This window comes from Actinoplanes sp. NPDC049598, from assembly GCF_040675435.1.
Taxonomy (GTDB): Bacteria; Actinomycetota; Actinomycetes; order Mycobacteriales; family Micromonosporaceae; genus Actinoplanes.
The window spans coordinates 229,545-287,215 of record NZ_JBFAOX010000004.1 but is presented as its reverse complement, the minus strand read 5'-3'; the positions used below and the strand labels follow the sequence as shown (position 1 = coordinate 287,215).

The window sequence follows — 57,671 nt, the reverse complement described above, 5'->3', positions numbered from 1 at the left end:
GCGCGACCATTACCGCATCGCTTGGCGGACTATGGCTGCCAACCAAGGGGAGCGAACCCTCATGCCGGCCTTGATCCCCCCAGGGTCAGCGCACGTCGATGGCATCTTCTCTGCCGGTATCCCGGACGGCGACCGTCGCGCCCTAGTTTTAGTACTCGGGTACATGTCCTCTTTAATCACCGACTTCGCGGTCAGAGTAGCCCCAAAATCGACTATTAGAGCGGGTGCCATCGCCCGGCTTGCTATCGCGCAGCGCAACGTTCTCGAATCAGAAATTCTTCTGCGTACCTTGAGGCTCAATGTCGTTACCAACGCCTACGCCGACTTATGGAATAAGTGCCATGAGCGAGACTTCTCGCATGACTCCTGGACAAACGAGTCGGCAAATTATCGAAGACTACCCATTGGGCAGGTCGGTGCAGAGTGGGACACCACAACGCCTCTGCGAATTGCCGCAGACCGACGTCAGGCTCTCGTCGAAGTCGATGCGCTGGTCGCTCTGACACTCGGGCTCACCGCAGACGAGCTCTGCTCCATCTACCGCACGCAGTTCGCGGTCCTACGGGGCTATGACCGGACTGTCAGTCTGTATGACGCCAACGGGCGGCTCGTGCCGAACTCGGTGCTCACGGCGTGGAGGAAGAGAGGCGAGCGGATCACCGTGGACGAGCGAACCGCGACCAATCAGTCTGGATTCACCTACACATACGAGCTGCCATTTGTCACTCTGGACCGGGAGGCGGACATGCGGCAGGCGTATGCGGCATTTGAGCAGCGGTTGCGGGAGCGGTCGTGACCGAGCTTCTGCCGACCGTTCAAACGGGCAATATCAGGCAGAGTCTCACCGCCTACCTGACGACAACGTTCGCGCTGACCGACACTGACGCGCGGGACGGGCTTGACCAGTTCTTGTCGGATCCGGTGACCGGGATGTTCAAGGGGCCGTATGTGCGGCTTCGGCTGCCTTTCCGGCCCGCGGCGGACGGGTGGCGTGAGCATCTCGGCTGGTATGAAGGCTTCACCCCGTACGGCCATCAAGCCGCAGCTTTCGCCCGGCTGTCGTCCGTGGGTGACCGGCGACCCCAACCGACGCTGGTCACCACTGGCACCGGCTCAGGTAAGACCGAGGCGTTCCTCTACCCGATCCTGGATCACGTACGACGGGCCCGGCTGGAGGGAGTCACTGGCACAAAGGCGCTGATCCTCTACCCGATGAACGCGCTCGCCAACGACCAGGCCAAACGTCTCGCTGACATGCTTACCAACCATCCCGAGCTGGCGTCGATCACGGCCGCGATCTACACCGGCGAGAAGGGCGCGCCGCGGACCATGGTTAGCAAGGATGGGCTGATCACCGATCGAGGCATCATCCGCGACTCAGCGCCGGACATCCTGCTCACCAACTACAAGATGCTCGACCAGTTGCTGCTGCGGCATCAGGACCAAGACCTGTGGCAGAAGTCGGCGACCAGCCTGCGTTACCTGGTGCTGGACGAGTTCCACACCTATGACGGCGCGCAAGGCACCGACGTGGCCATGCTGCTACGCCGACTCGGGCTCACGCTGAAGAGTCATTGGCGCGACGACGACCCCACTCTGACCGACGAGGATCGGGCTCGGCCGCTCGGGCGGATGACCCCCATCGCTACCTCGGCCACGCTCGGCGACAAGGGCGATCCCGGCGTGATGCTGGAGTTTGCGGAGACCGTTTTCGGTGAGCCGTTCCCGGCGGACGCGGTGGTCACCGAGTCGCGGCAGGACCTCGAGGAGTGGGTGGGTGACGCGGACGCCGTGGTGCGGGAGGCCGGGTTCACGCTTCCCGACGACTTCCACGTCGCTGACGTCTGTGAGCGGGTTCGGGATCTCGGCCCCGACCCGGAGGGCGCGCTCCTCGCCCGTACCGTGATTGATTGGCTCTGGACCGGCACCGAAGAGGCAACCGGACCGGAGCTCCTGCTGGCGTTGTCGAAGGCGCACCCGTTGGTGCAGGAGCTGGCGTACGAAACGCGGGACGCGGTCGGCCTCGACGATCTGGTACGCCGGATCGTGGGCCGGGACAGCCGGCGCACCACATCGAGCGTCGCCGCGGGCGGGGTCGACGAGGAGTGGCGGCAGGCTATCTCGGCCATCATCGCGATGCTCGGGCACGTACGCGCCGTCGCCGGACGCGACGCCCTCTCCGTTGACGTACACATGTGGGTGCGGGAGCTGACCCGAGTGGACCGGGCGGCCGACACGACGGCTCGGTTTCGTTGGGGAGACGACGGTCCGCCCTCCAGCAGCGGCGACACCGAGGACGTACGGCCGTCATTCCCGGCCATCTACTGCCGGCATTGCGGCCGTTCCGGGTGGGGTGTAGCGCTCGCGCCGGTCGGCTCCAGCCTGGCCGTCAACGACGAGACGATCCGCCGCAACCACGCCTCCCGTGAGGGCCGGTTCCGGGCTCTGCTGTACGCGCCGGCCGAGGCCGACTCGGTCTATCGCGGCGACGCGCGGGCCGAGGGCTTGGCCTGGTTCGCGGTACGCGGTCGGGAACTGCTCAACAACGCGCCGGCCGACGATGACGCGGACCTGCGCGACGGCTGGATTCTGCCAGTGCTCACCGCCTCCGGGCGCGACGCCGACGAGGCGGCCCGCGACGACACCTGCCCGTCGTGCGCGCAGGCGGACGGGATCCGTTTCCTGGGCAGCGCAATCGCCACCCTGCTGTCGGTGTCTCTCTCGACGCTGTTCGGGTCGGCCGCCTTGGACGCACGGGAGAAGAAGGCCCTCGTTTTCACCGACTCGGTGCAGGACGCCGCGCACCGGGCGGGCTTCGTGCAGGCCCGCTCACACACGCTGACGTTGCGTGCCGCACTGAACGCGGCCATAGCGCCGGGGCCGCTGTCGCTGGACCGCCTTGTAGAGGAAGCAATCCAGCGGACCGGAACCGATCCCTTCCAGCGGTACATGCTTCTGGCGCCCGACTGCGCCGACCGTGATTCCTTCAGCGCCTTCTGGAAGTCACCGACCTTGCGCGGTGCGCCGGCAGTGAGGTCGCGGGTTCAGAAGCGCCTGGCCCTCGACGTGGCTCTGGAGTTCGGGCTGAACTCCCGCATCGGCCGCACACTCGAACTGACGGGTTCGGTGGCGGCGGAGGTGGAGGCCGGCACGCCGGCGCGGATGGCCGGCGCGGCGCGCACCGTGCTGCGCGGTTTCTCCGTACAGAACGCCCTCGGCTCTGACAACGACGAGCCGGACGACAGGTCGCTGGTGCAGTGGGTCCGCGGCGTGCTCGACCGGATGCGGGCCCAGGGCGCGATCGATCACCCCTGGTTCGACAAATACCGGCAGGAGGACGGCAACCGCTGGTCGATCTGGGGTGGCCGCCCCCGGGCCGACGGCATGCCGGCTTTCCCCCGCGGCCGGCCCGCGCCGGGATACCCGCGCGTCGGCGGCGCCGGTGACCCGGTGCGCGACAGCAGCCTCGACGCCGTCACCTCCGCCCAGTCCTGGTACGCCCAGTGGACCTCACGGGTGCTGCCGGTAAGCCCGGCGGACGGCGGACGGCTCGCCCGGCTCCTACTCGACCGGCTGGTGAAGGACGGCGTGCTGACCGCCACCACCAGCCAGAGCGGGGCGTCCGTCTTCGCCATCCCAGCGTCGGGCGTGGTCGTCTCGCCCACCCGCGCTGAGGACCTCGAGGCGGGACGGCACATGCTGACTTGCACCACCTGCCGGTCACTGACCCCCGGCAGCGTGGCCGTTGTCGACCAGCTCGACGGCGCGCCGTGCCTGCTGGCGCGCTGCGGCGGGCGGCTCGTCCGGGAACCGCTGGACGACAACTTCTACCGGCGGCTCTACACATCGTCGGAGACCCGGCGAATCGTCGCGCGCGAACACACCAGCCTGCTCGATGACGCCACCCGCCTGAAGTACGAGGAGGGTTTCAAGAGCGCGACGACCGAGCCGGACGTCCCCAACGTTCTAGTGGCGACACCCACGCTGGAGATGGGTATCGACATCGGCGACCTGTCAGCCGTGCTGCTTTCATCGTTGCCGCGGACCGTTGCGTCCTACCTGCAGCGAGTCGGCCGGGCCGGGCGCCTCACTGGCAACGCCCTCAACCTGGCCTATCTGACCGGCCGTGGTGACCAGCTGCCAAAGCTGGGTGATCCGCTGTCGGTCATCAACGGCGAGGTACGCCCTCCGGCCACCTACCTTCAGGCCGACGAGATCCTGCGGCGGCAGTACACGGCTTCGCTGGCTGACGGCATGGCCCGTGATTCGCGTGCCAAGCATCCGGGTAGCGCCTCCAAAGCGATCGGTTCCAGCGACCCGGATTCGTTCCTCGGCGAGCTCATCAGCGCGGCCGAGGCCGCGGGCGACGAGGGTGTGCAGCGGTTCGCGGACACGCTTGGCCCACTCCCGGCCGACGTCGTCGACGGCCTGAAGACCTGGGTCCGTCCGATCGCCGGTGCTGGAACGAGCATGTTCGCCGCTTATCTCCACGCGGCCAGCCGCCGCTGGCAGATCACGGTTGAGACGTTGAAGCGGCGCGAGGCCGATATCGGAAAGGTGCTCCCGGAGCTTGAGGCCAAGAAGGAGTCGCCGGCCGCGACCGACGACGACCGGCGGGCGTGGCGGTCCGCGAAGGCTACCCTGTCGCTGACCAGGGGTCAGCTGGCTCATCTGCGCGGCGAGTACTGGATCGGAGTCCTGGAGGAGTACGGGCTGTTGCCCAACTACACGCTGCTCGACGACACGGTCACCCTCGACGTCGGGATCAGCTGGACCGATCCGGACAGCAGCGAATTCCGCAGTGAGCATGCCCAGTTCCAGCGGGGCTCTGCTCAGGCCATCCGGGAGTTCGCGCCGGGCGCGACCTTCTACGCGCGCGGCTTCGAGATCGCCATCGACGCCATCGACCTGGGCATTGACGGCGAGTCGATCCGGCCGTGGGCGTACTGCCCGGCCTGTGGATTCGCCGCCGACCTCGCCGCCTCCGGGCAGGAGCAGCGGATCGACGCTTGCCCACGCTGCGGAAGCCCGGGAATCGCCGACACCGGCCAGCGCATGGACGTGGTCGAATTGGCCCACGTCTCGGCCGAGGTGCGGCGCGACGAGGTGATGATCTCCGACCGGCGCGATCAGCGGGACTACATAGCATTCCAGGTCGTCACGGCCGCCGACGTCGATCCGGCCAACATCGGGCGGCAGTGGTTCGTCGAGGGCAGCGGCCTCGGCTGTACGTATCTGCGGACGATGGACCTGCGGTGGATCAACATCGGTGTGCCCGGCCACGGCGCGTCCCGCATCATCTCGGCTGACGAGCGTACGGGTGCGCTGTTCCGGGTGTGCAGCGGCTGCGGGAAACTCGACACCGACTCCGGGCGCAACCGGCCGCACGAGCATCGAGCCTGGTGCCGGTACCGCACATCGGCCACCGAGAACACCACCACGGTGGCGTTGTCGCGGACCCTGCGCACCCAAGGGCTTCTGGTGCGGCTTCCGCACGCGATCACCCTCGGGGACGATTTCGCGGTGCCGAGCCTGGGCGCGGCCCTACTGCTCGGTCTCCGGGAGCAGATCGGCGGGCACCCGGATCACATCCGGATCGAGCACGTCGTCGACCCGACCCACAGCGACGGCACCGACAACCACGAGGCGCTGCTGCTGCACGACGTGGTGCCGGGCGGGACCGGTTACCTGGCCGACCTGGCCTCCCCGGAGCAGCTGCGAGAGCTGTTGACGCTCGCCTGGAACCGGGTCAGCACCTGTGAGTGCCAGTACGAGGAACGGCTCGCTTGCCACCGGTGCCTGTTGCCGTTCGCCCCTTACACGGCGATCAACCGGACGTCCCGGGCCTCCGCGGTACGGCACCTCGCCCGGCTGCTGGGTCTGCCGGAGGACGCCGAAACGGCGGACGGGCCGCCGTGGACGGTCACCGAGGTCCCGCCGCAGGAAGACCCCGAGTCGCACCTGGAGCAGCGATTCCGCAAGCTGATCGTGGAACGGCTGAAGGCAGCCGGCGCGGCCCTGACCGAGGTGCCGAAGGCCTGGGGCAACGCCCTGCGCTTCACATTGCCCGGCACCCATCGGCAGTGGACGCTGACGCCGCAGCTGAACCTCGAGAACTCGCGTCCGGACTTCGTCCTTGAATCGAACGACACATCGATCCCGACGGTGGCCATCTTCACCGACGGGCGAGCATTCCACGCCGTTCCGGCCCACAACCGGCTCGCCGACGACGCCGAGAAGCGCGAGATCCTGCGTGGCACCGGTCGCATCGTGCTCGGGATCACGGCGCAGGACGTCGCCGACGCAGAGCGCAAGGTGACGACCAAGCCGGAGTGGTTCTCTCCCGCGAGCGTCGCGAAGCTGATCAAGATGCCGCAATTCATGACCACGCCGATCGCGTACGAAGGGCTGCGCGCCGGGCCGATCTCCTGGCTGCTCAACTGGATCGCCGCGCCGAAGCCGGACGACATTCGCATCGTCGCGCGAGCCGTGCCGATGTTCTTCGTCGGCAAGCAATTCCAGCGCCGGTGCGCCGAGGACGTATCGCTCGCCGCCGCTGGACGGTCGGTGCTGCTTTCGGAGGAGATCCCCGCCGGGAGCCGGACCATCGTCGTACAGCGCTTCGGTGCTCTCGCCGTCGTGGCCGAGCCGGGCGCAGGCACGGTTGATGTCGCGGTTGTGCTCGATGACCGCGACGGCGTCCTGGACAGCGCCCACGCGACCGCTTGGCGGTTGTGGCTGCAACTGTCGAATGCGCTCGCACTGCGCGACTGGCCGACCGTCATCACCACGACGAGCTTGGTTGGCGCGCCCACCGTGCTGACGCCCGCGCCGACGGGCGGATTGCCCGAAGGCTTGGACTCCGCGTGGGTGTCCGCCTACGAGACGGCCTCGTCGGGCGTCGAGCAGACGCTCATTCGCGCGCTGGCCGAGCACGGCGGGCTGGAGGCGCCCCGTATCGGTGAAGAAGGCCCGCAGGGCATCCCCCTGGACATCTCGTGGCCGAATCTACGGATCACGGTCGCCGTGCATGACATGCCGGACGAGGACCGCGACGACCTGACCGCCGCCGGATGGCACGTGGTGAAGCCCGACCCGGATGCCGTCTTCGCGACGGTGGCGGCTCGGGCGAACGATGCAGGAACCAACGACAGCGGGGAGCTGTGATGCCGACCATCATCATGACCAAGTGGCCTGTGAAGCTCGATGGGTCGGTCAAGTCCAAGGCGATGACCTTCCTGCAGAAGCTGTCCGCGGACGACACCACGCCCGGGCTGCACGTCGAGCCGATCAGCAACGCGGTCGATCCACGTGTCCGTACCGGACGGGTCGACCAGTTCTGGCGCGCCGTGATGTTCCGGCTCGAAGGTCAGGGCGAAAGCCACTACGTGATCCACGGGGTGTGGCCGCACGATGACGCGATCGCCGTCGCGAGCCGCGTACGGCTGAAGGTCAACCCGATCAACGGCCTGCCCCAGATCGAGGAGATCGCGGCCACTCCTCCCCCGGTGCTTCCGCCGGAGCCGGTCGCGCCGCATCCGGTTGAGCCTCTGCTCGTCCGGCTCGGCCGCACTCGCAAGGATCTGGTGGAACGTCTGGGCATCCCCGAGGACGTGGCCGATCAGGCGCTCGCCGCGCCGGATGACGATGTCCTGCTCGATCTGGCGCAACGTCATGACGGCTGGATCGGCCTGCTGCTGGTCGATCTGGCCAGTCACGACTCGATCGACGACATCGCCGACCGCATGCAGCTACAGACTCCCGAGCAGTCTGGTGACGCCGATGCCGACTTGCTGACGTCCCTGCGGCAGCCGGCGGCACGGGCGCAGTTCGCCTTCATCGAAGGCCAGGAGGAACTGCGACGGGTCATCGAAGCGGACGACTTCCCCGCCTGGCGAGTCTTTCTTCACCCGGAGCAGCGCCAGTACGTCGAACGGGCGTACAGCGGCCCCTTCCGGCTCTCCGGGGGGGCCGGCACCGGAAAGACCGTGGTCCTGGTCCACCGTGCCCGTACCCTCGCGGCCCAGCACAAAGACGCCCGCATCGTCTTGACCACGTTCACCACCAACCTGGCCGACTCGCTGCGCGACAACCTGGCGCTGCTCGACCCGAACGTCACGCAGTCCACGGCCCTCGGGCAACCCGGTGTCTACGTCGCTGGAGTCGATGCGCTGGCTTCGGCCGTTATCCGCTCTGCCGGCGCTTCGATCGCGGATGCGGTGCAGGCTGTTCTCGGCGATACCCGATCGGCGCCGACCTCTCGTACCTCGACCACCCGCTGGCGCGAGATCGTCGAGTCCGCCGGCAGCACCCTGCCACCGGAGATCGCCAACGAGACGTTTCTCAGCACCGAGTACTCCTTGGTCATCCTGCCGAACCGGGTTAAGAACGAAGCGGAGTACCGCCGAGTGCGCCGACCGGGACGTGGCGTCGCCCTGGACCGAGCTAAGCGTGACAATGTCTGGGCGCTAATCGCGGCCTACCGAGCACAGAGCCGCCTCGACGGGACGCTCGACTTCGCGGAGGCGGCCGCGATCGCGGCGGCACATCTGGAGACCACCGGCGGTCAGGCTGATCATGTGCTCGTCGATGAGGGTCAGGACCTGTCGCCCGCCCATTGGCAGATGCTGCGTGCCCTGGTAGCCGAAGGCCCGGACGACTTGTTCGTGGCCGAGGACTCTCACCAGCGCATCTACGGCAACCGAACCGTTCTCGGCCGATACGGCATCCGTATCGTGGGCCGGTCCCGCCGTCTCACGCTCAACTATCGGACCACCGCGCAGAACCTCAAGTACGCCATGGCGATTCTCGAAGGCGGCGACTACGTCGACCTGGAGGAGCAGGCCGAGGCAACCGGCTACCGCTCGGCCCGGTCGGGGCCCGAGCCGCTGGTCGAGAAAACAGAGTCGCTCGTAGCCGAGCTCGACGCCATTGCCGATCGCGCCCGGGCCTGGCTCGACCAGGGCGCCAAACCGGAGACCATCGCCGTTCTCGTACAGGACAGGTTTCAGCGCGAGCGGGTGGTCAACGCGCTCAACGAACGGGGAGTGCAGGCACGAGCGGTCGATCGCGAGCAGCCCGCCGCCGGCCGAGTGCTCGTCATGACAATGCACCGGGCCAAGGGAATGGAGTTTTCCAAAGTCGTGCTGGCTGACGTCGGCTTCCAATCACCGGCCGAGAAGGCACGATTGAGCGGCTTGGACGAGAGCGAACGGCAGGACGCGGAGTTGCGGGCTCGGTCGCTGGTCTACGTCGCGGCAACTCGGGCTCGGGACGAACTGGCCGTGGTGGGGCGGCAGTAGGAGGGCTTACGCAGCGATCCGGCCGGCTAGCTCCTCCGGAGTCCAGTCGCCGGCCGGTCGCGCATCCCAGCCGGCCCGGCTGAAAGCTTCGTCTTCGGTAATTCGCTCGCCTGTCAGCAGCACCGCCACCTTGTGGTCCGGCCAGGCCAGCGTCGCGTCCTGTCGCCGCCCACCAAGTTCGACGTTCCTGATCGGCACCGGCAAATCTTGTACGGCCAGGCTTCGCAGTAACGACGAGGTAGCGGGCTCGCCCTGGTCGGTGTTCCGAATTACCTCGCGCCACTCGGGAGACATGAAGGCGGTAGCCAGATGGTGCCGGAAAATGGCCATGTCCGGGTCGTCGGGTGTCGGGGAAGGCGCCGGAGTCGGATTGTCGGGAATCTTGGCGAGCACAGCCGCGTACAGCCGAGCGGGGCTCAGGGTGCCGGAGGGATGCAGAGCCCCATGCAGCTGACCAAGATCGGCTACATGGGGCAGCAATCGTTGGTAGACCGCATGCGCCCCCGAGGGACGATCGTGCGGCTTCTTCTCCAGCAGATCGAGAATCAGTCGTTCCAGCTCGGCCGGCGCGTCCGGCCTCAATGACCGAAGTGGTGGTGGCGTCTCGTTGATCTGCTTCGTCATCACCGAAAATGACGTGGGGGCGCTGAAGACAAGTTCTCCGGTGAGCATCTCGTGCAGGGTGCAACCAAGCGCGTATAGATCCGTTGCCGGTTCGCTGTTGCCTCCTTCCACCTGCTCTGGCGCCATGTAGGCGGGGGTGCCCAGCGATTAGTGAGTGTTGGTGATCCTCGAGAAATCGGCGAGAGTCGGGGCCACCGCGAGACCGAAATCGAGAACTTTCACCGAGCCGTCAGGCCCGAGCATCAGATTGCTCGGCTTGAGGTCCCGGTGCACGAGCGCCGCCGTATGAGCAGCCACGAGAACTGCGCAGACCTGAGCGGCGATGGCGGTCGCCCACCCGATCGGCAAAGGACCCTGCTCCGCGACGAGATCAGCGATGCTGATGCCGTGTACGCGCTGCATGATCAGGAAAGGCCGCCCGTCATGGACGCCGACGTCGTAGACCGCCGGTACTCCCGGGTGTTCTAGCCTGGCGGTGATGCGTGACTCGCGGTCGAAGCGGCGCACCAGAGCCTCGTCCGGAACCCCGTTGGGGAACCGCAGGAACTTGACGGCGATCTCACGGTCGAGCCGCACGTCGCGGCCGAGCCACACATCTCCCATGCCGCCGCGCGCCAGCGGAAGGCGCTCCAGTTCGTAGCGGCCGTCACCGAGCTTCACCGTCACTCCTTGAGCGAGTCCAGCAACAGCTGACTCAGTAGTTCTCCTCAGTGGGACGAAGCTTGCCAAACGCCAATCCTTCGACGGTCAGCCGAGTCATCTCGGCCGAAAGGTCCCTTACCTGCCTGGCCGTTCGGTTCAACTGGTAAAGCTGCTCGAAGGCCGCCCCGTGGCGGCGTTGCTCAGCTATCGGAACCCGTGGCACTTGCGCTTTCCTAACGTCAAAGCGCAGAAGGCCCGAAAGGCTGGTCGCCTGACGCTCATTGGCGGAGGTGCGGAGGTGGGCGGCCAGGAACCAGGGGTTCAGCACCTGCGGGTCGCAGCGGAGGGCGTAAAGGTTGCGGCCGAGCAAGACCTCGCCTTGCAAGTCACGTTCCTCGACCACCGTGCTCGCAAGGCGGCGGGCCACCATCGGAATGACCACGTCTCTGGCCTTGAGCAGAATGCGCTGGTTCAGGCGTTCATCGCTGCCGCTTGCGAGCTTCTCCCGCAGAACGTCTTCGGCCGTGAGCACCCGCACGTCGGCCGGGTCGCCGTCGTCGCCTCGGATTGGCCCGAGGATCTCCAGCGCTCCGCTACGCGCGAGGTCAGCGATGGAGATGGTGGGCGGCGGTGACGAGTCGTCTGCTGAGGCCTTGAGAGGGGTCGGCACGTGTTTCGCCAGCCACTGCGCCTGCAGTTCGAGGGTGCGATGGTTGGCGACCAGTTCCCGGACGAGATCGGCGTGTTCCAGACCGGCGGGCGCATGGCGGGCCGGGGTGAGATCGACCTCGTCGTCCAGGAGGTCGATCACGGGGATCTCGTGGGCGAACGTCGACTGCGTGAGGTCGCCACCGTCGAGGAAGGTCTCCGCCGCCTGAGCGATCCCGTCGAAGGTCTCGGGCAGGTCCATCGAGTCGGGCGAGGCGATTGCACGGCCGTCGGCGAGCAGGATAGTCGGAGCAGGAGCGCCGACGGCGCGCTGGAGGATCCACACATGGAGAGCGCCCGCGATCGCGGTGACCGCGCCCGGAGGAAGGGCGATGACTGCCCGCAGCGAGCCCTTGCGGAGCAGCTCCGCCCGGATCCGCCGGCCGGCCCGGCGTGCGGCGGCGGAGGGCGGCATGAGCAGCACGGCGAGGCCGCCCGGCTTGAGGTGGGCGTGGGCGTGCTGGACCCAAGCCAGCTCGGGTTCCGTGCGTGGCGGGACGCCGAATTCCCACCGGGCGTCGTAGCCGAGTTCCTCCTGCCCCCAATTGGTCTGCCCGAATGGCAGATGGCCGAGCACAGCGTCGACGGCGAGCCCCGGGAAAGCGTCGGCGCGCAGGGAGTCACCGGTCCGGATCTGGCCGGTCACGTCGGCGACGGCGAGCCACGCCGCGGCGAGCCGAGCGGTGGGCTCGTCGATGTCCTGGCCGAAGACATCGGTCGCCCCGGCCTTCGCCGCCGCCCTCAGCAGCTGGCCGTTTCCGCAGGCCGGGTCGAGAACAGTGCCGGCGTTGATCCTGGCCAGCCGGACCATGAGAGAGGCGAGATGGTCGGGTGTGCTGGCGGCTCGCCGGGCGGGCGTGTCGGCGAACTGTGCCCACAGCTGGTGCAGCACTCGGCGGGCGCCTCCCCCGTCAGGCCGGGCAACCAGCGCGTCAAGCTCGGCTCGTAGCGTCGCGTCGGCCAGGGGCCGGGCGCCGCTGAGTTGCTCGGCCGCCCGGGCTATCGCCTCGGCCGGATCGGTCTGCGCTTCGACCAGGTCGCGCCAGAGACGGTGCTCGTCCGGGATGGCGAGCGCCTTGCCGTTCTCGGTGAGCCAGCGGTCGACCTCCTCGAGATCGAACTGAGGGCTCGCGGCCGTGCCTCCGACCGGTGCGGGGAATGACTCGTAGCGCTTGCGCCAGTTGCTGACTGCCGCCCGGCCCACTCCCGCGAAGCGCGCGATGTCGGCGGCGGTGACTCTTGCTCGTCCTGCCACGGGAGTAGTGTACACAATCGCTCCCTCAATTCTCTGTTGACACTAGCTACGGACGATGCTTACATAGCCCTCGTCGCCGCAGCGAGTTGCTGTGTACGCATCCACCCCTCGATTCCTGGGAGCATCCATGTCCTCTTTGCAGCAGCCCCGCTCGGCTACGCGCCGTACCTGGTCGTGGATCGCCGGCGGGTCCGCGGTCCTGATGCTTCTGGCCTGCGGCGTCAGCGCGGGCGACGACAGCACCGGCGCGGCCGAGGAGACGACCACTGCAGCGCCGGCAGCCGAAAAGACCGGCGCGAAGAAGGCCGAGACCAAGAAGGACAGCGCGCCGGGGCTGAACCAGCCGGCCAAGGACGGCGACTTTCAGTTCACCGTGACCGGTGTGAAGTGCGGCGTGGCCAAGGTCGGCAACCAGTACCTGAACGAGAAGGCGCAGGGTCAGTTCTGCCTGGTCAGCCTTCAAATCAAGAACATCGGCAAGGAGGCGCAGACGATGGTCGACTCCGTGCAGAAGGCCTACGACGCCAAGGGGACCGAGTTCTCCGTGGACTCCGGCGCCGCGATCTACGCCAACGAGGATCAGCAGGTCTTCTTCGAGGAGATCAATCCCGGTAACACGGTCAAGGGCAAGCTCGTCTTCGACATCCCCCAGGGCACCAAGCTGACCCGCCTCGAGCTGCACGACTCACTGTTCTCCGGCGGGGTCAAGGTGGCCCTCCGATGACGCGCAGACTCGCTCTAGGCGGCGCCGCAGCTGCGGCGATCCTCGTCCTCGGCGGCGTGGCGATCGGAACGGCAATCGCTGAGCCGGACTCGCCTGTAGCCGCGCAACCGGCCCCCGCAACGACCGCACCTACCACAAGCGCGCCGACCACAACGCCCACGGCAGCCCCGACGACGGCCCCGCCCATCACCACGAAGCCGGTGGCGACGAAACCGCCGCCGTTCAAGAAGCTCACCGCACGGCAATGGAAGACGGTCGCCAAGTCGCCCGACGACCACATCGGCGAGCGGTATGTGGTCTACGGCGTCGTGACCCAGTTCGATGCGGCGACCGGGGAGGACGCCTTCCGGGCGAACGCCGATGGTGTCCGTCATGCCGAGTCCTACGACTACGACACCAACACGCTCTTCTCCGGTGATGCGACCACGTTGAAAAGCTTGGTCGAGGACGACCAGTTCCGGGCCAAGGTGACCGTCCTGGGCTCGTACTCGTACGACACCCAGATGGGCGGCAACACGACGGCGCCGCAGCTCATCGTCGAATCGATCGAAATTCTTTAGGAACCGGTGATGAGACTCGAACGTCGAGACCTGGACCTTTACGTCGTCGCGGAGTGGGAGGACGGGCAGGAAGCCGCCGGCCCGCGGCGGCTCGCCATCGAGGTGGCCGACGGCATCACCTCCGGGACGATGCGTCGCGCCACCCACCACCTCGGTGACATGACCGACGAATACAACAGGACTCCGACTGTCGGCGCCTACGCGACCATGGTCAGCCGCTACGTCGAGGACCGGGTCGCCGCACTGCCCGACGACGGGGACGACTACCACCGCGGGCTGCTCGACATCCACGCCGATCTCGTCGGCCGCGGCTACGACGAGCCCGAGAAGGCGCTCGCGCGTGCAATGCGCGTACCGCAAGAGACCGTGCGGGCCTGCTTGCAGGTCGCGCGGCAGCAGCTCAGCCCCGGCGCGTAATCGCGCCCTTGAATTTAAGAGACTTCCTCACCATGATCAACACTCGTAAGCTCGTCTACGGCCACGCTGAACTGCACGACTGCCTCGCCTTCGCCGACGGCGAGACCGCGGCCGAGGAAGCGCGGGAGATCGTCGCGATCGCCTCCGCGCGGACTTGGGGTGAGGCGCGCGCTGTCGAGAGCCGGCACATTTGGAACCCTGCGGCCCCCGAGTTCGACGACGAACACGACGACGATGCCCCGTTCAAGATCAATGACCTGGGTACGGTCATCGAAGGCAACTGGCCGCCCATGGTGACGGCCCGGGCGCTCAGGCTGGTGCCCAAGGACCTGCGGGAACAGTTCGGCCACCTCATGGACACCGTGCACAACGGGGACTACCTGGAAGTTCCGCTCACCGCCGAGGCTGGGCTCGTCGCGGCCCTACGGGACCGCGGCTACGAGGTTGTACGCGACGACAAGCTCATCAATACGCTCGACGGACAGACGTTCCGCAGCTGACTTCTCGCGCTGCGACGCTCCGCCATACGGCTCTGACATCAGCTACGAACGACCGGCACCGACTGTCGCGGTTGCGCTCTAGGTTCGGATCAGCGTGCCCTCATCGCACCGAAAGGACCCACTTTGACCGCCGTCCCCGCGAGCCACCTCGATCGTGCAGTGCGCCTTTTCGAGTTCCTGGCCCAGGTGCAGCAGTCGGCCATCTCGACGCCGCGAACGTACGACCGATACTGGCAGCTCGCCTGGGCGCACGGCATGCCCCGGCACCGTGCCGTGCATTTCGCTCATTGGGACGGGACGCCGGAGCCGGGTGACGAGATCGGCCACATCGATCGCATCGATCGGATGCTTCCGCCGGAACCCAACGAGGTCCTGACTCTCTGGCTGACCGGCGAGCTGGACGACCCGGACGTCGTGCCGGAGCTTCTTACGGAGATTCCTGATCTGGACGGCGAAGAGGGGCCAGACGAAAAGGAGCTCCTCGAGGACCACCCCGAGGTGACGAGCGCCTATAACGCCTGGCTGCCGAAGTGGACCGCGTGGGCCGAGCGGGAGCGGATCGAGCGACCGGTCAGGGACGCGTACGGCCTGTTCTTCGAGATGCATGCCCAAGCAGATCTCAACCCGGAAGAGCTGGAACTGGTGCTGGCGGTGGGGTGCCTGGCGTGGACGCCGGAGGGCCACGCTCCGGTGCGCCGGCATCTGATCACCACGCCGGTCAGCATCGACCTGGATCCGATCAGCGGCAGCTTGCGGATCACCGCGGTCGAGGCGCCCGACCCTGTGCGGCTGGAACTCGACATGCTCGATTCGCACTTGACGAACTCACGGCACATCACCGCCGTACGGGAAGAGGCACGCGACTACGACGCGCACCCGCTCGACCGAGCCGCCGTCGGCGAGCTTCTGCAGCGCGTCTCGCACAGCCTTGATCCAGACGCCGTGTACGAGGACGCGGAGCAGCCCGCTCGGGGAACGCCGACCACGGCCGTCGTCGCCCTGGCCCCAGCCATCGTCCTGCGCAATCGCGACCGGTTCGGGCTGGTCCGGCTGCTGGAACGAATCCGGCAGCAGCTGATCGACACTGGCGTCGTGCCCAACGGCGTCCTGCCGCTCGTGGACCCCGACTACCGGCCACCGGTGGAGACCGATCCGACGCCCGGCGCGCTGGTCACCGTGGACGATGACATCTACCTGCCCCTTCCGGTCAACGAGAAGCAGCTTGAAGTCCTTAAGCGGGTAGGTCGGAACGCGCAAACCCTGGTGCAGGGTCCGCCGGGCACGGGCAAGACTCATACGGCTGCCGCGTTGCTCAGCCACTTGCTGGCCCAGGGCAAGCGCGTGCTGGTGACGGCACAGACCGATCGGGCGCTCAAGGAGGTGCGGGCCAAGCTTCCCGAGGCGATCCGGTCTTTGTCCGTCGCGGTGGTCGGCGCATCGAGGGAGGACATGGCGGACCTCAAGGTCGCCGTCAACACGATCTCCCAGCGAGCCATCGACTTCGATGCCGACGAATCGCGCGACGCGATCGACGGTCACCTCGAGGCCATCGACCGCCTGCGACGGCAGCGAGCCGCACTGCACAAGCGTCTCGTGGACGTGCGTTCGGCCGAGGTGGCCCAGCACGATCTCGGCGCCTACCGGGGAACCATCGCGGCGATCGCGACGGCGCATCAGGAGGTCGAGCCTCGGTTCGGATGGCTACGGCCACTGACCGACCGCGGAAGTCGGCCACCGGTGGCCATGGCCGAGGTGGTCGAGTGGCTGAGTTTGTTGCGCGATGACACCATCCGCGCGGACGAGGAAGCGGCCCGCGACGTCCTGGGTGATCCTCGGGCGTTGGTCGCGCCAGCCGAGTTCGCCGCAGCGGTGGCCGAAGAGCAGGATGCCGATGCGGGACTGCGGACACATGCGGCGCAACTCGGGCATCCCGCTTTCGGCGCGGTCCGCGCTCTGCCACCGGAGGAGCGGGCGCGACTGCAGCAGGATTTGCATCGGCTGGCGGACACCGCCGACGAACTCGCCGGCCGGCGCGAGGCCTGGATGTCAGAGGCGATCGCGGATGTGGTCTCCGGCCGCGGCCGGATCTGGCAGGAACGGGCCGCGCAGCTGCAACAGCTCATCGGCCAGGCCCATCCCCACGTCCAGCGGCTGGGCTACACCGACGTAACCGCACCGGAAACCGAGCTGGCGGCGCTCATCTCCGTAGCTCAGCACCTGCATCAGCACCTCGCCAACGGAGCGAAAATCAAGGTCGCGCCGGACGGCACGCCGCAAGTCTCCATGCTGGCCGCGAAGCCGGTGAAGGCGGCCAAGGACCTGTTCGCCCGTGTTCGCGTTGACGGCCGCCCACCCGCCACGACCGACGCGGCCGAGCGGTTCCTGGCCTGGACCGAGGCGAACCGCCTGCTGACGAATCTCGATCGCGCCTGGCCCGCCACCGTGGCCATTCCGGCCGAGGACACGCCGCAGGAGCGGCTTACCTGGCACGCCACCGAGCTGGCGGTGCTTCAGCGGGTCCTCGGCCTTGGCGCAGCCTTGGCCGAGCAGGACCAGCGGCTCGCTCAGCTGCGCCTGCCCCGGACGCAGTGGGGAGACCTCCACGCCGTACGCGCCTATGCGGCCCTGGCCGACTCGGCCGCGGCCCAGGATCGACTCGCGGTCGCCCGCTCGCGAGTTGATGCCACGGCGGCGGGTGTCGCTCCCCTGCTGCATGATCCGGCGGCCTCGCCCACGTTGGGCGTTCTCGCCGGGGCGGTCGCGGACCGCGACGTGACCGCGTACACCCAAGCGGTGCGCCGCCTGATCCGCTTGGAAGAGGTAGGTGCCGCTATCGGCCGGCGGGACGAGCTCGGCACCCGGCTGCGGCTCGTCACCCCGCGACTGCATGATGCTGTGTCGGGTGATCCCTCCGACCCGGCCTGGGACCGTCGGTTCGCCGGATGGGACGGGGCTTGGGCCTGGACGGCGGCGGATGACTGGTTGGCCGACCGGCAGGTCGCGGACCTGAACCTGCTCCAGGCGGAAGTCACGGAGACGGAGAACGCCATCCGCCGCCACGTGGAAGAACTCGCCGCCGAGCGCGCCTGGCGGCACGCCGCCTCCCCCGATCGCATCAGCGGCTCCGCCCGGGCCAACCTTCAGCAGTACGGCCAGCTGGTTCGCCGCCTCGGCAAGGGCACCGGGAAGTACGCCGTTCAGCGGCGCGCCGAGATTCGCCAGGCCATGGACCGCTGCCGCTCCTCCGTACCGGTCTGGATCATGCCGATCTACCGGATCGCCGAGCAGCTGCAGGTCGAGCCGAATATGTTCGACGTCGTGGTTGTCGACGAGGCCTCACAGGCCAGCCTCGCCGCGACGTTCCTGCAGTATCTCGCCCCGAAGATCGTGGTGATCGGCGACGACAAGCAGGTGTCCCCGTCGGCCGTCGGTGTCGACCAGCAGCATCTGCGCAACCTGGCCGCGCAGTACCTGCACGACGACCCGTACCGGGCCTCCTGGCTGGACCCGACGCGCAGCCTGTTCGACGAGGCGAAGATGCGATTCAGCGGCCTCATCCCGCTGGTCGAGCACCGGCGCTGCGTACCGGAGATCATCAACTTCTCCAATCGGATCGCGTACGAGCCGGAGAACATCCGCCTCATTCCGGTGCGCCAGTACGGCGCCGACCGCCTCGAGCCGATCAAGCCGGTGCTGGTCGAGGACGGGTACGTCCGCGGCACGACGTACAAGACGAATCCCCCGGAAGCCGAGGCGATCGCCGACCAGATCGAGGCCTGCATCGCTGACCCGCGCTACGACGGCCTGACCTTCGGCGTCATCTCCCTGCAAGGGACGCACCAGGCCAAGCTCATCGAACGCCTTCTGCTGCAACGACTCGACCCGGCCGAATGGGAACGGCGCGAGTTGCGCTGCGGCGACTCGGCCGACTTCCAGGGCTCGGAACGCGACGTGACGTTCCTGAGCATGGTGGCCGCGGCCGAGCCGGGAGTGCGGTTGGGATCGGCCACGGCGGACATGTACGTGCAGCGGTACAACGTCGCGGCGTCCCGGGCCAAGGACCAGATGTGGGTCTTCCACTCGATCCGCGTCAGCGACGTGAGCAATCCCGCGGACATGCGGCATCAGCTGCTTGACTACTGCTACGGGGTGGCAGCGCGCCCAGAGACGTACGGAGGCACGGTGGTGCCGACGGCAGTGCCGGAGAATGAGCGTGTCGAGCCCTTCGATTCACTGTTCGAGCAGCGGGTCTTCAACCGGTTGACCGGGCGCGGACACACCGTGGTTCCGCAGTATCCGGCGCTCGGATACTCCATCGACCTGGTCGTCGTCGGGCCGCACAGCCGGCTCGCCGTCGAATGCGACGGGGACACCTGGCACGGCCCGGACCGATACGAGGCCGACATGGCACGCCAGCGCGAGCTCGAACGGTGCGGCTGGCAATTCTTCCGAATCGCCCAGTCGGCCTTCACCGTCGACGAGTCGTCGGTGCTGCAGGATCTGTGGGCGGCGTTGGAACGCCGCGGGATCCGCCCGTCCGACTGGTCAGAGGCCGGGGATGTCGTGCACGAAGCGGAGACGCCCGCATCGGCTGAACCGCTGCTGCCCACCGAAGCGCCCACGATGATTCCGCCCGTCACGGCACCCGTGCCTTTCGTTCGGGAAGCTCAGCAGTTCGAAGCCGCGATCACGACGGAAGCAGGTCTCAAGCCGTACGAGGTGTATCACGGCTCAACGCCTCGCCCAACGGAACCCGCGTCGGCCGACATGCGTGAAGCCCTGGTGGCCATCGTCGAAGCCGAAGGGCCAGTATTGGGTACGCGGCTGCAAACGGCCTACGTCCGCGCCTCCGGCGGCCAGCGTGTCACCCGGCTTTCGGCCAGCGCCGTCAACAAGATCATTAGCTCTGCCGTCCGTCGCGGTCTGCTCGTCGAAGACAACCCCCTCGGTGAGAGCGGCATTCAGCCGAAGACGTATCGGCTGCCCCATCAACCCGACACGCTGACGCGCGAACTGGGCCCGCGCACCCTCGACGAGGTTCCGCCCACGGAGCTGGCGTTGGTGATGGCGAGGCATGCCGAAACGCTTGGCTGGCATGACGAGCCCGCCGTCTACCGGGCAACGCTTCAGACGTACGGCCGGAAGGCCTTGACCGAGGTTGCAGCAGCCCGCCTGGCCAAGGTCGCCCCCTTGGCCAGAACGATTACGTGATGATCGGAGTGTCGATATGAGCTTGAACGACGAAGAAGAAGTCAAGAAAGCGCTTGATATCGATTCTTGGCGCAATCTCTCCAAAGAAAAGGTGATGAGATTCGCGGCCATGATGCCCGATATGAGCAACGAAGTGCGCATGAAGATCATCGAGCAGTTTCCCAATTTCAAGGAGCTTGCTCTCGGCACGCTAAGCACGCTCAAGGGCGCCCACGAATCAACGCTCGGATCAAATACACAAAATCAAGAAAACATCCACAACGCCTACCAAGACATCAGGAACGCTCTCAAGGAAGAACTCAAGCGGGATGACTTGAGCGCGGAGGATCGCCGGATCATCCATGACAAATTGATGGAGACTGGCCAGAGGGAATCCGAGAAAGACACCGAGAACAAGAGATTCCTGGACGGCCAACTCAACAAGGTGCTGGCTGGGGCCGGTGCCGCTATCGCCGCCGGTCTGGTGTTCGTGGGCGCGAAAGTAGCTATCGAGCATGGGATCGCCGGCAAAGACTCCGCATAGTAGGAGCGCCGCTGATCGACAACCTGCTTTTCGATCTGCGTCACCCGGCTGGGCGACCACGGAGCCCAGCCGCTGCCCGGCGACCACTAGCATCCTGCGCCATGGTGCGTGCCGGTGTTCAACGGGCGGAAGCGATCGAAGCCGACGCCGTCGACTTCCCCGAGGAGCGTGAGGAGATCCTGCTCGAAGCGGCTGATGCCTGGCAGCGCGCCGGGCATCCGGACCGTGCCCGCGCCCTGCTGGAGACCCTGATTGAGGGCGGCGGCGAGTACGGCTGCGACGCCCGCGTACAGCTCGCCGATCTGCTCCTGGAAACCGGTGAAGCCGATGCCGCCTACGCCCAGCTGAAGACCATGGCGAAGGACCCAGCGCTGCGCGACCGGCAGTGCGAGCTCGCCGCCGAGCTGCTGGCCACCCACGGCGACCTGGACCAGGCGGCCCGCTGGTACGACCGGGCCGCTGCCCGCCTGACCGACGAGCAGCTCGACGCGCTCCGCCGCGGCGACGAGTGGATCGCAATCGGCACCACCATCATGCTGCGCAACCGCCAACAGCTGCGCCAGCAGCTCGGCCGCCAGCCCGACATGCTGGACAGCCTCGTGCCGGACCTCCCGGACCCGGAGCAGCCCACCACGTCCGAAGAACTGCTCGACTCCGGCTTCGTCCCCCGCCAAGTCCGGATGCTGACCTTCCAACGCGATCAACGCCGCCTGGCCCAGCAGCGTTGGCCTGGCGAGTACGAGCAGCCGGAGGACGAGTACTACGCAGCCGCGGAACACAACTGGCGACAGGTCCGCGACAGCGGCGTCGGCTCGATCACCGTCGTCGCCGCCGTGGTCGACGATCTCGCCGCCTTCGCCGAGAAGCACGGCGTATCACCCACCGATTCGTCGATCAAGCAGCGCTACTGCCACACCGTGCCGGAGGACCTGACCATCGCCTGGCCACCGGAGCGCAACGCTCCGTGCTGGTGTGGCTCCACCCGCAAGTACAAGAAGTGCTGCAGCCGCCCCCGATAGCTGAAAGTAATTGACCCGTCTCGTTAGCGTGGTCGGCACGGGGAGGTTCCTCCATGTCTGATCAATTGAGCGTGCGGCACACGGAGTTGGCCACGCATGCCAGCCATGTCGAGGCGGTCGCAGACGGGGTGGCGACCGCAGCCGGGGCCGGGCGTGCGGTTCGCGCCGGCGACGGGGCGTACGGGCAGCTCTGTGTCATGGTCCCGGCGATGCTGAACGCGCTGCAGGACATCCTGGTCGACGGCCTGGACCGATGCGCCGAGTCTCTGCACGACACCGGTGCCAAGCTACGCACCACCGCCACTGAGTACGAAGCCTCGGACACCTCCAGCGCCGCGTTGTTGGAAAGCGCCGGATGACCGGCAACGCGTTGGTCTCCGGCCCGATCGAGCAACCGAAATCGGCCTGGGCCGGGGTGTGGTTGGCTGAGGACATCGAGCTCATCGCGCGCGGAGTGCAGAACCAGAGCTGGGTCGACGGCACGCTGGGTGGCGTCGGCGCTGGACTTGACGGGCTGGCTCTGGTGTCCGATCCGGTGGGCGCACTTCTGCAATATGGCATCGCGTGGCTGATCGAACATGTGAAGCCGCTCTCCGAGGCTCTCGACTGGCTGGCCGGTGATCCAGGCGCGATCGCCGGTCACGCCCAGACCTGGCGCAAACGTGGCCGAAAGCCTCCAAGGTGAGTCGGATGAGCTGGCCCGCGCGGTTCGGTTCGATGTCTCGGAGTGGCAGGGCGCGGCCTCCGACGCGTACCGGATCTGGGCCGACCAGCGCGACCAGTCACTGCAGGCGCTGGCCAAGGCCTCCAGCACGATGGCGCTGATCACCGAGGGCGCCGGCTTACTCATCGCCACCGTACGCATGATGGTGCGGGACGCTGTCGCTACGGTCGTCTCACGCCTGATCGTGTACGCGGCCGAGCTGATCGCTTCGCTCGGTACGGCCACGCCGGTAGTGGTCGAGCAGGTGACCACGTTGTGCGCGGCGTGGGCCGCGAAGATCGCCCGCTGGCTCAAGGATCTGATCTCCAGCCTGCGCAACCTCAGCACAGAGACGCGCAAGCTCGGCGGGATCATCCAAGACCTGATCGGCAAATTGCGCGGCACGCAAGGGCTGGAACGAGGTCTTTTCCGCGAAGGCGACGGAATCGTCCGCAACGGCAAGAAGATCCTCATGAGCCGGGACAACGTGCTGGCCCTCGCGCACAAGTACGGCATCGACATGGAGGGCGTGACCTTCAATATCGACAAGCTCCGTCGCGGTGAGGGCCCGGGCCGGGAGTTCTACGGTGTGACAATGCCGGATGGCTCGATCAAGCTGGTGCGAGACGCGTTCATGAACGAGGAACAGCTGGCTCGCACGCTCGCGCACGAGCGTTTCCACCTCGACGAGCTACGGAACGGCCTGCCGTTCCCATGGGCGGACGACGCACGCGACGCTTACGAGGCGCGCGCTTACGCCTATGAGGAACGCTGGTGGCAGGAGAACAAACACCTGCTCGAAGGGGAATGACGTCGACATGCCCGAGATGACTGCGGCGGAACGCCGCTGGGAATCGTGGTACCAGGCAACGATGAAGATGTTCGCCGTCGCTCCCCAGCCGATCGACGTGCCGTGCCCGGAGGGCGACAGCGGCCACCTGCACCTCACATTCTTCGGCCTTCCCGGAAGCCGCACCGGCTCGGTAAAAGCCTGGTGCGACCGAGGCCCCCACGGCATCTGGCTGGGGCGAGTAGGCCTTCCGGCGGGCGTCGAGGTGCACCCGTTCGGCAGCCGGCCCGGAGGAACGCCCGAGATCGAGCTGATCCCGGAGGCCTGGTACACGCCGGACATCGATGATGAGGACGACGACCTCGTGCCCTGAGAAGTACCGCGACGATTAGGGTGTGACGCTCGGCCCGCTGGCGACAGGTGAAGGGTGTGGACCAAGACGACGCCGCGGAGGAGCGCTTCCGCTCCTTACATGCGGCCTCCTACACCGATCTGCTCCGCTTCGTAAAACGGCGGATACCGGACGACGACGCTGATGACGTCGTATCGGCGACCTATCTGATCGCCTGGCAGCGGTTCAGGGAGCTACCAGACGACGTACGGCCGTGGCTATTCGGCATTGCCCGCAATCTTCTCGCCAATCAGGCGCGGAAGCGACTGCGGCGCAGCGCGGTAGACGTTCGCATGGTCGCCACCGCCGAAGCCGACCGCTCACCCGGCATCGACGCGCGGGTCGATCTCGTCCGGGCCTGGTGGGCGGTAAGCGCCGCCGACCGCGAGGTGCTGGCGCTGGTCGCCTTCGACGAGCTCACCGATGTACAGGCCGCCGCCGTGCTGGGCTGCCGTCCGGCCACCTTCCGCATGCGGCTCAACCGGGCACGGAAACGCCTGCGCGCCGCGATGGGCCCGACCCTCCCGACCGCTGTCGAATCCTGGAGCAGAACATGATCACCGACCTGGACCAGTTGCGGTCCCTCGATCCGGCCCGCGACTACGAGCCCACCCCCGAGCGGCGCGCCCGGGCCACAGCGGCCCTCGACCAAATGTTCCACCGGCCGCGGCCCGCTGGCCGGCGGCTCGCTTTCGGCGCGGCGGCGCTTGCTGCGGCGGCGGCCGTTGCGTTTGCGGCCGTGCAACTCATGCCGACCGGGCACGGCAACCGGGCGTACGCCTCCTGGACCCCCACTCCGCGAGCCGCCGCCGGCGCCGAGGTCCTCCCGCAGGCCCTCCAGTGCGCAGCCGGCTGGACCGACTGGAAGACCCCGCCCACCGCCGCCGATGTCGTCCTGGCCGAGAAGCGCGGCGACACCTCGCTGCTGCTGATCAGCAAGGACGGCACCGACCTGACCTCCTGCCTGATCCTCGACCCGGCTCAGGGCCCGGCCGGCGCCGAACTGCTCGACCGGTCCGCCCCGCCGCCCGCCGCCGACCAGGTCAGCACCCAGACGATGAGCGCGACCGAGGGCACGCACGGCTGGTATTCGGCGGTGGTCGGCCGGGCCGGCGCCGACGTCACGCGGGTCGAGATCAAGCTGCCCGATGGCACCGTCGTCCGGGCGACGGTCAAGAACGGCTGGTGGGCGGCCTGGTGGCCTGGTCACGAGGGTGGGGAGGCCGATGCCGTACGCGTCGTGACGCACGCCAAGGGTTAGCGTCGACGATCAACACGCTCAGCGCCCCCACGACGAGCACTCCCCCGATCAGCGCGAGCGGCCGTGCCCCCGCCCCCGGGAGCACGGCCCCGCCGAGCAGCGACCCGCCCGCGATCCCCACGTTGAACGCCGTGCCCAGCCACGCCGACGCCATGTCGGTGCTGCCCGGCGCCACCTGCAACATCCGGTGCTGGGCCGCGGGCGCATAGGCCGAATACCCACCGCCGGCGGCCGCGATCAGCGCCACCGCGGCCACCGTCACCGTCCCCAGCGGATACAGCGCGAGCAGCGCGACCGCCACCACCGCGGCCGGCGCCAGCCGGGCCACCACCGGTCGCCGGTCGAGCTGGCGCCCCACCAGAACCGTGCCGATCACCCCGACCGACCCGGAGACGAACAGCAGCGGCGCCAGCGCCGTCGACGGCACGCCGGTGACATCGAGCAGGAACGGCGTGACGTACGTGGTGAAGGTCAGATACCCGCAGACGGCGAGGGCCGTGGCCGCCACCAGCCGTTGGAAGGCGGCCCGGTCCGGCGCGCTGCCCCGGGCTGCCCCGCCGGACTCGGGCGGATACGACGGCACCAGCGCGATGACGGCCACCGCGATCGCCAAGCCGATCACCGCGACCACCGCGAACGCGGACCGCCACCCCGCCTGCTGCCCGAGCCACGTGCCGGCGGGCACCCCGAGCACCGGCGCCAGCGCCGCCCCGACCGAGAACACCGCCACCACCCGCCCGCGGGATGCCGGCGGGAACGGATCGTTGACGGCGGCCGCCGCGATCGACCAGAACAGCGCCTGGGCCAGCCCGATGAGCAGCCGCGCCCCGGCCAGCACCCCGAACGTCGGCGCGAGCGCGGCGACCAGGTTGGCCCCCGCGAACACCGCGAGGGTCACCCCGAGCAGCGTGCGCCGCGGGATCCGGCGGGTGATCCGGGTCAGCGGCACCGAGCAGACCACGACCACCACCGCGTACCAGCTGACCAGCTGACCCACCTGTGAGCGGGACCGTCCCAGGTCGTCCGCCATCAGGGTGAGCAGCCCGATCGGCAGCAGCTCGGTCGTCACGAACGCGAACGCCGCCAGCGACAGAACGACGACGGCGGCCCACGCCCGCCTCAGCGAACCTGCTTCGCGTCGAACTGCATCCGCGGCGCCGCGTAGAACTCCTGCGCCTCCACCAGCTGCAACTCCCGCTGGCCGGACTTGTAGGTCGTCTCGATCAGGTCAAAGACGCTTGAGGCCGTACGCTCCAGAGCGACCCGCGCATCCTTGGTGGCCACATAATGCGCGGTGAAGAGGGCGGCCGTGACGTCCCCGGACCCGTTGGCCTTGAACGGCAGATGCGGCGTGGTGACGATCCAGGCCCCCGAGTCGTCCACGACGAGCATCTCGATCGTGCCCTCGGCCCGGTCCGGCCGCTCCACGCTGGTGACCAGCACCGTCGACGGCCCCATGCCCCGCGCCAGGTCGGCCGAGGCCAGCGTCGACTCGATGGTGTCCGGCTCGGTCCCGGTCAGGAACCCCAACTCGAACTGGTTGGGCGTGATGATGTCGGCCACCGGCACCACCCGGTCCCGCAGCAGCACGGGAATCTCCGGCGCCACGAAACACCCCGACTTGGCGTTACCCATGACCGGGTCACACGCGTACACCGCCGCCGGGTTGGCGGCCTTCACCCGCCGTACAGCGTCGACGATGACGTCCCCGATCCCGACGCCACCCTGATACCCGGAGAGCACCGCGTCGATCTGCGGAAAGACCCCGCGTTCCTCGACCCCGAGCAGCACCTCAGCCACATCCGCGGGCGAAATGAGCGGCCCGCGCCACGCCCCGTACCCCGTGTGGTTGGAGAAGTTGACCGTAAGAACCGGCACCACCTCCACCCCGATGCGCTGCAGCGGAAAAACCGCCGCCGAATTCCCGACATGCCCGTAGGCCACCGCCGACTGGATGGACAGAACCTTCATTACCCCAGCCTAGAGACCTGTCCGGGTGGCCATGTCGTCAGCCCGCGAGCGTCTGGCGTCGCCCCGTGCGAATGTCGTGGTACTCGACCTGGAACCGGCCGGCGACCTCGGCCGCAAGGCGCTGCGCCAGCCTGAGACCACGCTCGGCGAAATCCTCCTCGGCCGCCGCATCGGGAAAGCCGGAGGAGGCAGGGTCGTCGAGGACGAGGGTGGCGTCGTACTCGTCGCCCCAGGCGTTCAGCTCATCGGCCAGCTCTTTGGAGATCGGCAGCTTCTCGGGGTCGACGTTGTACTCGCCGGTGCCCGGACGCCACGTCGGGTAGGACTGGTAGTCCGGCATCACCCGGATCACGTCAGTGGCCAACTGGATTCGCTCCCACGATGAAGCCGTTGTTTCCGACTGTGACGGCCACCTTATAAGGCCGGCCTTCGAAGATAAACTCGTAGATCGGCCGGCCGGTGCCCTTGCCCTGATGTCCGATCACGTTCCCGGTGGTCACTGCGTCGAAGACGAATTGGCCGACCTTGTCGCGGGGAACGCCGATGTCGGCGAACTGGTCGGCGTGGTCCATGACGTGCTGGAGCCCGGCCTTGGCATTGCCGCTCTCGAGGAAGACGATTTTCCCGTCGAGGTCTTTACCGATCAGGATCACCTTCTCGGGGTCATGCTTGACGCCGGCGTCGGCCAGCTCCTCGAGAAGCTCGTCACGGGACGGACCGCCCGACTTGTGGACCGGATCCTTGCCACCCTTTCCCGGCTTGTTGCCCAGCTTGCCCAGGATGGACTTGATCTTCTCGATCAACTCCGCGATCTTGCTCGCTGCGCCGCGGAGCCGGCTGAGGCTGGCCACCAGGTCCTTGAGCCACCTGGCGATCCTCGCGGCCCAGGAGGCGCAGAGCGTCGACACCTGCTCGATGACCAAGGGCGTCGCCAGGCCCAGCGACGCGACCTCCTCGGCCGCGTAGACGATCAGCCGGGAAACGAGCGTCGCGATGCCGTCCCGCACCAACATGCGTACACCCGCCACCAGAATGCCCGCAGCTTCGGTGATGGACGCAAGGGTCTCGGCCGCATTGGCCAACGCATCCACGGCCGCCTTCTGCTGGCCGGTCCAGGTGCGGTAGGCGTCCGCCGCCGCGCCAGTCCACTCGGTCGTGTCCCACCGCACGGCACGATCCAGGTCGGCCGCCCGATCGTGCAAAGCCCCGGCCACGTTGGTCCAGGTCTGCGCATGAGCCTTGATCTGGCCCGGATCACCCGCAAGCCAGTCGAGCGCCTCCCGTAAAGGCTCGACGTGCTCGATGATCCACGCGACACCGTACTGAAGGAGCGATCCGATCGGATCGGAGACGAGGGCGAGCGCATCAAGGCCCGCCGACACGCCTCCGAGCGTGCCCTCGATCCAGCTGCCGTCCTTGACACCCCGGTAGATGCTGCGAATGTCCTCGGCGATCCACACCCCGGCCCACGGGTCGGCCGAGGAGCCCGCCGTGGCGACGAGCGGATTGCCCGTGCTCACCGCGTATTTTCCATGCGGTCGGCGGCGTTGCCGTCGGCGGCGTCGTAATCGGCCGCCGTCGAGCGCAGCGCGTCAGCGGTGTCGCGCGCGGCGTTCACCGCGCCGCCGATGCCGTCGATCAGGCTTGTCTGCAGTCCATCCAGCAGCGCTGGAACGAACTGGCAGAGCTGACCGTAGGCGCCCGCGCCGACGCGCACTGCTTCGCCGGCGTGCTTGGCGGTGGCCAATCCGTCGCCGATTCCGTCCACCTCGCGGGCGTGCATGACGAGGTCTGACGAGCGGACCTGGATCTGGCCTCCGCTCACCGCGCGGCCGGCCCTTCCGGCGGTGTGCCGGCCAGGCCGAGCCGGTCGTTCAGCGACTTCATCATCGCCTGCCCGGTGGCGCTGTCGAGCCCGACCGTCTCCGCTGTGACCTGGGCGAAGTCCCGTGCCAGAGACGCCTTGGCGGCGGCGATGGCAGCCAGGATCTGCCGAGCGGTGGTGGCGGCGGGCTGGCGCTGAATCTCATCGTCGAGCCTGAGGTCGGTGATCTGGCCACCCGATCCCACGGTGACCTCGATGATCCCGTCTGCCTCCCGAGCGGTGGCCGACAGCCCGGACGTTCGCTCGGACAGCGTCCGCGCCCGCGCGGCGCGCTCCTCGAAGCCCTGCTGCCATTGCTCGATCCGCTCCAGCGCAAGCCCATCGATCAGCTCATCACTCACCAGCTCACCATAGAGACGGACGTCAACGTCACTGGCACACCGACCGGGGAAGGGTCAGCGGTTGACGTACGCGGCGAGCCCGCCCAGCTCCTCGCTCGCGATGAACACCGAGCGCACGTTGATGATGGCCTCCTCGACATGGTCGGGGCAGCCCCAAGCCGAATCACCCCAGGAATCGGCGATCTTCAGCTCGGCCGAGGCGGCGCAGCCCTGCGGCCCGCCCAGCTGGCAGTGCTCCGGATGAGGGGCGGCCGCCTGAGCCGCCGCGGCGGCGCGCATCTGCGTGGCCAGTGCGGCGGCGGCGGTGGCGCGCTCCTCGGCGGCCCGGACCGCCTTGGCCAGCTCGTCATTTGCGGCCTTGGCCCGCGCCTCGGCCGCCAACCGGGCCTGCTCGGTGTGGTGGCGCTCGATGGCCAGGGCCGCCGTCCCCGCGAAGACCCGGGCCAGGGCCAAATCGGCGTCCTGCGGGACGCGTGGGGTGCGGTGGTACATGGCGAAGGTGCCGAGGAGGCTGCCGTCGCGGGCCAGGATGGGGGTGGACCAGCAGGCGGCCACGCCGGCGCGGGTGGCCAGGTCGCGGAAGTCGTCCCAGAACGGGTCGAGCATGATGTCGGTGACGATGACCGGTTCGCGGCGGTGGGCGGCCGTGCCGCAGGAGCCGACGCCCTCGCCGGTGGCGATGCCGTCGATGGCCTCGTTGTAGAAGGCGGGCAGGCTGGGGGTGGCGCCGTGGCGCAGGTGCCGGCCGTCGGGGTCGGCCAGCAGCACGGAGACGAGGACCTCGTGGGCCGCCAGCTCCTCGATGCTGCGGGCCATGCCGTCGAGCACCTCGGCCAGCGGCGCCTGGCGGGCGATCTGCTCCAGCAGGGCGCGATGCTCGGCCATCAGCCGTTGCGCCTGCTTGATCTGGGTGGTCTCCACGCCGATCAGGTAGACGCCGGTGGCGTCGCCGCGCCGCTCGCAGATCAGGTCGAAGGACGCGTCGCCGATCTCCAGGTCGCGCACGGTGACGGTCCGGCCGGTGCGGTACGCCTCGTCGAGCTGGGCGAGCGGCAGCTGCTCGCCGATGGTGGCCGAGAACGCCGGGTTCGCGGTCTCCACCTCGTGGGCCGGCCCGGACAGCGAGGCGAAGACGACGGTCGCCTGCCCGAACAGCGCCCGCTGGTCCTCGTTCGTCTCGATCACGGGTACTTGTCTACCAGCAAATGTTCAACTACGCCCGAGTGGGGCCGATCGACCCGCATATGAGAAGCGACGGGCACCGCCACGCCTTGGAGCGGGTTGCGTTGTGGGCCCGGGCAGCCGTGATGATCCTGGTCGGGGTCGTCGTCGCCGGCACGCCGGAGGACATCCGCTGGACGACTGGCTGGCAGCCGGCGTTGTGGCAGGTGGCGGTGCTCGCGCTCATGTCGGCCGCGACCCGGCACAAGCTGACCGGCGTGCTGATCGCGTGGACGGTGGCGGCGTCCGCCCTGGTCACCGGCGTCGTCCTGGGCCCGGCGGGCGACGGTTCCCGTTTCGCCGACCTTCTGCGGACCGCGGACCGGCGTATGTATCACCACAAGCACGACAAGACCGGCCGGCTCAGGCCGGCTGGGCCGGGTGACTGGCGAGGACCTTATCCAGCAGCGATCTGAGCTGCTCCCGCTCGCCGTCGTCGAGGGCGGCGAGCAACTCGTCCTGAACGTCGAGGGCGAGCGCGTCCAGCTCGCGCAGGCGCCGCAGCCCGGACTCGGTGGCCGCGACGATGTTGCGGCGGCGGTCGGCCGGGTCGGCCCGCCGCTCGATGTGCCCGTGCTGATCGAGGCGGGTGACGATGCCGTTGACGTTGTTGCGGTCGAGCCCGAGCCGGCGGCCGAGCTCGGCCTGGCTGAGCTCGCCGTACTCCTGGAGGGCGGCCAGCACGGCGAAGTCGGAGCGGGCCTCGAGCGGCATTCGGGCGGCAGTGAAGCGGGCGCCCAGCGTCGAGACGCGGCCCGTCTGCCAGCTGGCCAGGCGGCGCAGCAGGGCCGGCGCTCCAGGGTCGGTCATAGGCCGATCCTACCGATCGTTGGTCAGACCAACGTTCGGTGATACGTTGGTCTGACCAACGAAGGAGCGACATGACCGATCACATGACTCGACGAGTCCTCATCCCCGGCGGCAGCGGCGCGGTGGGCGAAGGCGCGGTGCGCGCCAATCTGGCGGCTGGAGCCGACGTCGTCGTGCCGACCCGGACGGCGCAGCGGGCGGACGAGGTCCGCCGGGTGCTCGGTGACGCGGCGACCGACCGGTTGCACCTGTTCGAGCACGACTATTCGACGTTCGACGGCGCCGAGAAGCTTGCCGCGACGATGCAGGACCGGCTCGGTGGCATCGACGACGTGGTGGCGCCCATCGGCGGCTGGTGGGCCGGCAAGCGGCTGTGGGAGATCGACGAGACCGACTGGGGCAACGCCTTCACCGGGCTCGCCACCACCCACATGGCCGTCGCCCGGGCGGTCCTGCCGCGGCTGAGCGGCCACGGCGCGTACGCGGTCGTCGTGGGTGAGTCCTCGGCCCATCCCGTGCCCGGCAGCGGGCTCGTCAGCATGGAGCAGGCCGCCGTCCTCATGATGCGCAAGGTTCTGGCCGCCGAGGCCGGCGCCGCGCAGCGTGTCCATGCCCTGGTGCTCGGGCCGGTCCGGACCCGCCTGGCCACCGGGAACCCGTCCTGGGTGAGCGCCGATCAGGTCGGCGCCGTGGCCGTCGCCCTGGCGACCACGCCGGCCGCGGCGAGCCGTGAGGTCCTGCTGCGCACCGGGGTGGAGGCCGAGCAGGTCCTGGCCGGGCTGGCGCGCAGGTATCGGGCACGAGGTGGAAACCGCTGAAGATCGGGGGTGGCGGGCCGATAGGGAACGCATGAGACGTGTCCCGGCTCCGGCGGTGCCGCTGTTCGCCGCGCTCGCCGGCTCGGTGTCCGTGTTCGCCCCGGGCACCGGGGCCGCTCACGACGCGTACCTCCTGGGCTTTGGTGTTGTGGTCCTGAGCGCCTGGCTGGGGCTGCGGAGGATCACCGGGCCCAGCAAGGGTGCGTACCGGCTGGTGGCGGTCGCGCTGACGGTCTGGCTGACCGGCGACGTCCTGTACGACCTGCTGGACCGGTTCGCCGGGCCGCCCGGCGACGTCTCCCCGTCCGACCTGCTCTGGCTCAGCGGCTATCCGCTGCTCATGGCGGCCATGGTCAAGCTGGTCCGGCTGCGGGCGCCGGGCAAGCTGCGCGACGGCATCCTCGACGCGGCCGCCATGACGACGGTCGTGGCCTGGCTGTTCTGGCAGTTCCTGATCCTGCCCGCGGTCGAGACCCAGCAGGTCTCGCTGGGCATGGTCGTCGGCGCGCTCTACCCGTTCGGCGACGTCATGTTCTTCGCCGGCACCGCGATCCTCGTCCTCGCCCCCGGCTCGACCCGCGGCTCGGCCCGCTACCTGGTCTCGGCGCTGACGCTGACCGTGATCGGCGACGTCAGCATCTCGCTGCTGCCGGTCCTGTTCGAGAACCTGTCCCGCTCCGGGCAGGCCGACCGGTTCGACGGCCTGCTCCTGCTGGCCAACAGCCTGCTCGCGGCGGCCGTCGTGCACCAGGACGCGGCCAAGGTGGCCCAGCCGGACAGCGCGGCGGCGGCGCAACGGCTGCACCCGGCGCGCGTGGTGTTCCTCGGCATCGCCCTGGTGGTGCTGCCCACGGTGACCGGCCTGCACTCGTTCGGCACGACCGTCAGCCGGGTCTCGCTACTGGTCTCGATCGCCCTGCTGACCGGCTTCGTCCTGGTCCGCTTCGTGTTCGTGGTGCGCGAGCAGGAACGTATGAAGATCGCGCTGGCCCACCGCGCCGAACACGACCAGCTGACCGGGCTGGCCAACCGGGCCGCGGTGCACGCGCAACTGGAGCTCGAGCTGCTGCGTAAACCCGATTTCGGGCCGGTGGTCCTGTACATGGACCTCGACGGCTTCAAGCAGATCAACGACCGGTACGGGCATGCGGCCGCGACCTGGTCCTGGTGGAGTTCGCCCGCCGCCTGACCGCCTCGATCCGCCCGTCCGACACCGCCGGCCGGCTCGGCGGCGACGAGTTCGTCGTCCTGGCCACCGGCGTAGACGACGAGGCCGCCGCCCACCGGCTCGCCGCCAAGCTCCGCGCCCTGGCCGACGAGCCGATCAGCTGGAACGGCCGGACCCTGCCCTTCGGCGTCAGCGTGGGCCTGGCCGCCTGGAACCCGGTCGACCGCCCGACCGCGGACACCTTGTTCGCCACGGCCGACGCGGCCATGTACGCGGAGAAGACCGCCCACAAACAGGTCGCCGCCTGACGATCGGGGTCAGGAGCAGGGCGCGCGGTACGGAGTGACGACCACGTTCTGGTCGGAGCTGACGAAATGCTGGATCGGGCCGACGAGGTCGGACCCGCGGGTGCCGTCGACCTTGATCTGATGTCGGTCGCCGCTTGCGCGGCGGCGGGAAGACCGAAAACCGCTCCCGCCACCATCGTCACAGCGGCCAGGGCCTGGCCCACCACGAACGTCACCCCGCCTGTGCGAGTCAATCGATGCCGGGAGGCGCCGTCACGAAGCCGAGGTTCTGCGGCCCCCGGAAGGGGAACTCGACCCGCTCGTAGCGGACGTGGTTCTGCTCGTACCACTTGGTGATCGACTCGGCCAGGGCGTTGCGGCCGAGCCGCTGGTCGTCCCGCCAGAAATTGCAGCACGGGACGACGACGGTGGCTGTGCTCAGCGCCGAGTGGACGACCTCGCGCAACGCCTGGTCGGGGTGAAGACCGACAACGAGATCGTAGAAGGCGGCGTCCTGCGCCAGGTAGGGGACGGCGCGGGACTCGACACCCTTCAGCGTCCACCCGCGCGGGTCGACGACCTCCACCCGGTAGTTCAGTCGTTTGCGCAACTCCCGCGCCAGCATCCCCTGGCCGCCGGCCACGTCGGCCACGAACTCGACCGAGTTGCCGAACCGCTCGCCGATGAACTCGGCCAGCAAGGGAAACCGATCCGGGTCCCCGTGGAACCGGTGCCCGTTGGCCTTCGGTGGGTGCCGCCTCCCCTTGACCCGATCACCCACCGACGAACCGTACCCCGCCGGTCACCGGATGGGCGTGTCGCGCACCGGGACGCCGCCGCGGTGGGTGGCGATGGGGGTCAGGGTGGGCGTGGCGATGGGCGTTGCGGTGGTGGCGATGTAGGCGATGGCCAGGGTGTTCCGGCCGGTTTGGTGGAGCGGGCCGGCGGGGAGGACGAAGTCGGTCTGGGGGCCGATGTCGGCGCCGTACTGGCCCAGCTGCCAGCCGTTCAGGTAGAGGATGGCGCGGTAGCCGGCCGGGGGCGCGGCGGAGAAGCGCAGGGCCACCGAGGTGTCCTGGCCGGGCTTGAGGGCGAGGGTGAACGAGGTGCGCCGCCAGGTGACCCCGGCGGGGACGGCCGGGGCGGCGGGGGGCCAGGAGCGGTCGGCGTGAGTGGGCAGGGTCCAGCCGGCGCGCTCGCCGTAGAGGCCGCCGTTGTTCAAAGGGCCGCGGATCGGGTCGATGGCCGCCGTGCCCTGGATGCGCCAGGTCACGGGGGCCGTTGAGCCGTTGACGCGGGCGCCGACCAGGCCACGGGGCTGGCGGAACCGGTTGTCGTCGGCGGTCCAGTCGTCGTTGTGGCCCATGTTCTGCACCAGCACCGACAGGACGGCCGGCTGGCCGGGCTTGAGCAGACCCGGCGGTACGGCGAACTCGCCCGGCCCGGGTGACGGATTGGCGGGCTCGTCGGAGTCGGCCTGGACGCCGCCGGCTGCCGAGCCGAGGTACCGGCCGTTCAGCCAGACCAGGTAGTTGCCGCGCTTGCCGGTGATCGCGTTGAGCGCCACGGACGTCTCGGCGCCGGTGGCGGTGAACCGGCCGCGGTACCAGACGCTGCCGGTGTGGAAGCCGTACTCGTCGCTGAACAGCACCGGCTGAGTGAGCGGAACGAACGGGCTGAGGCTGGTGGACTTGTCGGCCACGGGCCAGCGGGAGTCGTCGAAGCCGGGCGCGGCCTCGGGCGCCTCGGCGTGCTGCCGCCAGCCGGTCAGGGCCGGCAGGGCGACCGGGCGCGGCCCGGGCAGGTGCCCCAGCACGGACCCGCTGCGCGTGGGCCGGGTGGCGATTCGCTCACCGTTGACGGTCACCGCGCGCCCCGCCGAGAAAACCTCGACCGGACCGGCGACGGCGGTATCGGCGCGCAGCGCCACGAGGCCCGGACCGGCGGCGCTGCCTGCTCGTGGCGCCTCGGTGGCCGAGCGCAGCAGGGCCGTGCCGCGCACCAGGACCGGGCCGGTGGCCGTGTCGGCGCGCCAGAACGACGCCGCCGTCTCGGGTGTGCCGAGCAGGAGCAGCAACGGCCGCCGGCCCCCACCTTCGATCAGCACCCGGGCCAGCCCGTTGTGCGTGTAGTCGAGTCGCAGCTCGCCGGCGCCGAAGCTCGACGCGACCCGGCCCTCGAGCACGGTCACCCGCGGCCGCGACGAATAGCTGAGCACGGTCGCGCCGGGCGCGTCCTGGTTGCCGTACAACACCGCGACGTCCCGGCCGCCGATCGCCTCATGGGTCAGAATCTCCGAAGTGGACGCGACGAGCCGCTGGCCACCGAGCGCGTACCCGCTCACGAGAACCTTGGCGTCCCGGCCGGCCAGCGTCACCGGCAAGCCCTCCAGGGTGCTCGACACGGGCGAGGTCCCCGGGTTGCGCACGAGCACGAACCGGGTGCCGTCGTCCGGGTTGACCCGCGCGAGCGTCTCCAGCCCGGTCACGGTGGGCGCGGCCGCCGGGTCGGTCTTGGTCAGCGACCCCGCCACCGCGTGCAGGAAGTAGCCCTGCCGCTTGTACTCGTCGTACTTCGCGGTGAGCTGCCGGCCCTCGGTGATGGCGGCGCCGTAGTCGTAGGAGGTGTAGACGTCGTTCGGCTGGGCCAGCCAGCCCCAGTTGGTGCCGCCGAAGCCCATGTAGTAGTTGAACGCCGTGGCCCCGCTGGCGATCAGGTTGCTCTTCTGGAAGTACCGGGTGTACGCGACACCGGTGAGCTCCCGGCACGCCTCGTACCCGGCGTTGTTCACGTCGATCGCGCCCGCCTGGTACTCCGCGGCGAAGACCGGCGCGTCGTCGCGTACCCGCTCGGTGACCCCGGCCCCCCACGGACCCCAGACCGTCGCGGCATTGCCGCAGTCGAAGGACTGCGGGTAGTCGTCCACGCCCGGAATCGGCACCGCGCCCGGCCCCGACGCCCAGGTCGAGGTCCATGACGCCGCGTCGCAGCACAGGTTGGTGGTGATGGGCACGTCGATGCCGGCCGCGCGGGCGGTGTCCTGCAGGTCCTGCATGTAGGCGGCGTCGGTGTCGACCGCGTACTCGTTCTCGACGTTGTAGAGCAGCACCGATCCGCCGCGGGTCAGCTGATGCCGGGCGATGATCGGGTTGATGTGGGCCAGCCACTCCCGGTAGGCCTCGGTGTAGCCGGGCGCGCTGCTGCGGGCCCGGCCCGGCACCAGTTTGAGCCAGCCCGGGAAGCCGCCGCCGGTGGTCTCGGCGTTGATGTACGGGCCGGGGCGCGCCACCACGTACAGCCCGACCTGCTCCGCGGTGCGCAGCAACCGATCGACGTCGCGCACGCCGGTGAAGTCGTAGACGCCCGGGGCGGGCGAATGGAACGCCCAGTCGAAGTAGACGGAGATGGCGTTGAAGCCCGCCGCCTTCTCCTTCTCCAGGATGTCCCGCCACAGATCGGGGCTGGGCAGCCGGAAGTAGTGGAACTCGGCCGCCTGCAGCAGCACCCGCCGCCCGTCCACCATCAGCGAGTGCTTGTCGTAGCTGACCTGATGCGCTGGCTGGGCGACGGCCGGCGGGGTGCCGGTCAGGCCGCCGCCGGCGAGCACCAGGACCAGGACGAGCAGGATGCGGCTGAGCTTCATGCTGGGCCTCTCCGCGTTTGTATTGACACGTGTCAATTTATGATTGCACGATGGGAGCGCTCCCGGAAGGTGGTTCCGCCATGCCAAGAGGCCGTACGCTTCTGCTCGCCGCCCTGCTCGGCTTTGTCGCGGCCGTACCGACGGTGACGACGGCCGCCGAGGCCGACGCTCCGGTGCGGATCATGCCGCTGGGCGACTCGATCACAGCCGGGCCCGGGTGCTGGCGGGCCAAGCTATGGAACAAGCTGCAGACGGCCGGCTACTCGAACATCGACTTCGTCGGCACGCAGACGGATGGCGGCGGCTGCAACCCGGGGTTCGCGTACGACACCGACCACGAGGGACACGGCGGGTTCTCGGCCACCGGCATCGCGGCCAACAACCAGTTGCCGCCCTGGCTGGCCGCGGCCCGGCCCGACGTGGTGCTCGTGCATCTGGGCACGAACGACATGTGGGGCGGCTACATCCCGCTGACCGACAAGTTGACCGCGTTCACCAAGCTGGTCGGGCAGATGCGGGCGGCCAACCCGGCCGTGAAGGTCGTCGTCGCGCAGATCATCCCGATCAGCGCCGCCGCCTGCTCCACCTGCCCGGCCGACGTCAGGGCGCTGAACGACGCGATCCCGGGCTGGGCCGCCGGCCTCAGCACGGCCCAGTCCCCCATCACCGTGGCCGACCTGTGGACCGGCTACGACGCCGTGGCCGACAACACCGACGGCATCCACCCCAACGACACCGGCTTCCGCAAGATGGCCGACGCCTGGTACCCGGCCGTGGCCCGCGCCCTGGGCGGCCCCACCCCGACAACCCCACCGACGACGCCACCCACTACGACACCACCGGTGGGCTCCTGCGTCGCGACGTTCGCGGTGACCAGCCAGTGGACCGGCGGCTTCCAGGGCGAGGTGACGGTACGCAACGCGTCGTCCACGGCCGCCGCGAGCTGGACCGCGGCGTTCACCTTCACCGCCGGGCAAACCATCAGCCAGGCCTGGAACGCCACCGTGACCCAGACCGGCGGCGCGGTGACTGTCCGGAACGCGAGCTGGAACGGCCGCCTGGCGCCGGGCGCCTCGACCTCGTTCGGCTTCACCGCCTCGACGACGACCGCCAACCCCATCCCATCGGCGACCTGCGCCTTGAGCTGAGGCGAGCCCACCCCGAGCCAAGGCAACCCGCCCCAAGCCAGAACGACCTGCACGCAAACTGCCTGGCCGGCTCCGACGGCTGGGACCCGGCCGGGTGACGCGGCGAGGGGCCCGTCCGGGAAGACGGGCCCCTCGCGGCCTCACCGCGGGGAGATCCGGGTCGGGTCCACGCCGAGGCGGCCGGCGCCCTTCACCGGCTTGCCGTCGTTCGCCTTCACCCCGGCCGCGCTGGCCGTCCCGCCGAGGCGGACGATCATCGCGTCGGCGTCGCGGATCAGGGTGTCCCGGATGTCGGTCTCCGGAGAAGCACCGGTGACGAGAGTCTTGAACGCGTTGAGCTCTTTGATCGCCTTCGCGTCCTTGCCGGCCGCCTCGGCCGCCCGGACCGCGTCCAGTTTCGCCGACAACTGCTTGTGCGCCTTGGCCGCGAGCCGCCCCGTCGCCTTGAACCGGTCCAGCAAGTTCTGCATGTCCCGGAACGAGGTGGCCACGTAGAACTGCACCGTCGTCGTCGTGCGGTTACCCGCCTTGTCGGTCGCGGTCGCCGTCAGGTCGTGCAGGCCGAGCGGCAATTCGTACAGGGCGAGCAACGAGCCGTTGGTGTACGCAAGACCATTCAGCGTGGCCGAGGTGCTCTGGATGCCGGAACTCGGGTCGACTGCCTGCCACGAGATCCGTACGTCCTGGCTGTCGCCGTAGAGTTGGCCGTGGGCGACTCCCGCCACCAGCAGGGTCGGCTTGCTCCCGTCGATCCGGAGGATCGCCGACTTGAGCGTCTCCGCGTTGCCCGCCTTGTCGGTGGCCCGGTAAAGCAGTTCGTGCTGCCCGTCCCCGGTCACGTCGACCGGGGCGGTGTACGGGGTCCACGCGCCCCCGTCCAGCGACCACTCCACCTTTCCGGCCCCCGACCCGGCGTCGGCCACGGTCAGCGTGACCGGGATGGCCCCGGCGTGCCAGCCGTTGTCGTTGGCCGGCGCGAACTGGGCGGTGGTGAGCGGCGCCGTACTGTCGATCTTGACGGTGACCGACTTCGCCGTCTCCACGTTTCCCGCCCGGTCGGTCGACCGGAACCGCACCTCGTGCGGGCCGTCCCCGGTGACCGTCACCGGTTCGGTGTACGCCGTCCAAGCGGTCGCCCCGTCGACCTGGTACTCGGTGCCCGCCACGCCACCGCTGTCGGTCGCGGTCAGGGTGACCGTGACGTCCCCGGTGTGCCAGCCGCCGATCGGGCTCCCGGAGACGGCGGCTTCGGTCACCGGCGCCACGGAGTCGTTGGTGAGCCGGAAGTAGTCGAACGCCACGGTCTTCGAGGCCGTCTGGGCCGCGCCGAGACTGTAGAGGCCCACCTTGGGCGTGGCCCCGATCGCGGCGTTGGTCAGCGCCGGGAACTCCGTCCAAGTCGTGCCGTCGGCCGAGTACGAAGCGGTGTAGACATTCCCGGACCGAGCCAGCCGCAGGTGCCAGACCGCCGACGTCAGGCTGCCCACCTGCGGTTGCGGATCCTGCACGGCCGCGCCGATCTCGCTGCGGAACTCGATCCGCCGGCTGAGCGGCTGCCCGGCCGTGTTGTCGAGGACGAAGTCGAGCTTGAGGTAGTTGTCGTCGTCGCCGTAGACGATCAGGCCGCCCTGCTGGTACTGCTCGTTCAGCAGGGTGCCGTCGACCTTCGTCTCCGCCGTCCAGTCGCCGGACGGCGCGGTCTGCAGGATGAAGTTCGCCGGCCCGGTGTTGCCGCTGGTGTAGATGTCCCCGTTGGGCACGTCGATCCGCAGCGCCCCGTCCGCGATCCGGTAGCCCGCCGCGTCCTCCCGGACGAGCGCGTTCCACCGGCACTTGTCGAGCGTGGCGCCGGTGAACTCGTCCGAGGGCGTGACGGGTTCGTCCGGGGTGAGAAGGAACCAGTCGAACGCCGCGTCCACCACCGGGGCGGTGGTGCCGCCGTTGAGCGCGAAGAGTCCGACGCGCGGGTTGGCGATGCCGGCCAGCGCGGCCGCCCGCCCGACCGGGGTGAAGGTCTGGCCGTCGGCCGACGCCGCCGCCGTCAGGTTCGTCCCGTCGCTGGTGAGCCGCAGGTAGAACGTGTCACCGGCCGGGGCCGCCGTGCTGTCGCCGCTCTCGTTGCGCGGCGTGCCGGCGTTCTCACGGATGAACTCCACCGTGCGGGCGCCGTTGTAGAGCAGGTCGAGCTTGGCGTAGTTGTCGTCGTCGCCGTAGACGATCAGCCCGGCCTGCTGGTAGTTCGCGGTGACGGGCAGGGTGATCTTCGTGGTGGCCTGCCACGCTCCGCTCGGCGCGGGTTTGAGCACCAGGTTGGTCGCATCGTTGCGGGTGCCGTAGAGGTCGCCCGCGGCGGTCGGCAGGCGCAGCGTACCGCCGGTGACCGAGAAGGCCTGGTTCTCCCGGACCACCGACCAGCGGCCGCGGTCGAGCCCGTCACCGAGGAAGTCGTCGGAGCGCGCCCCGAAGCAGGCGGTGTCGGGCGCGTCCACCTTCACCGGCACATTGACGTATCCCTTGGCGCCCCGCTTGTCGGTCACCGTCAGGGTGGCGGTGAAGTTGCCCGCCGTGCGGTACGTGTGCTCGGCGTCCAGGGTGGCCGCCGTGCCGCCGTCGCCGAAGTCCCAGGCATACGTCAGCGGGGTGTCGTCCTCGGCGTCGGTGGCCGTGCCGTCGAAGGCGACGGTGACCGGCGCGGTGCCGGTGGCCGGGGTCGCGACCGCGCTGACCTTCGGCGGCGCGTTCTCGGTGACGCCGCGGCCGAGGAAGTCCATCCAGTTCACGTTGAGCAGGGAGCCGGCGCCGCCGGCCGGGTCACGGACGACGAAGAACAGCGACTCCGTGTCGGCGGCGGAGACGTCGGCCGTGACATCGATCCAGTTCTGCCATCCGCCCGTGCCCGGCACTGTGGCCACGGACACCAGCGGGCCGTCGGCCGCCCCGGAGCGGACCTCGATCCGGCCGCCGGAGACATCCGAGGCCACCCGGAAGCGGATGGCGTCGACCCCGGTCAGGCTGGCCGGGTCGAGCGACCACCAGTCGCCGTCCTCGATGAAGCCGATGTTCTGGCCGCCGCCGGCCGGGTCGGTGGTGGTCTCCTTCTGCACGCCGGCGTCGCCGCCGCCGGTGCCGCCGGGGATCCGCCCGGTGGCTGTGTAGTACTCGGCCTGCTTCCGCTTGGGCTGCAGCTGCTCGATCGCCCGCCCGGTGAGCGGCTCGGCGCCACCGGCCCCGCCGTCGTCGGTGTAGGTCGCCTCGAAGACCGCGAAGACGTTCGCCTCGGCGCCGTGCCCCGCCGCGAGCGCGGTCTGCACGGTGCCGGTGCAGCCGGTGTGCTGCTCCAGCGGGTGGGCGTGCTCGTCGTGGCCGAGCAGCACCTGCAGGCGTACCCGGTCGCAGTCGATCGCGCCGTCCTCCGGGTCGGTCACCTTGATCGTGTACTTGACCTGGTCGCCCCAGTCGAAGAAGCCGCCGTCGGGCGGGAACTCGATGGACACCGTGGGTGCGGTGTTGCCGACCGTCACGGGCACGTTGGCCACCGCCGTACGCCCCCTGAGGTTGGTAACGGTCAGTTGGGCGGTGTAGTTGCCGGCCTCGGTGTAGGTGTGGGTGGGGTTGGCCTCGTTCGAGGTGCCGCCGTCGCCGAAGGCCCACGCGTAGGTCAGCGCGCCGCCGTCCGGGTCACGGGAGCCGGCGCTGGAGAACTTCGCGGTCAGCGGCACCGGGCCCGAGGTCGGGGTCGCGCTCGCGGCGGCGATCGGGGCTCGATCCCCGGCCACGTAATCGATCCGGTAGACGCCGGAGTCGTCGTTGCTGCCGCCGAAGCCGCTGCCCCACTCGATCAGGTACAGCGCGCCGTCCGGGCCGAACTCGAAGTCCATCGGGCGGATGAAGCCCATCCCCGGCAGCAGCTGGTTGATGTCGACCAGCGACTTGCCGTCGGCGGTGAGCTGCATGGCGTACATCTTCGACTGGTTCCACTCGCCGAACAGCGCCTTGCCGTCGTAGTAGGCCGGCCACTTACGGTCGGAGGCCGAGGCGGCGTCGTAGCGGTAGACCGGGCCGCCCATCGGGGCGCCACCGCCGCCGATCTCCGGGAAGCGCGGATTGCCGCCGTAGTCGTAGTCGACGGTCGCCGCGACGGCCGGCGGCAGGTTGGTCAGGCCGGTGTTGTTGGGCGAGTTGTTGACCGGGGCCGCGCAGTCGAACTGGGCGCCGCTCGGGCCGGACGGGAACTGATAGTCGTTGTAGGCGTAGTTGGCGCCGGTGCAGTACGGCCAGCCGTAGTTGCCCGCGGTGCTGACGATGTTCCACTCCACCGTGCCCTCGGGCCCCCGGTTCGGGTTGGCCGTGCTCGCGTCCGGCCCGTAGTCGCCGACGTACAGGACGCCGGTCTTCGGGTCGGTGCCGATCCGGAACGGGTTGCGGAAGCCCATGCCGTAGATCTCCGGACGGGTCTTGGCGGTCCCGGGCGGGAACAGGTTCCCGGCGGGGACGGTGTACGTGCCGTCGTCCTCGGGGTGGATCCGAAGCACCTTGCCGCGCAGGTCGTTGGTGTTGCCCGCGGAGCGCTGGGCGTCGTAGTCCTGCCGCCCGGCCCGCTCGTCGATCGGCGTGTAGGCGTCCGACTCGAACGGGTTGGTGTTGTCACCGGTGGCCAGGTAGAGGTTGCCGTTCTTGTCGAACGTCATGCTGCCGCCGGCGTGACAGCAGGTGTTGCGCTGGGTGTCGACCTGCAGCACGACCTTTTCGCTGGCCGGGTCGATCGTGTCGCCGCTGACGGTGAAGCGGGACAGCAGGTTGCGGGTCACGCCGTCGTTGCGGGCGTAGTAGAGGTAGACCCAGCCGTTGGCGCTGAAGTCCGGGTCGAGCCGGAGCCCGATCAGCCCGTCCTCGTTTCCGGTGAAGACGTCAAGGTCAACCGCGGTGGCCGTACGCCCGGTGTCGGGCCGGATGACCTGGACGCGCCCGTCGCGCTCCACATAGAACACCCGCCCGTCGGGGGCGATGTCCAGCTCCATCGGGTTGCTGGTGTTGCCGTCCAGCGCGACCTTCTCGAAGCTGCCGGTCAGCGAGGCGCCGCAGTCGGCCTCGAGCTCGCCCGCCGCGGTCCGGATGCCACCGAGCAGGTGGGCCAGGAACTGCGGGTCGGCGTACGACTCCTGGGTGTGGCCGCCACCGGTGTACCAGGCCCGGCCGCCGTCGTAGTCCTGGCACCACGCAGTCGGGTGGTCGCTGCCCATCGCGCCCGCGCCCGGGGTGTACGAGGTCTCGTCCAGGCTGGCCAGCACGTGCACGTCGCCGCGCGGGTTGGTCCGGAAGTTGTACCACTCGTCGTAGCGCGACCAGCGCTCCGGCAGCGTGGCCGTGGACGGGTGGGCGTGGTCCTCGACCTTGACCGTGGCCTGCTGGTTGGCCGGGTGCGAGTTGAAGTAGGCGCCGACCAGCTTGCCGTACCAGGGCCAGCTGTACTCGGTGTCGGAGGCGGCGTGGATGCCCGCGTACCCGCCGCCGGCCTTGATGTAGCGCTCGAAGGCGGCCTGCTGACCCGCGTCGAGCACGTCGCCGGTGGTCGACAGCCAGATCACGGCTCGGTAGTTGGCCAGGTTGGCGTCGGTGAAGGCCGCCGCATCCTCGGTGGCGTCGACGGTGAATCCGTTGTCCGCCCCCAGCTGCTTGATGGCGGCGATCCCGGCCGGGATGGAGTCATGGCGGAACTCGGCTGTCTTGGAGAAGACGAGAACGGAATAAGCGTCAGCGGCGACGGCCGCCGGCCGGGCCGCGGCTGGACGCGGAGCGGCGAGAAGGGCGCAGATCAGCAGCACAACTGTGAACAGCCCGCGGAAATGTGGACGGGGCACGGAGTCTCCTTGTCCTTACCAGACAGTGATCACTCGGGCGGCCCGCCGAAAAGCCCTCCCTTTACATAGATGTTTGTTTATTCGCTGCACTAATCCAGGGCAAGGGATCGCCGGGTAACGGTTTGATAACTGAGGGTACGATCTGATCATTGAGATCTGTCGATTATTGGGTCAGGATGGCGGGATGACGAGCGCGCGACGCCTGGTCTCGACCCTGTCCGTTCTCACGTTGGGCGCGGCTCTGGCCGCCACACCGGCTGTGGCCGCGCCGCCGGGTGGGGTCAACCCGGACACGCCCTGGCGGATGCGGCACTGGCCGCAGACCCAGCCGTGGCAGGTCGACGAGGCGGCCGCGCTGAGCGGTAAGGGCGGCGGGCCGCAGCCGATCGACCCGCAGCGCTACGAGCTGCCGGACACCATGACGTGGTCGGACTACAAGGCGGTGCCCGGCACCGACTGGGCCAACCCGGCCGTACGGGGGTCGGAGCGCACCTTCAACGGCGCGCTCGTGCTCGTCGACTACCCGAACCAGCCCTTCGTCGTCACCCAGCCGGCCAACTCCACCATCTACGGCAACCCGTCCGGCGTGCAGAACCTCGCCCGGGCCGACGTGCCGCAGTTCTACCGCGACTTCCTCAACAAACCAGGGAAACTCAACCGCGGCCACACCATCCACGAGTACTGGATGGAGGACTCCAACGGCCGGTTCGGCATCGAGCTCAGCTCGTTCGGGGTCTACCAGATGCCGGCCGACAGCCACGAGTACGGCATCGAGACCCAGATGCAGCGCGGTCAGGGCTGCCCGGCCGGCGACACCTGCGCGCGCAACCTGCGCACGGACGCCCGGGCCGCCTGGATCGCCGCCGTCGGCGAGACCGAGGCGGCCAAGTACGACTTCGTCTTCTTCCTGTCGGCCGGGCAGGACGAGTCGGCCACCTGGCAGGAGTTCGGGCCGATGAAGTTCACCACCAAACAGGACGTGACCGACGAGTGGGGGCCGCCGGACGCCGCCCTGCCCAACTGGAACGCCACCCGCTACGTCGACTGGACCTCCTGGCAGGCCTCGGCCAACATCTGGCCCAACGCCACCCAGGGCAGCTCGCTGCAAGCGGAGAGCTCGGGCATGTCGACGTACGCCCACGAGTTCAGCCACATCCTGGGAGTCGGCGACAACTACAACAACCCGTACGGCGTCCCGGCCCGCCGTGACTACAGCGGCCCCTGGGAGATGCTGAGCCGCGGCACGTTCAACGGTCCCGGCGGCCCGCACAGCCGCTGGCTGATCCCGGGCACCTCCGGCTCGTCGATGGGCGCCCAGCACATGCTGCGCAACAAGATGAAGCTGGGCATCGTCTCCTCCGACGCGGTGCTTCGCCTTTCCCGCGAGTCCTTGGCCGCCTCGGGCGCCGTCGTGACCCGGGTGACGGCCCGAGCGGTCGACCGCGGCCTGGCCGGCATCAACGTGACCCTCGACGGCGGGGACCGCTCCCCCGCCTGCGACGCGGCGACCGACCCGGTCTGCGACGGCGGTGGCTACGACAACTACACCCTCGAAGTGGTCGACCGGATGGGCTTCGACTCGTTCACCCCCGACTCCGGCGTGCTGCTGGCCAAGACGAAGAACGCCGATGCCGCCCCGTTCATCTGGACGATCGACGCCAACCCCCAGGACATCGACAAGGTCGATTTCGTCCTGCCGGACGGCACGCCGCAGAAGATGACGATCGGCGACTACCGCCAGCTCTCCGACGCCCTGTTCCACGCCGGCACGAACTCCGGCAGCGAGTTCGAGTACGTGGACACGGCTAACCGCCTGCACTTCTACGTGCTCGACCGCAAGCGGGACGGCAAGGGCGTCCTGTCGTACGAGGTGGCCGTCCGCTCCCTCGACGGCAGCGGCCCGGCCCGGCGCGCCGTCCGGGCCTACCCGGCCATCGGGCTGTCCCGCTGTCTCGTCCCCGTCCGCAACACCGGTCAGGCCACCGACGTCTTCCGGGTGACCGCCCCCGGCGCCGCCCTGCCCCGTACGGTGGTCAGCATCCCGGCCGGTCGCACGTCCTTGGTGGAGGTCTGGCCGAAGAACACCCGCCGCACCGCGGTGACCGTCACCTCGGAGAGCAGCCCGGCCGCCAAGTCGACGACGTTCTGCACGACCCGATAATCGAGACGTGCTGATAGCCGTCGCCCAGACCGAGATCACCACGGATCCGCTCATGAACGGCCGGGCGATCCGGGCCGCGATGCGCCAGGCGGCGGACCAGGGCGCGCGCCTCGTTCACTTCAGCGAGGGCGCCCTGTCCGGCTACGCCGGCGGCGCGAAGTCGTACTACTGCGGCTGGCGCATCGACTGGGCGCCGGTCACCGACGAGCTCCGCCGCACGATGGCCCTCGCCGGCGAGCTCGGCGTCTGGGTGGTGGCGGGCGGCAACCACCGGCTCTCCGGCCGCCATCGGCCGCACAACTCGCTCTGGGTCATCAACGACCGGGGCTTGCTGGCCGACCGGTACGACAAGCGCTTCGTGTCGCACTCCGAGATCAACGGCTACTACACGCCGGGCGACCACCCCTGCACGTTCGAGGTCGACGGCTTCCGCTTCGGCTGCCTGATCTGCATCGAGGTCAACTTCCCCGAGCTGTGGATGGAGCAGCGGGCCCTCGGCGTGGACTGCGTGCTCTTCTCCACGTTCTCCGAGGATCCCGTCTTCGAGATCCTGGCCCGGGGCCACGCCGCCGCCCACAACTACTGGGTGAGCATCGCGGTGCCCGCCCAGTGCGCCCCGGCCGCCGCCTCGGCGGTGATCGGCCCGCACGGTCATCCGCTGCGGCACGCCCGCGCCGACGGGCCGGACGTGATCTGCGTCGAACTGGACCGGGCCGACCCGGCGCTCGACGTCGCCCTGAACAAGGCCCGGCCCTGGCGGGACATCGCCCGGGCGGGCGAGCTCTACGCCGCGGCGCGGGTCAGCGACCCGCGCAGCACCGACCGCAACCATCCGTGACCGAGTGTCCGTGATTTGGCTGACGCCGATGCCCTCCCGGGTCAACGGTGAGGGTGATGGTTGGCCTGCTGAACCGAGTCGTCGCCGCGATCGCGTTGCTCGCGACGTCGGTCGCGCCTGCCGTGCGGGAGGCCCGGGACCCTGCCTTCACCGCGCACCCGAAGCCGGTCGTCGGCCTGCCCGGCGAAGCGATCCACGTGGAGTTCACCTACAACGAGCCGCCCATCGTCAACACCGAAGCGGCGGACTCGCCCGCCACCATCACAAGCTGCGAGTTCAAGCTGGACAAGGACGAGAAGACCACCCGGTGCACCTACGTTGCGGAAGACGACACCTGGACAATGGTCATGCCCAGGCCCCTGAAGCCAGGCCGGCACGACGTCCACTGGACCGTCTATTACAAGATCAACAACGATTCGATAGGTACGCCCGACGAAGGCGACTTCACCTTCGACAGTGTGGAGCCGTTGTTCCGTACGACGGTGAAAGCGCCTTCGCCTCACCCGGGGCAGTTGGTCGACGTGCGGTTCACCAGCGAGACGGACGGCGTGACCATCACCGGCTGTCTGGTGCGGGACATCAAGTGCGGCGAGGACGACGGCGGGTGGTTCGCGCGGGTGCCCGCCCCGGAGACCACCTCGGCCGTGCCGTGGAGCGTCGGCTACACCGGCGGGCCGGGAACCGAGGACACCGCGCCGGGCCGGGTCGAGATCAAGGTCGAACCGTGGCCGGCGCCGGAGTTCCAGGTCGGGATCGCCGGATCGGCCGAGGTCGGGCCGGGCACGCCGGTGTCGGTCAAGTTCGAGAGCCTGACCACCGGCGTGGACGTCAAGACGTGCTTCGTGACCTATCGGGGGAAGCGCATCGACTGCGGCGAGACGGACCTGGCCACGGTCACGATCCCGGGCGACGCCGAGACGGGTCCGGTCGAGATGCCGTGGGAGCTGGCCTTCGAGAGCTCCCGGCTGGGCGAGAAGGACGACGTGCGTACCGGATCAGTCAAGATCACCGTGGTGGTGGAGGAGCCGCGCTTCTCCGTGGCCGTCCAGCCCGAGAAGGCACGGCCCGGTGACATCGTCACGCTGACGTTCACCTCGCTCGTCCCCGGGGTGAGAGTCGTCGACTGCGTCGCGTTCTTCCCCCACGCGATCGGCGACACCTGCCGGCGGTCGCCCCAGCCGCGGGTCGTCCGCACCCGGATCCCCGGCGACCTGCCGCCCGGCGTGACGCTGCTGCGCTGGGGCGTCGAGTCCAGGGACGCCGCCGGCCGCCGCGGCGCGGACGACGACGTCATCCCCTACCTGGTCCTGCCGCCGCGGCCCGGGACCACACCGACCACCAAGAACCCGACCCGGCCCACCACAGCCACGACATCGTCACCCGGCAACGACAACGGCAACGGCTCAGGCACGAGCAACAGCACGGGCACGGGCAACGGCTCGGGCACGGGAAACGGCAATGGCTCAGGTAGCGGCAGCGGCAACGGACCCGGCGGCGGCAACGGCAGTGACATCGGCGGCGGCACGGATACGGGTCAGGTGACCTCTGTCGCCGGGCCGGCGCCCGAGTTTGTGGCCGAGACGCGGCCCGAGACCGCCCCGCCCGGTGCCCCGGTGACGGTCGTGGTCTCCCCGCTCGACCCGGACGTGCGCATTCTCGGCTGTGCTGTGGTCTTCACCGGCGGCGGCGACCGCGCCTGCCGAGCCTCAGGCGACCGCTGGTCGGCCCGCACCACCGTCCCCGCCGGAGCGTCCGCGGGTGAGACGCTGCCCCTGGACTGGCGGGTCAGCTTCGTCGCGGCCGCGGGCACCCGGGCCGACGCCCGCGGCACGACCGACTATCCCGTTCGCGGAAGCGCCCCGGTCACCCCGGTCTTCGAAGTTGTCGCCGACCCGGCCGCCGCGGCCATCGGCAAGCGGGTCACCGTCTCGCACAACTCCGAGGCCACGGGTGTGGCCATCACCGGCTGCCAAGTGGGCTTCGCCGGCAAGAGTCTCACCGACTGCCAGCGGTCGCCGGGCGGCTGGACCGCCCAGGTCGAGGTGCCACCGGCCATGCCGGCCGGTCCGAACCCGCTGCATTGGACGATCGCCTACGCCCGCTCCGGTGGCCCCGGCGGGACCGCCCAGGGCCTGTCCTCGTTCCGAGTGCTGCCGCCCGATCCGGACGATGACCATTGGTGGGAGAACCCGTGGGGCCTTCTCGGCCGGATCGCGCTCGGCGGCGTCCTGCTGGTGGGTCTGCTCGCCTTCCGCGTCGCCGGCAAGCCGATCCTGGCCCGGTTCCGCCCCCGCCCGGCCGCCGCCGGGGCCGGGGATCGCTCGGCGGCCGACGAGCCGGCGGGCGACGAGACGCCGTCCGTCGTTCCGGTCGGCGGGCCCGAGGACATGTCCGTACAGGTCGACCAGCCGGACGCGCTGCCGGCCCGGGACATTCGACTCGAGACCCGCCGCCCCCGTCTGGCGCCGCACGTGCCGGAGGAGCTGACATGACCAACACCCCGATCAGCGCCGTCTTCTTCGACGACCCCGACGGCGCGGCCCGCGCGCTGACCGAGACGCTGCGCTCCACCGACTCGGCCGGGGAGATCCGCGACCGCCTGGGCCGGACGGCCGATCTGGCCCAGGACGCCGTGGTCGACGAGGTCGGCAGCGCGGCCGGCGAGATCCTCGAGATGAGCGTCGGCACGATCTTCGAACGGTCCTGGTCCAAATACCGGGCCCTGGTGCTGGCGGCCGAGGAGACCGCGGGCGACCCGGACGCGGTCCGGCTGATCGAGCTGATCACCCATGACGTCTCGGTCGGCTACCAGCCGCGGGTCGAGGTGTATCTCGGCGCCCAGCGGGTCGCGACGGTCCCCCTCCAGCTCACCCTCGATCTGACCCTGCGCGGTGTCCTCGTCCGGATCCGCGACGGCTGCGTCACCGGCGTCCAGGCCGGCGATTGCGCGATCAAGGGCGCCCTGGCGATCGCCGGCCAGGAGGTGACCAGCGGGGAGCGGACCTTCGACCTGGCGCGCGACATCGCGTTCCCCACCCCGATCCGGCTGGCCGCCGGTTAGCACTCCGGCTTGTCGTGTTTGAGGGCCAGCGAGGCGACGGCGCCCCGGACGAAGGTGAACCGGTAGTGGACGTTGGCGTACTCGTCGGTCTGGCCCCCGTAGGCCAGACCCTCGCCCCAGGTGCTCCCCCGGTCGGCGGCCTGCCCGCTCAGGTCGGCGTAGGTCCGCTCCGCGTCGGCCAGCGAACTGCCGATCCGGATGCCCTCGGGGGTGGCGATTCGGCCGTACGCGGGGATGGAGACCACGCCGCGGGAGGTGTACCCGACCGTCGCGTCACCCGCGCCTTCCTTGTTCAGATACCAGCTGCCGCAGCCGGCGTCGCCCTCGCCGGCCCGGACCAGCCCCGTGGCCTCGGCCTCCTTCGGGGTCATCCCGATCTGCAGCTTGCCCAGGCCGGTCGGGCCGAGCACGTTCGCCGGCCCGATGACGCGCGTGACTTTCGGCTTCGGCTTGGCCGACGTGGTGGACGGGCGAGGTGAGGACGCCGGGCTGGATGAGGTCGGCGAGCTGGGCGTCCTGGTGACAGTTGGAGCGGCGATGGCGGACGGGCTCGGCGAGGTGCCGCCGACCGGGAAGGCCTCCCCTCCCACCTGCTGCGGCTTCTTGGTGCAGCCGGTGGCCGCGATCAGACCGGCGGCCGCGAGGATGGTGATGGTGCGTCGCATCGGCGCCACTCTCCGAATCGATCGGCCGGGTGGGCCGACCATACGTGCCGCTGTCACGCGCGTACGGCCGGCCCTTGACCTGCTTTGTCCTCAACCGACGACGTGGTTCTTCCCCGGGCCGCCGCGCAGTTTGTCCTTGCCCGGGCCGCCGAAGAGGCGGTCGTTGCCGGCGCCGCCATAGAGCGCGTCGTTGCCGGCCTCGCCGTGGAGCGCGTCGGGGCCGCCGTTGCCGTAGGCCGTGTCGGCGCCGCTGCCGCCGTGGATGACGTCGCCGCTGGACGAGCCGCGGATCGTGTCGTTGCCGGTGCCGCCGTAGGCGATCAGGCGCAGCCGGGTCTTGTTGACGATGCTGTCGCCGCGGTCGAACGTGCTGACCTGGACCCGCTCGGTGAGTTCGCCGGCGCCGCAGAGCACCCGGGTCCGGTCGCCCTTGACGGCCTTGCAGCCCTTGCCGGCCCGGATCGGGAACTTGTCGTCGATGCTGATGTAGTAGGGCGGCCCGCTGGCCACGACGACCCGGTTGGCCTTGCCGGTGGCGGCCTTGTAGACGATCACGTCGCCGTACTGGTCGGCCACGGTGTAGGCGACCGCGGTCGAGGCGGCCTGCGCGGGTGTCGCGAAGGCGGCGGTCAGGCCGGCGCCGGCCAGCACCGCGGCCAGGTAGATCTTGCGCACTGTCTTCCCCGTTCTCGTGTCTGCATTGCTCCGACACTCGGTGCGATGCGCCTACCGCCGGCGCAGTTCTCGATCAGAGGTCACGGGTTGGTAACGAGCAGGCTCGAGGCCGTCCAGCCGCGCCGGGTCGGCCACCCCGAGCTCGGGGCGGTGGCCGTCGAAGCTCTGGGCGGCGCTCAGCCGTAGATGACGGTCAGCGTCAACGGGGCGATGGCGCCTTCGGCGTTGCCGATGACCATCAGCATCACCGGGACGCAGGCCGCGGCCGCGAGGATCGCCGCCGCCAGGGTCGGCCGGCGTCCGGTGGGCCGGCGGAGCAGCGATCGCCACAGCGCGACGGTCAAGGCCAACAGCGCCACGAGCAGGATGGCGCAGATGACGGCCTTCGGCCGCTGCCACGCGAGCCGGTCGTCGATCGCCTCCTGGAGAAGCGGGGAGACCTCCGCGCGGCCGGCGTCGAGCCACTGTTGGCCGACCGGGGAGAAGGTCGTCCCGGCCAGCGTCTGCCGTGGGTTGACGACGCTGGTGATGTTGGCCCAGCAGGCCACCAGCATGAACAGGCCGAGAATTAAGCTCGCCAGGCCGAAGCCGAGATAGGTCCGCCGCTCGAAGGTGCGGCGCGGGGCCCGCCGGAAGCGCCTCCAGGCGAACACCGCGAAGGACAGCAGCAGCACGGTGAACAGGCCGCCGGCGACCAGGAACACGATGTGGTAGTTCCGGTCGTCGGCCAGGACGCGGTCGTAGGCCGGGGTGGTTTCGAAGGACATGGATCCGACCGTACGAAGCGTGGGGTGGGCGGGCCTCGCTCGGAGTGACCATCTTCTTCGGGGGCTCTACGACCAAAGGATGAGACGAAATTCGGCACGGAGTCGGATTCGGCCCGGCGACCGGATACCTAGGCTGGCCGACATGAAGTGGTGGCACACCGCAGCGGGCGACGTGGTGCTGGCGGTGGTCGTGGCGGCGGCGACGGTGCCGCAGATCTACTATCACGCCACGCACGCCGACCCGCAGCTCCCCGCGTACGTCCTGTTCAGTGCCCTGCTGGTGATCCCGCTGGCCTGGCGAGGGCGGTCTCCGCTCCCGGTGTTCGGCCTCGCCGTGGTGGTGGCGCTGGCCCAGTGGCTGACGGGGATTCACCTGACGGCCGACCTGGCCCTGCTGATCTACCTCTTCACGGTGGCCAGCCGCTGTCCGATACGAGTGGCGGCGGTCGCGGCCGGCGTGATCGAAGTGGGGGCCCTGATGGCCGCCGTCCGCTGGCCCGAGACGGGTTCGTGGGCCGGGACCGAGACCTGGACCGGGACGTTCCTGCTGATCTCCGGCCCGGTGATCGCCGTCCTGCTGCTGGGCGTGAACGCGAGGCAGCGCAACGACGCCCTGCGCGCCGCCGTCCAGCAGGCGGCCGCGGCCGAGCGCGCGCGGATCGCCTGGGAGATGCACGACATCATCGCCCACAGCCTGTCCGTCATGGTGACGCTCTCCGAGGGTGCCGCCCGCAAACAGGCCACCGAGCCGCAACGGGCCGCGGAGGCGATGCGCCAGGTCGCGACCACCGGCCGCCAGGCCCTGACCGAGACGCGGCGGCTGCTCGGCGTCCTGCGGGCCCCGGCCGACCGGCACCCGCAGCCCGGTCTCGCCCAGCTCGACGACTTGCTGGACCAGGTACGCGCCACCGGCCTGACCGTCGCTTCGGAGGTCACCGGCGCCCCCGCCGACCTGTCTCCCGGGGCCGAGTTGACGGTCTACCGCATCGTGCAGGAGGCCCTGACCAACACCCTCAAACACGCGACCGGGGTCGGCCGGGTCAGCGTCGCCATCACCCACGACCCGGGCACGGTGACCATCGAGGTCCACGACGACGGGACGCCGCCGGCGGGCCGCCCGCACGGCGGTCACGGCCTGGACGGCATGCGCGAACGGGCCGCCGTCTACGCCGGCACGGTCAGCGCCGGCCCCGGCCCCCACGGCGGCTGGCACGTCCACGCCGAGCTGGCCCGGCCGGCCGGGAGCGCCCGATGACGATCCGTCTGCTGCTGGTCGACGACCAGGCGCTGATCCGCACCGGCTTCCGGATGATCCTCGAGGAGACCGGCGACATCGATGTCGTCGGCGAGGCCCCGGACGGCGCCGAGGCGGTCCGGCTGGCGGCCGAGCTCCGCCCCGACGTGACCCTGATGGACGTCCGCATGCCCGGGGTCGACGGCATCGAGGCCACCCGCCGCATCGTGGCCCGCCACCCGGCCGCCCGCATCCTCATCCTGACCACCTTCGACCTGGACGAGTACGCCTTCTCGGCGCTCCGGGCCGGCGCCGGCGGCTTCATCCTCAAGGACGTCCCCGCCGACGAACTGGCCCGCGCCATCCGCGCGGTGGCCCACGGCGACGCGGTCGTCTCCCCCCGCATCACCCGCAGCCTGCTCGACGCGTACATCACCCAGCGCCCGGCCCCGCCGCCCGACCGCACCCAGGCGGTCCTGGCCCAGCTGACCCCGCGCGAACGCGAGGTCCTCCGCGCCGTCGCGGCCGGCCTCTCCAACACCGAGATCGCCGAGCAGCTGGTCGTCTCCGACGCCACCGTGAAGACCCACGTCGGCAGCGTCCTGACCAAACTCAACCTCCGCAACCGCGTCCAGGCCGTCATCCTCGCCTACGACATCGGCCTCGTCCGGTAGCGCGCCACCGGCCGCCGCACGACCGGGCGCTCGGGCAGCACCGACTCGTAGGCCGCCAGCTGAGCCGCGGCGACCGCGTCCCAGTCCAGGTGCCGCACCGAGTCCGGCCCGGCCGACCCCAGCCGGGCGCACAGACCCGGATCGTTGGCCAGGCTCACCAGGGCGCCCGCATAGGCCCGCACGTCGAACGCCGGGACCGGCACCCCCACCCCGGGCCGCACGAGCGCCCGCAGGCACGGAATGTCGAACGCCACCACGGGCGTGCCGACGGCCAGCGCCTCGGCCGCGACCATGCCGAAGGTCTCGTACCGGCTGGGCATGCAGACCACCCGGGCCGAGGCCAGCACGTCGAACCGGGCCGTGCCGTCGACGCGGCCCAGCCAGTGCAGGCGGTGGGCGATGCCGAGCCGGCCGGCCATCTCCCGCAGCGCGGCCTCGTCGGGCCCGTCACCGACGATGACCAGGTCCGAGCCCGTGTACGGCGCGATCTGGGCGTACGCCTCCAGCAGCAGGTCCATGCCCTTCTGGGCGATCTCGAGCCGTCCCAGGAACAGCAGGTGGTTGCCGCGCCGCCGGGGGAACGTCTGCCAGGCGGCGGGCTCGAGGCCGTTCGGGATCGCCCGCACGTCGGCCCGCGGGTTGCGCTCACGCAGCTCGGCCGCCAGGTCCTCGCTGACCGCGACCATCGTGTCGTGCGCGCCCACCCCGAGCCGTTCGATGTGGTGGAACGGCAGGTGGTACTGCTTGGCCTTGTCGGCCGCGAAAAGCCACTGCACAACCCCGACCACGGGCGTACGGGTCAGACAGGGCACCGCGATGCTCGAGAACGGGGCCGCGAAGTCCTCGACGATGACGTCCGGCCGCCAACGCCGTTCCATCCCGGGCAGACCGGTGAGCACCGCGCCGAAGTACGCCAGCAGCGACGGGAAATGCCCGGCGGTGAGCGGGCCGAGCCGCCAGCCGGCCGGCACGTAGCGGACCCCGTCGCGGACGTGCTCGGTGAAGCCGGGGTAGCGGCTGCACGCGACGACCACCTCGACCCCGGACGCCGCGAGCCGGCGGTTGACCTCGTGGGTCCGCACCGACCCGCCGCCCGCTCCGGGGCGGGCCGGGTCCTCGAAGCCCAGGTGCAGCACGCGTAGCGGGCCGTCGGGGCGGGGACGGGCCCGCGCCGAGCGCAGCGCCAGCAGCCCGGCCACCGTGGCCGCCGCCAGCCAGAGGGCCGGGTGAACGGTCAGCAGGTGCAGCACGAGCCAGGTCAGCCCGACGGCGGGCGCCGCGCCGAGCACGGCCGGACCGACCCGCACCCCCCGGCCGGCCCGCTGGACCTGGACGGCCAGGCCGGTGGCCGCGCCGAGCACGACCACGGCCGAGGCCCAGGCCAGCCGCAACGGATCGGACGCGGTGAGCGCGTAGGCGAACCCGCCGATCAGGGCGGTCACGCCGAGCAGGACGGCCGCGGGCCGCAACCGGCCGCGGGCCTGCAGATAGGCGACCAGCAAGGTGGCGAGCGCGCCGCCGAAACCGGCCAGGGCGAGCGGTGGCAGCAGTTCCAGCGCCGACACGTACCGGGCCGGCAGCACGAGCTCGACCAACGGCGCCGGCACGGTGGCCGCGCCGGCCGTGACGATGCCGCCGAGCACGAGGAACGTGCCGAGGGTGGCCCGGAACGCGCGAGCCGCCGCCCGCCCGTCGGCCGCCTCGACCAGGCGGGGGAAGACCGCGGTGGCCAGGGCCGTGGCCAGGAACAGCGGGATCCGGGCCAGCACCAGCAGCGCCTGGTACCCGGCCAGGCCGTCGCCACCGCGCTGAATTGCGGCCCCGACCACCACGTCCAGGGTGAGCAGCAGGGACAGGGCGGCCTGCCCGGCGGCCATGCCGGCGGCGTGGCGGGCCAGCGCGCGGCGCTCGGCGCCGGAGTCGTCGGCGCCGGGCCGGCCCAGGGCGCCCCACAGGTCACGGCCGAGGGCGAGCAGGCTCCACGCGGCGGCGACGGCCGCCCCGGCGGCGAACGCGCCGATCACGCCGCCGCTCCCCCAACCGGCCGTTGCGGCGAGCACGCCCAGGGCGACCCGGACGACGACCTCGACCATGCGGACCCCGGCCAGCGCCCCGAACGACTGCTCACCCTGCAGCACGCCCGCGCCGACCGCGGTGAGCAGGATGAGGGTGGCCGCGGCGGCCTCCGCGAACAGCAGGCCGGCCCCGGCGTACGAGGCGGAGGCCGCGGTGACGGCGACGACGGCGACCACCGCCAGGCCCAGGCTCGCGCCGAGCCCGAAGCGGACGGCCCGGCGCCGGCGGACGTCGCCGCGGCGGCTGAGCGCGGCCTCGCGGGCCATCACCCAGGGCACGGCGGCGCTCGCCACCGTGCCGACGGTGAGCAGCAGGGTGGAGGCGGCGGCGAAGCGGGAGAACTCGGCCGGGGTGAGCAGGTGGATCAGCACCAGGGACAGGCCGTAGTTGGCGGCGCCGGTCAGGCCGGTCGCGACCAGCAGCAGGCCGGCGCCGGCGGAGGACGGCACGCGATGACGGCTCATCGGTTGCGCGCCCCCTCGGCGACCAGCCGGCGGACGTCGTACACCCGCAGGTCGCCCATCGTGCGGCCGTGGGCCGAGAAGACGACCCGGGCCCCACGGTCCAGGCCGGCCACGAAGTCGGGCCGGGCCAGCCCGTAGCCGCGGTCGGCGAGGGCCGTGGAGACGACCACGAAGTCGACGTCGTGCGCCCGGAGCGCGGCCAGGTCGGCCCACTGCCCGAGCTTGACGTCGGCCAGCACGAACTGGGTCACGTCATCGGTCACAGCGACCGTGCTGCCCTCCGGAAGCCCGCGGGGCGCCCAGGCCAGCAGCTGCCGGTACGTGTCGTCGGGTCGCGTCCGGATCCCGGCCCAGATCGCGCCGTCCCCGGCCAGGACGGCGAAGGCCGCGACACCGGCGATCACGGGCGCCCAGCGCCGGCCGGTGGCCCGCTTGGCGGCGGGCGTGCGCAGCGCCAGGTCCAGGCCGGCCGCGCTGAGCACGATGCTGCTGACCAGCACCGGGTAGAACATCTGCTCCTCGAGGGTGCCGAAGACCACGGCGTACCCGATGAAGGTGAAGGCTCCGACGCCCAGCGTCAGCAGGACCGGCGAGCTGCCGCGCCGCCGGGCGGCCAGCAGGGCCACCGTGGCCAGCCCGCCGAGCGCGATCAGCAGGTAGGACGCGCCGAACATGGTGAGGTTGGCCAGCACCCGGCTGTGCAGGGACTCGGCGCCGGGCTGGTTGAAGCCGGTCACCTGGTCGGCGCCCGAGACCCGGGCCAGCCCGCTCGCCTTCTCGGCCCACCACGCGGGGAGCATGCCGAGCGCGGCCATCGAGGCCACATAACCGGCGTACGCCAGCACGAGCGTCGCCATGGCGGCGATCCGCATCCTCCGCCGGGCCCGGTCGGGGGTGAACAGCAGGAGCAGCAACGGGAACGCGGTGACGAAGGCGTACCACTCCTTGGTCAGGATGGAGGCGCCGAAGAACAGCCCGGCCAGCACGCCCCAGCCGAGGCGGGGCCGGAAGGTGAGCACCACCAGGCCCAGCGCCGCCCAGGCCATGGCCGGCGCCTCCAGCATCACCCGGCTGTCGAAGCGCAGCATGAACGGGTCGACCGCGAGCAGCAGCCCGGCCCCGGCCGCGATGGGCAGCCGTACCGTCCGGACCAGCAGCAGCGTGATGGCGGCACACCCGATCGCGCCGGCCACCGCGGCCACCGGGCGGGCCGCGAGCACCAGCGACGCCGTGTCCGCCGGGAGCCCGAAGAGGTCGAAGAAACCGGCCAGCACCA

At 70.0% G+C, this 57,671-nt stretch carries 44 protein-coding genes and 1 pseudogene (2 of these 45 cut by a window edge); 27 read left to right on the top strand and 18 right to left on the bottom strand.

The window, feature by feature from the left end:
* The 3 genes in view from AB0J66_RS12580 to AB0J66_RS12570 are tightly spaced (each overlapping or abutting the next) and all read left to right on the top strand, a layout consistent with a single transcriptional unit that may run on beyond the window.
* Positions 1-796, top strand: the 3' portion of a protein-coding gene (locus AB0J66_RS12580) for a class I SAM-dependent DNA methyltransferase (RefSeq protein WP_364659147.1). The gene continues 3,914 nt to the left of window position 1, outside the view; the window shows 796 of its 4,710 coding nt (coding positions 3,915-4,710); its start codon lies off the left edge, out of view; it ends in the stop codon at positions 794-796.
* A complete protein-coding gene (locus tag AB0J66_RS12575; protein WP_364659145.1) occupies positions 793-7,167 on the top strand; it encodes a DEAD/DEAH box helicase in 6,375 nt (2,124 codons plus the stop codon). Before AB0J66_RS12580 ends, AB0J66_RS12575 begins: the two co-directional genes overlap by 4 nt.
* The gene (locus tag AB0J66_RS12570) at positions 7,167-9,302 is read left to right on the top strand and encodes a UvrD-helicase domain-containing protein (RefSeq protein WP_364659143.1); all 2,136 of its coding nucleotides are present in this window, start codon (positions 7,167-7,169) and stop codon (positions 9,300-9,302) included. Before AB0J66_RS12575 ends, AB0J66_RS12570 begins: the two co-directional genes overlap by 1 nt.
* Before the next feature lie 6 nt (positions 9,303-9,308).
* On the opposite strand, the pseudogene AB0J66_RS12565 reads toward AB0J66_RS12570, so the two are convergent.
* Together AB0J66_RS12565 and AB0J66_RS12560 are read right to left on the bottom strand one after the other, a co-directional pair.
* Positions 9,309-10,586 (bottom strand): annotated as a pseudogene (locus AB0J66_RS12565) (serine/threonine-protein kinase).
* A 34-nt stretch (positions 10,587-10,620) separates the two neighbouring features.
* A complete protein-coding gene (locus tag AB0J66_RS12560; RefSeq protein ID WP_364659141.1) occupies positions 10,621-12,531 on the bottom strand; it encodes an N-6 DNA methylase in 1,911 nt (636 codons plus the stop codon).
* Between the two features lie 127 nt (positions 12,532-12,658).
* Here AB0J66_RS12560 and AB0J66_RS12555 point away from each other — a divergent pair, with 127 nt between their 5' ends.
* From AB0J66_RS12555 to AB0J66_RS12495, 13 genes are all read left to right on the top strand, one after another.
* Positions 12,659-13,255 (top strand): DUF4352 domain-containing protein, encoded by a 597-nt coding sequence (locus AB0J66_RS12555; protein ID WP_364659139.1) that lies wholly within the window; start codon positions 12,659-12,661, stop codon positions 13,253-13,255.
* A 200-nt stretch (positions 13,256-13,455) separates the two neighbouring features.
* Positions 13,456-13,815: a hypothetical protein gene (locus AB0J66_RS12550; RefSeq protein ID WP_364659137.1), complete on the top strand. Its 360-nt coding sequence runs from the start codon at positions 13,456-13,458 to the stop codon at positions 13,813-13,815.
* A 9-nt stretch (positions 13,816-13,824) separates the two neighbouring features.
* Positions 13,825-14,232, top strand: coding sequence for a hypothetical protein (locus tag AB0J66_RS12545; protein WP_364659135.1), 408 nt, complete (start codon positions 13,825-13,827; stop codon positions 14,230-14,232).
* A 32-nt stretch (positions 14,233-14,264) separates the two neighbouring features.
* A complete protein-coding gene (locus AB0J66_RS12540; protein WP_364659133.1) occupies positions 14,265-14,732 on the top strand; it encodes a hypothetical protein in 468 nt (155 codons plus the stop codon).
* Positions 14,733-14,855: 123 nt separating this feature from the next.
* The gene (locus AB0J66_RS12535; RefSeq protein WP_364659131.1) at positions 14,856-19,943 is read left to right on the top strand and encodes an AAA domain-containing protein; all 5,088 of its coding nucleotides are present in this window, start codon (positions 14,856-14,858) and stop codon (positions 19,941-19,943) included.
* A gap of 16 nt (positions 19,944-19,959) precedes the next feature.
* Positions 19,960-20,466 (top strand): hypothetical protein, encoded by a 507-nt coding sequence (locus tag AB0J66_RS12530; protein ID WP_364659129.1) that lies wholly within the window; start codon positions 19,960-19,962, stop codon positions 20,464-20,466.
* A 101-nt stretch (positions 20,467-20,567) separates the two neighbouring features.
* Complete coding sequence (locus AB0J66_RS12525) at positions 20,568-21,485, top strand: SEC-C metal-binding domain-containing protein (RefSeq protein WP_364659127.1); 918 nt, start codon at positions 20,568-20,570, stop codon at positions 21,483-21,485.
* A gap of 53 nt (positions 21,486-21,538) precedes the next feature.
* Positions 21,539-21,844 carry a type VII secretion target gene (locus AB0J66_RS12520; protein WP_364659125.1) on the top strand — a complete coding sequence of 102 codons (306 nt, stop codon included), beginning with the start codon at positions 21,539-21,541 and terminating at the stop codon, positions 21,842-21,844.
* A complete protein-coding gene (locus AB0J66_RS12515; RefSeq protein WP_364659123.1) occupies positions 21,841-22,170 on the top strand; it encodes a hypothetical protein in 330 nt (109 codons plus the stop codon). Before AB0J66_RS12520 ends, AB0J66_RS12515 begins: the two co-directional genes overlap by 4 nt.
* Complete coding sequence (locus AB0J66_RS12510) at positions 22,148-22,999, top strand: hypothetical protein (RefSeq protein WP_364659121.1); 852 nt, start codon at positions 22,148-22,150, stop codon at positions 22,997-22,999. Before AB0J66_RS12515 ends, AB0J66_RS12510 begins: the two co-directional genes overlap by 23 nt.
* Positions 23,000-23,006: 7 nt before the next feature.
* Entirely contained in the window at positions 23,007-23,351 is a 345-nt protein-coding gene (locus AB0J66_RS12505; protein WP_364659119.1) for a hypothetical protein, read from the top strand.
* Positions 23,352-23,407: 56 nt separating this feature from the next.
* Entirely contained in the window at positions 23,408-23,926 is a 519-nt protein-coding gene (locus AB0J66_RS12500; RefSeq protein WP_364659117.1) for an RNA polymerase sigma factor, read from the top strand.
* A complete protein-coding gene (locus tag AB0J66_RS12495; RefSeq protein ID WP_364659116.1) occupies positions 23,923-24,630 on the top strand; it encodes a hypothetical protein in 708 nt (235 codons plus the stop codon). The genes AB0J66_RS12500 and AB0J66_RS12495 overlap by 4 nt, the downstream gene beginning before the upstream one ends.
* Here the strand turns inward: AB0J66_RS12495 and AB0J66_RS12490 are convergent.
* From AB0J66_RS12490 to AB0J66_RS12460, 7 genes are read right to left on the bottom strand one after another with little or no spacing between them, the layout of a single operon-like run.
* The gene (locus tag AB0J66_RS12490; RefSeq protein WP_364659474.1) at positions 24,542-25,717 is read right to left on the bottom strand and encodes an MFS transporter; all 1,176 of its coding nucleotides are present in this window, start codon (positions 25,715-25,717) and stop codon (positions 24,542-24,544) included. The genes AB0J66_RS12495 and AB0J66_RS12490 overlap by 89 nt on opposite strands.
* 32 nt (positions 25,718-25,749) lie before the next feature.
* Entirely contained in the window at positions 25,750-26,601 is an 852-nt protein-coding gene (pdxY, locus tag AB0J66_RS12485) for a pyridoxal kinase PdxY (RefSeq protein ID WP_364659114.1), read from the bottom strand.
* Between the two features lie 37 nt (positions 26,602-26,638).
* Positions 26,639-26,965, bottom strand: a complete 327-nt coding sequence (locus AB0J66_RS12480) for a hypothetical protein (protein WP_364659112.1) — start codon at positions 26,963-26,965, stop codon at positions 26,639-26,641.
* A complete protein-coding gene (locus AB0J66_RS12475) occupies positions 26,955-28,121 on the bottom strand; it encodes a WXG100 family type VII secretion target (protein ID WP_364659110.1) in 1,167 nt (388 codons plus the stop codon). Before AB0J66_RS12475 ends, AB0J66_RS12480 begins: the two co-directional genes overlap by 11 nt.
* On the bottom strand, positions 28,118-28,426 hold the full coding sequence (locus AB0J66_RS12470; RefSeq protein ID WP_364659109.1) for a type VII secretion target: 309 nt from the start codon (positions 28,424-28,426) through the stop codon (positions 28,118-28,120). Before AB0J66_RS12470 ends, AB0J66_RS12475 begins: the two co-directional genes overlap by 4 nt.
* Positions 28,423-28,827, bottom strand: coding sequence for a YbaB/EbfC family nucleoid-associated protein (locus AB0J66_RS12465; RefSeq protein ID WP_364659108.1), 405 nt, complete (start codon positions 28,825-28,827; stop codon positions 28,423-28,425). Before AB0J66_RS12465 ends, AB0J66_RS12470 begins: the two co-directional genes overlap by 4 nt.
* A gap of 54 nt (positions 28,828-28,881) precedes the next feature.
* The gene (locus AB0J66_RS12460) at positions 28,882-30,012 is read right to left on the bottom strand and encodes a GAF domain-containing protein (protein WP_364659106.1); all 1,131 of its coding nucleotides are present in this window, start codon (positions 30,010-30,012) and stop codon (positions 28,882-28,884) included.
* A 59-nt stretch (positions 30,013-30,071) separates the two neighbouring features.
* Between AB0J66_RS12460 and AB0J66_RS12455 the strand changes: the two genes are divergently transcribed.
* Positions 30,072-30,464, top strand: coding sequence for a hypothetical protein (locus AB0J66_RS12455; protein ID WP_364659104.1), 393 nt, complete (start codon positions 30,072-30,074; stop codon positions 30,462-30,464).
* Here AB0J66_RS12455 and AB0J66_RS12450 read toward each other — a convergent pair.
* Complete coding sequence (locus AB0J66_RS12450; RefSeq protein ID WP_364659102.1) at positions 30,412-30,858, bottom strand: MarR family winged helix-turn-helix transcriptional regulator; 447 nt, start codon at positions 30,856-30,858, stop codon at positions 30,412-30,414. The genes AB0J66_RS12455 and AB0J66_RS12450 overlap by 53 nt on opposite strands.
* 71 nt (positions 30,859-30,929) lie before the next feature.
* Between AB0J66_RS12450 and AB0J66_RS12445 the strand changes: the two genes are divergently transcribed.
* From AB0J66_RS12445 to AB0J66_RS12435, 3 genes are read left to right on the top strand one after another with little or no spacing between them, the layout of a single operon-like run.
* Positions 30,930-31,676 (top strand): SDR family oxidoreductase, encoded by a 747-nt coding sequence (locus tag AB0J66_RS12445; RefSeq protein WP_364659100.1) that lies wholly within the window; start codon positions 30,930-30,932, stop codon positions 31,674-31,676.
* Positions 31,677-31,707: 31 nt separating this feature from the next.
* On the top strand, positions 31,708-32,865 hold the full coding sequence (locus AB0J66_RS12440; RefSeq protein ID WP_364659098.1) for a GGDEF domain-containing protein: 1,158 nt from the start codon (positions 31,708-31,710) through the stop codon (positions 32,863-32,865).
* On the top strand, positions 32,844-33,152 hold the full coding sequence (locus AB0J66_RS12435) for a GGDEF domain-containing protein (RefSeq protein ID WP_364659097.1): 309 nt from the start codon (positions 32,844-32,846) through the stop codon (positions 33,150-33,152). Before AB0J66_RS12440 ends, AB0J66_RS12435 begins: the two co-directional genes overlap by 22 nt.
* A 229-nt stretch (positions 33,153-33,381) precedes the next feature.
* On the opposite strand, the gene AB0J66_RS12430 is transcribed toward AB0J66_RS12435, so the two are convergent.
* Complete coding sequence (locus AB0J66_RS12430) at positions 33,382-33,912, bottom strand: hypothetical protein (RefSeq protein WP_364659096.1); 531 nt, start codon at positions 33,910-33,912, stop codon at positions 33,382-33,384.
* A 21-nt stretch (positions 33,913-33,933) separates the two neighbouring features.
* Positions 33,934-36,774: a beta-galactosidase gene (locus tag AB0J66_RS12425; RefSeq protein WP_364659094.1), complete on the bottom strand. Its 2,841-nt coding sequence runs from the start codon at positions 36,772-36,774 to the stop codon at positions 33,934-33,936.
* 80 nt (positions 36,775-36,854) lie between these two features.
* Here AB0J66_RS12425 and AB0J66_RS12420 point away from each other — a divergent pair, with 80 nt between their 5' ends.
* Positions 36,855-37,922, top strand: a complete 1,068-nt coding sequence (locus AB0J66_RS12420) for a cellulose binding domain-containing protein (RefSeq protein WP_364659092.1) — start codon at positions 36,855-36,857, stop codon at positions 37,920-37,922.
* A 140-nt stretch (positions 37,923-38,062) separates the two neighbouring features.
* Here the strand turns inward: AB0J66_RS12420 and AB0J66_RS12415 are convergent, their stop codons facing one another.
* Entirely contained in the window at positions 38,063-43,780 is a 5,718-nt protein-coding gene (locus AB0J66_RS12415; protein WP_364659090.1) for a ThuA domain-containing protein, read from the bottom strand.
* Between the two features lie 184 nt (positions 43,781-43,964).
* Here AB0J66_RS12415 and AB0J66_RS12410 point away from each other — a divergent pair, with 184 nt between their 5' ends.
* Genes AB0J66_RS12410 through AB0J66_RS12395 form a run of 4 tightly spaced genes read left to right on the top strand, consistent with a single transcriptional unit; the run spans position 43,965 to position 49,840 of the window.
* A complete protein-coding gene (locus tag AB0J66_RS12410) occupies positions 43,965-45,941 on the top strand; it encodes a M6 family metalloprotease domain-containing protein (RefSeq protein ID WP_364659088.1) in 1,977 nt (658 codons plus the stop codon).
* Between the two features lie 7 nt (positions 45,942-45,948).
* Entirely contained in the window at positions 45,949-46,779 is an 831-nt protein-coding gene (locus AB0J66_RS12405; protein ID WP_364659086.1) for a carbon-nitrogen hydrolase family protein, read from the top strand.
* A gap of 56 nt (positions 46,780-46,835) precedes the next feature.
* The gene (locus tag AB0J66_RS12400) at positions 46,836-49,271 is read left to right on the top strand and encodes a hypothetical protein (protein ID WP_364659084.1); all 2,436 of its coding nucleotides are present in this window, start codon (positions 46,836-46,838) and stop codon (positions 49,269-49,271) included.
* A complete protein-coding gene (locus AB0J66_RS12395; RefSeq protein WP_364659082.1) occupies positions 49,268-49,840 on the top strand; it encodes a hypothetical protein in 573 nt (190 codons plus the stop codon). The genes AB0J66_RS12400 and AB0J66_RS12395 overlap by 4 nt, the downstream gene beginning before the upstream one ends.
* Here the strand turns inward: AB0J66_RS12395 and AB0J66_RS12390 are convergent.
* From AB0J66_RS12390 to AB0J66_RS12380, 3 genes are all read right to left on the bottom strand, one after another.
* Positions 49,837-50,505, bottom strand: coding sequence for a hypothetical protein (locus AB0J66_RS12390; protein ID WP_364659080.1), 669 nt, complete (start codon positions 50,503-50,505; stop codon positions 49,837-49,839). The two genes, AB0J66_RS12395 and AB0J66_RS12390, sit on opposite strands and share 4 nt — an antisense overlap.
* Before the next feature lie 90 nt (positions 50,506-50,595).
* Positions 50,596-51,180 (bottom strand): calcium-binding protein, encoded by a 585-nt coding sequence (locus tag AB0J66_RS12385; protein ID WP_364659078.1) that lies wholly within the window; start codon positions 51,178-51,180, stop codon positions 50,596-50,598.
* A 176-nt stretch (positions 51,181-51,356) separates the two neighbouring features.
* Positions 51,357-51,947 carry a hypothetical protein gene (locus AB0J66_RS12380; protein ID WP_364659076.1) on the bottom strand — a complete coding sequence of 197 codons (591 nt, stop codon included), beginning with the start codon at positions 51,945-51,947 and terminating at the stop codon, positions 51,357-51,359.
* Positions 51,948-52,089: 142 nt separating this feature from the next.
* On the opposite strand from AB0J66_RS12380, the gene AB0J66_RS12375 reads away from it, so the two are divergent.
* Complete coding sequence (locus AB0J66_RS12375) at positions 52,090-53,202, top strand: histidine kinase (RefSeq protein WP_364659074.1); 1,113 nt, start codon at positions 52,090-52,092, stop codon at positions 53,200-53,202.
* Complete coding sequence (locus AB0J66_RS12370; protein ID WP_364659072.1) at positions 53,199-53,855, top strand: response regulator transcription factor; 657 nt, start codon at positions 53,199-53,201, stop codon at positions 53,853-53,855. Before AB0J66_RS12375 ends, AB0J66_RS12370 begins: the two co-directional genes overlap by 4 nt.
* Here AB0J66_RS12370 and AB0J66_RS12365 read toward each other — a convergent pair.
* Positions 53,831-56,395, bottom strand: a complete 2,565-nt coding sequence (locus AB0J66_RS12365) for a glycosyltransferase (protein WP_364659070.1) — start codon at positions 56,393-56,395, stop codon at positions 53,831-53,833. The two genes, AB0J66_RS12370 and AB0J66_RS12365, sit on opposite strands and share 25 nt — an antisense overlap.
* Positions 56,392-57,671, bottom strand: the 3' portion of a protein-coding gene (locus AB0J66_RS12360; RefSeq protein WP_364659068.1) for a glycosyltransferase. 1,651 nt of this gene lie beyond the right edge of the window; only the last 1,280 of its 2,931 coding nucleotides appear in the window; its start codon lies off the right edge, out of view; its stop codon occupies positions 56,392-56,394. The genes AB0J66_RS12365 and AB0J66_RS12360 overlap by 4 nt, the downstream gene beginning before the upstream one ends.

Coding starts and splice junctions, on each gene's coding strand:
- AB0J66_RS12570 (WP_364659143.1), top strand. CDS start 7,167: ATGCCGACCATCATCATGACCAAGTGGCCTGTGAAGCTCGATGGGTCG.
- AB0J66_RS12555 (WP_364659139.1), top strand. CDS start 12,659: ATGTCCTCTTTGCAGCAGCCCCGCTCGGCTACGCGCCGTACCTGGTCG.
- AB0J66_RS12545 (WP_364659135.1), top strand. CDS start 13,825: ATGAGACTCGAACGTCGAGACCTGGACCTTTACGTCGTCGCGGAGTGG.
- AB0J66_RS12540 (WP_364659133.1), top strand. CDS start 14,265: ATGATCAACACTCGTAAGCTCGTCTACGGCCACGCTGAACTGCACGAC.
- AB0J66_RS12530 (WP_364659129.1), top strand. CDS start 19,960: ATGAGCTTGAACGACGAAGAAGAAGTCAAGAAAGCGCTTGATATCGAT.
- AB0J66_RS12525 (WP_364659127.1), top strand. CDS start 20,568: ATGGTGCGTGCCGGTGTTCAACGGGCGGAAGCGATCGAAGCCGACGCC.
- AB0J66_RS12520 (WP_364659125.1), top strand. CDS start 21,539: ATGTCTGATCAATTGAGCGTGCGGCACACGGAGTTGGCCACGCATGCC.
- AB0J66_RS12515 (WP_364659123.1), top strand. CDS start 21,841: ATGACCGGCAACGCGTTGGTCTCCGGCCCGATCGAGCAACCGAAATCG.
- AB0J66_RS12505 (WP_364659119.1), top strand. CDS start 23,007: ATGCCCGAGATGACTGCGGCGGAACGCCGCTGGGAATCGTGGTACCAG.
- AB0J66_RS12495 (WP_364659116.1), top strand. CDS start 23,923: ATGATCACCGACCTGGACCAGTTGCGGTCCCTCGATCCGGCCCGCGAC.
- pdxY (WP_364659114.1), bottom strand. CDS start 26,601: ATGAAGGTTCTGTCCATCCAGTCGGCGGTGGCCTACGGGCATGTCGGG.
- AB0J66_RS12455 (WP_364659104.1), top strand. CDS start 30,072: ATGAGAAGCGACGGGCACCGCCACGCCTTGGAGCGGGTTGCGTTGTGG.
- AB0J66_RS12450 (WP_364659102.1), bottom strand. CDS start 30,858: ATGACCGACCCTGGAGCGCCGGCCCTGCTGCGCCGCCTGGCCAGCTGG.
- AB0J66_RS12445 (WP_364659100.1), top strand. CDS start 30,930: ATGACCGATCACATGACTCGACGAGTCCTCATCCCCGGCGGCAGCGGC.
- AB0J66_RS12440 (WP_364659098.1), top strand. CDS start 31,708: ATGAGACGTGTCCCGGCTCCGGCGGTGCCGCTGTTCGCCGCGCTCGCC.
- AB0J66_RS12425 (WP_364659094.1), bottom strand. CDS start 36,774: ATGAAGCTCAGCCGCATCCTGCTCGTCCTGGTCCTGGTGCTCGCCGGC.
- AB0J66_RS12420 (WP_364659092.1), top strand. CDS start 36,855: ATGCCAAGAGGCCGTACGCTTCTGCTCGCCGCCCTGCTCGGCTTTGTC.
- AB0J66_RS12410 (WP_364659088.1), top strand. CDS start 43,965: ATGACGAGCGCGCGACGCCTGGTCTCGACCCTGTCCGTTCTCACGTTG.
- AB0J66_RS12400 (WP_364659084.1), top strand. CDS start 46,836: ATGGTTGGCCTGCTGAACCGAGTCGTCGCCGCGATCGCGTTGCTCGCG.
- AB0J66_RS12395 (WP_364659082.1), top strand. CDS start 49,268: ATGACCAACACCCCGATCAGCGCCGTCTTCTTCGACGACCCCGACGGC.
- AB0J66_RS12390 (WP_364659080.1), bottom strand. CDS start 50,505: ATGCGACGCACCATCACCATCCTCGCGGCCGCCGGTCTGATCGCGGCC.
- AB0J66_RS12380 (WP_364659076.1), bottom strand. CDS start 51,947: ATGTCCTTCGAAACCACCCCGGCCTACGACCGCGTCCTGGCCGACGAC.
- AB0J66_RS12375 (WP_364659074.1), top strand. CDS start 52,090: ATGAAGTGGTGGCACACCGCAGCGGGCGACGTGGTGCTGGCGGTGGTC.
- AB0J66_RS12370 (WP_364659072.1), top strand. CDS start 53,199: ATGACGATCCGTCTGCTGCTGGTCGACGACCAGGCGCTGATCCGCACC.
- AB0J66_RS12365 (WP_364659070.1), bottom strand. CDS start 56,395: ATGAGCCGTCATCGCGTGCCGTCCTCCGCCGGCGCCGGCCTGCTGCTG.